This window comes from Elusimicrobiota bacterium, from assembly GCA_016722575.1.
GTDB lineage: Bacteria > Elusimicrobiota > Elusimicrobia > FEN-1173 > FEN-1173 > JADKIY01.
In genome coordinates, this window is sequence record JADKIY010000002.1 from 461,373 (window position 1) to 519,043 (window position 57,671).

The window sequence follows — 57,671 nt, forward strand, 5'->3', positions numbered from 1 at the left end:
TGAAAATCGTGACCGCCGACGGGAACGTGGCCGTCGCCGCCATGGGCCCCAAGGCCGAACCCGCCGCCCCGGTGGAAATGAAAATGGACAACATGGAAGACACCCCGGCCGCCCGCGCCGCCTTCAAGGAAGCCATCGAGAAATCCGCCGCGGAATTCAAAGACAACCTGAACCAGAACATCTAACCCCCCTTTCCCCCGGATTTTCACTGAAGGTCCGGGGACGGGTTTAAACGCGAAGGCCAGGCCGATTCAACGGCTTGGCCTTTCGCTTTGCCGGGGAATCCAAGGAGCGCCCACGCCATGATATACTGTCGTTAAACATGGACGTTTCGTTCCTCTTCAGAACAAATCCGCCTTCTGATATGGCCTTGTGAGACGCGCCCGTCCGCCTTCAACGCCCTTATTGGTTTTGGCCCTTTTAATGCCCTTCTTCTCTCCCCCCGCTCAAGCCGATTCCGCCCCACGGGCGGACGCCAAACGTTTGGGACAGCACGTCCGTTTTCTCGCCGCCTTACAACCCGAGCGAAGCCACCTCCACACGAAATCCCTCGGGGCGGCGTCCGATTACATCGAGGCGCGTTTTCGGGAATATGGGTTCAACCCGGTTTTGCAAAAATACGACGTCAACGGCCGGACCTACCAAAACGTCACGGTCGTCCGGGGCCCGAAAAACACCCGCCGCCTGGTGGTGGGCGCCCATTACGACGTCTGCGGCGAGCAACCCGGCGCCGACGACAACGCCAGCGGGGTGGCGGGGCTCCTGGAGTTGGCGCGTTTGCTGTCCGTGGAGCCGCCGGACTTAACCAAGGAAATCGAACTGGTGGCCTACACCCTGGAGGAGCCGCCCTACTTTCGAACGGAAAATATGGGCAGCGCCGTCCACGCTCAAAGCCTGCGCGACGCCAAAATCGAGGTGGAAGGCATGATTTCCTTGGAAATGATCGGGTTTTATTCCAACGCGCCCGGGTCCCAGCATTACCCCCTGCCCGTTCTGGGTTTGTTTTACCCTTCCCGGGCCGACTTCATCGCGGTGGTCGGCAATTGGGCCAGTTTCGGGTTCGTGCGCCGGGTGAAAAAACTCATGGCCCGGGGGACGGACTTGCCGGTCGTGTCCCTCTCCGCCCCCAACGCGTTGGACGCCATCGGCCTGTCGGACCAGCGGAATTATTGGAAACGGGGAATGCCCGCCCTGATGGTGACGGACACCTCCTTTTTCCGAAACCCAAACTACCACCAACCGTCGGACACTCCCGACACCTTGGATTTCGCCCGAATGGCCCGGGCGGTGGACGGCGTTTTCAACGCCCTGCGCGTGATGGGAAAAGAATAACCTTCGCGTTGTCCCGGGGCCGATCGAGAGCGCCCAGCGCGATTTTACCGGTGGGAGGAACACCATGATCGCTTTGTTTCTATTCTTGAGGCCGTCCGTGCATAAATTCTTGGTGATGGCGGGACTGATCGCGGCGGCCCTGGGGTTTCACTTTTTAACGATTTCCCCCTTTGAGGGCAGCGTTCGGGAGGGACCGGTCTCGGCGGGGACAAAATTCGCCCGGGTCGTGGGCCGCCGGCTGGCTTACACCGGGATTTACCGGGACATCGTCCACCGGGCCAACTTCTACTTCCAACCCACGGGCGCCTGGGAAGAGGGCAAAGGCTTCATGGAAAACCCAACCGCGGGCGCCCGGTTCCTGAAAAAACACTTGCCCCCTATTCCATGGGAATGGCCGGGCAAAATCGTCGGGTTTTCCGTTGGGACCGCCTACTTTTACCTTCTCGCCTGCCTGGGCGTCGCCCTCTTTCATCGATAATCGCACCGCCGCCATAAAAGGAAGGCCAAACCCTTGAACCACGACTCCGCCGCTTCAACCGCTTCCACGCCCCTCGAAAAGCTCTCCCGTCTCGACCGGTTCCTGCCCTTGTGGATTCTCCTGGCCATGGCGGCGGGCGTCGCGTTGGGACGTTTTATTCCCGGGATCGCCCCCGCGTTGGACCGGGTGAAAGTGTCCGGTGTGTCCCTGCCCATCGCGGCGGGCCTTCTGTGGATGATGTTCCCCGTCCTGGCCAAAGTCGATTACTCGGCTTTGGGGCGGCTCACCGGGAATGGCCGCGTCTTGGGCCTCTCGTTCACCATGAATTGGCTGGTGGGGCCGGTCCTCATGTTCGCGCTGGCCTGGGTTTTCTTGCCGGATCTCCCCCACTACCGCACGGGGTTGATATTGGTGGGGCTCGCCCGTTGCATCGCCATGGTCCTGCTTTGGAACCTTTTGGCCCGGGGGAGCAACGAACTGGCGGTTTTGCTCGTGGCGTTAAATTCGATTTTTCAGATTTTTATGTATTCTTTTTTGGGCTATTTCTTCCTGGCGGTTCTCCCCGGCTGGTGGGGGGCCGAGGGGCACCGGCTTAATATCTCCATGGCGGAAATCGCCAAGAGCGTCGCCGTTTTTTTGGGAATCCCCCTCTTGCTGGGATACGCCACGCGCCGTTTTTTCGTGAAGCGCCGCGGGGCGGAATGGTACGACCGGCGGTTCATGCCCGCCCTGGCGCCGACGGCCCTGATCGGCCTTCTCTACACCATCGTGCTCATGTTTTCCATGCAAGGCGACAAGATTGTCCGGGTGCCCTGGGACGTCGCGCGGATCGCGTTGCCGCTCCTGGCCTACTTCGCCCTGATGTGGGGATCGACTTTTTTCGCGGCCCGGCGGATGGGGTTGACCTACGAGGAGACCAGCGCGCTGGCTTTTACGGCGGCGGGAAACAACTTCGAATTGGCGATCGCGGTGGCCGTCGGCGTTTTCGGCATCGCCTCCGGAGAGGCGCTCGCCGCGGTGGTGGGTCCGTTGATTGAAGTGCCGGCCTTGATCGGGTTGGTCACCGTTTCGCTTTGGGCCAAAAAACGCTTTTTTCCCTAGACCGGAGGACCCGCCCCGCCGCTCCCGACGTTGAAAAGGGACAACGTCCCTATTCGGCCATCCAGAACGGCACGGACATGAGGAACGCCCCCACGAAAAACTCCGCGACGGCGTTGGTGATGAAATAGGGAAAGACGCCTAAAACAATTCCGGTGAACAGCGCGACGTATTTTTGGTTTTTCTTGCCGTACCCGAAATACAACATGCCCACCAGCCCGAACACGGTCGACAAAATAAACGAAGCGCTGAGGTGCATGATTTAAGATACCCCCCGGGGCACCGGATTTCAATGGAGCGGGTTTTGACCCGGCCCCCCAGTCCTCCCAAGGAAAATTTTTATAAACTTAACCCAAGGTAAAAAAACGTGAGGCGACCATTTTTGTTTTCCCTTTTGATTGCTGCGGCGTGCCCGTCGGCCCTTCTTTGGGCCGAAGCCCCTCCCTTCTCCAGCACCTACACTTTTCTGGCCAAGGACTGCCGCTGGGCCTTTGACGAGGCCGACCTTCGGGAAGGCCAGGACAACGCCCGGATCTGCCGGGGCCCGGCGCCCTACGAGCTTTTCATCGACTTCTCCGCCGAGGCCGCGTTCTTGTCCGCCCGCCGGTCCGACCGCCCAAACGAAACGGTCTTCGGCGACCCGGTGGGCGGAATCGACGACGAGAACGGCGCGGTGGAATGGCGGTTGGCCGGGGGGGTTCCCTTCGCGCTGATTGTGCGAACGAAACGCCGGACCCCCCTGGACGACGGCCGCGAATGGAAAAGCGAGCGTTTGGCGGTCCGAGGTCTCGGAGATTTTTTGGAGATCGCGGGAGACGTGGACGTCCGCAAAACCCCGAACGCCAACGCCGCGGCCCGGACCCTCGCCGAGCGGGGATGGCGCGTCCACCGGGCCGACCAACCGTGAATTCCCCTTTCTTAACACACGCCGTGTCCCGGAGCGCGTGAAAGCGCCGGCCGCCCCTTTTGCATCGTGGACCTTCCGTCCTACATCAAGCTCAAGGTTCGTGCGGATTCCCGCCAATCGTCGGTATTCAAAAAAGCCGACGACGCCTACGAAATCCACGTCCGCGCCCCCGCCGAGCGGGGACGCGCCAACGCCGAAGCCCTGGACCTCCTGGCCCGGGCGCTGAACTGCCCAGCGAATCGCCTCCGCATCGTCAAAGGCGGCACCTCGCCCCACAAAATCATTCAACGAATTTAGGTCATGAAGCGCTCCCCACCCCCCAAACGAACCAACAACGAATGGGTGTTCGCCGCTCCCTCGGGCATTCACGGGAGCGGTCTCTTCGCCCGGAACGACGTTCCAACCGGGACACCCGTCGTGGAATACGACGGGCCCCGGGTGTCCGCGGCGGAGGGTCGACGGAGGGCGGCGGAGGGGAACGCCTTTGTCTTTCGACTGAATCGGCGGGAGTTTATCGACGGATCGGTGGGGTGGAATTTGGGGCGGTACGCCAACCATTCCTGCGAACCGAACGCCGCGAGCGAGAGCCGGGGCGGGCGGATCTGGTTGCGGGCGGTCCGGCCGATCCCCCAAGGGGCGGAAATCACCTACGACTACGGTTTTTCCTTCCGGGACGATCCGACGCCCTGCCGTTGCGGCGCGCCCTCCTGCGGAGGAAGCATCGTGGCCGCCCGTGACCGGAACCGACTTTAACCGGCGCGGCGCCCCCACAATCCCTGGCTGAGGGCCGTCCCGAAAAGAATCAGCGCCGTCGACAAAACCATCGACGTCGTGACGCGCTCGCCCAAAAAAAGACCGCCCCAGGTCATTCCAAAAACGGGAATTAAAAATGTCACGACCACCGTCCGCGTGGTCCCGAGGCGGGCAATCAGCCGGTAGAAAAGGACGAAGGCCACGGCGGTGCTGAACACGCCCAACAACCCCACGCTGATCCAAGCGGCCGGCCCCGGGCCCACCGACGGCCATTGACCGACGACGAAGGGCAGGAGAAGCAGGGCCCCGGTGACTTGACTGATGGCGGTGATGACCAGGGGGCTCACCGCCGCCAAATACTTCTTCGTGTAGACGATGGAAATTCCGTAAAGCAGCGTGCCCGCGAGGGCGGCCCCGATGGCGGAGCGGAGGCGGGTCGAGTCGAACGACAGCTTCCCGCCGACCAAAAGGCACACCCCGAGGCCCCCGATCAACAGGCCCGCGCCCTGGGAAAAACGAAGGCGCTCCCGCAGCCAAACCCATCCGACCAAAGCGGTAAAAAAAGGCGCCGTCGAATTCAAGATCGCGCCGAACCCGGCGTTGGTGTGAATGGTGGTGTAAGCGAGCAGGGAGAAAGGAACGGCCGAATTGGAAACTCCGAGAAAAACGGTCTTTTTCCAATGCCGACGGATTTCACCGAATTTCCCGTTGAGCCCGCAGAGCGCGAGGAGAAAAGCCCCGCCCAAGGAAAGGCGGAGGCCCACCATGGGCAGGGCGCCGAAAGCCGGCCCGGCCACCCGCATGAAAAGGTAAGACCCTCCCCAAAGAGCGGCAACGATCAGGAACTCAAGGAACGCCATCGGCCCGTCCCAACGAGAAGCCATGCCGAAGGCGCCCAGTGAAGAGCTTTCGGGCGTACGACCACGCCAACAATTCAGACCTTGAAAACGGGGAAAAAGCATGTTAGGCTTAACGGAACAGATTCGGTTTCCATCATTCTTTCTTATTGGAGAGGTGTTCCACATGAACTTGAACTTGAAGTTATTGCGCTTAATGGCAAAACCGGCCAACCTGCTGGCCAAAGCCGTCTCCCCGCGCTTGCTCGCGCACGCCAACAATGGAAAAGGGTTCACCCTGATCGAATTGATGATCGTGGTGGCCATCATTGGTATCTTGGCGGCCATCGCCATCCCTAAATTCGCCGACCTCGTAACGAAGTCGAAAGAGGCCAGCATCAAGGGCAGCCTGGGAACCGTCCGCAGCGCCGTGAGCATTTACTACTCCGACCAGGAAGGCGTGTATCCCGCCTCGGGTTCCTTGGCGGTGTCGTTAACGTCGGGCGCGCGCTACCTTCAGGAGATGCCTTACGTTCAGATCCCGCAAACCGCGTACGGGCACGGCCGCGTGAACACCGAGACCGTGAACGGACCCGACGCTGGGAACTGGTTGTACCGTCCCGGATCCGGTCAAGTGGTGGTCAACTGCACGCACACCGACACCAAGAGCTCGACCTGGAGCAGCTGGTAAGTCCGAGCGTCCAACGTTTCAAAAGCGGGAGAGGGGTCTTCGGATCCCTCTCCCGCTTTTTTTTCTGCCACGAAACGACCGTCGTCTTTATAAAAAACCGGAATCTGCCCATTCGACGTAGAGGCTTTTTCCCGAAAGGGAACCCCATGCCCCCTGAACCGACTTTCTCGACCCACCAAATGAAAATCGTCGGCGTGCGCCGGATTCCCATCAACCGTGGGGACGACTACGTCGAGGACGGGTTTGTTCCCCCGGGAAAGACACAGGAAACCCGGGCGTAGGGGGAATCTTCGGTTTTATCGATGGAATTTAAAAAAGACGTGCTCCGGGCTCTTTGCGAATCGCTAAAAAAGGCCAACCGGGCCAAGGGCGTCCCCTTCGCATTGAAATACCGGGGAAAGACGAGCCAGGGATCGCCATAAAAAGCCTGACCCACGCGGACCGGGAAGTTCTCCTTCATCGACTTCGAAAAGCCAAGCCGGCCCACCGGGGCGTTCCGCTCGACGTTTACCGCGAATCCCAAGTCATCGCTCCAGGGTGGCGCGAGTAAAGAGCCATTTCCCCTTCACCTTCGTAAAAACGAAAATCCCGACCTGCACTTCCCCCCGTTCCGAGTTCGCCCCCTCCCGAGGGTATTCGACCCGGGACACCAGCTCCCGCATGGAGTCTTTCATCGGGCTTTTACCCGGGTCCGTCTCCATCATCCGGGCGTAGAGGCCTTCGAAATCGCGCGCCGATCGCTTGACGACGGGGTCCTCTTCCAGGCGTCCTTTGGTTTCAAAAGGGAACCGCGTGAGCTTTTTCAATGAATCCATGTCCTTGTACATGACCGCCAGGCGGAAATCGGCCCAAAAAACGGCGAAGTCGGGGTCCCCGGGCGTCGCCGCGGGCGGGGAAAGGGGCGCGGCGGGTTCGGGCGTCGGGGCCGGCTTTTGAACGGGCGTTGAAACCACCGGGGGCGGAGCTTTCGGCGGAGCGGCCGGAACCGTCGGGGCGGCTTTGGGAGTCGCCGGCGGGGGAACCGGCGCGGGGGTTGCCGCTCTTGGAGCGACGGGAGGGGCGGGCGGAGGTTCGGGCGCCGTTTCAACGACCGGCGTGTCGGCGGGCGCCTCCTCCATCGGTTCCTCCGACGGCGGGGGCGCCGCCGGGGCGGGCGGAGCGCCCAGGCGCGTCAAGGCCCAGCGGCCGTTCACCTTCGCGAAGTGGAGCCTCCCGATTTCGAAACTTTCCCCGCGAATCGTTTCCCAGTCCTCGTCGGTCAACTGGCTTTTTTCGGTGATCAACGCCCGGGTCGTCGTGGGGTAATCCCCCCCCGGAATTTGGGCGTCGAGAACCCGGGGGATCAACCCGCCGAATTGCTCTTTGGGGCGGGGCCCCCGCTCGGTCGCCAAGGGGAACTGGACGAGGAAAGACAGCTTTTCCCAATCCTCCTCCATCACGTTCCGTCGAAATTGGGCCCAATAAAGCAAAAAGGGATCGGCCTTCCGAAGGCGCGGCTCGCTGCCGGCCCGGAGGGAGGAGGCCAAAAAAGTCCCCACAAAGATCAACACCCAGGACCTTCCCCTCCGAGAAAAAAGCCCGGTCCGATCGAACCACCGCGTTGCGTTCGCTTTCATGGGGTCCATTTTACCATCCCGGGCGACGATTGGAAACGCATTAACAGGCCTTTGAAAAACCCCCTGGCCCGTCCTTCCGGCAAGCCTCTGGCCGGAATCCAAGGGGTCTCTTCCCCCGGAGAAAAAATCCGGATTCCGGATAAAATCATTCTGAAACGACGAACGAAAGAGTTTTTCAGCGGCCCGGCAAACGCGGGGAGGCGCCGTTCGGGAGGCGTCTCCCCCCTTTGACGGACCGTCGGAAAGATGGTAATTTCTCTTTTTCATCCTTTCCCCCACCAGGAGAACCCATGCCACGCGCGAAAACGACGGCCGGCGCTTTGGACCCGGCCGAGGAGCTCGAACTCCTCCACAAGATTTCCCACATCATCGGTTCGACGCTCGAATTAAAAACCATCCTTCAGGAAATCGTCGCCTTGGTCAGCGGCTTGACGAAGTCCGACGCCTGCTTCATCTACCTTCACGAAGCCGCCCAGGGCCAATTGGTGCTGTCGGCCGCGAAACCGCCCCACCCCGGCGAAGTGGGCCAACTGCGCCTTAAAATGGGCGAAGGGCTGACCGGCTGGGTGGCGGAACACAAAAAACCCCTGGTTCTCCCCCAAAAAGCCCACGACGACCACCGGTTCAAGTATTTCCAGGCCCTGCCCGAAGATCGTTTTGAAGCTTTTCTCTCGGTCCCCATTTTGGTTCGGGACGGCGTGGTCGGCGTCATCAACGTTCAGCACCGGAAACCCCACGCCTACACCGACCACACGCTGAAAATTCTGGCGACCATCGGCCGACAGGTCGGCGGCGCCATCGAGAACGGGCGGCTGTTCGAGGAAACCAAACGGCGGGCCAACGCGATTCAAACCCTCTCGGCGGTTTCCCACACGGTGGCGTCCGACCGCTTCCACGAAGAAATCCTCCAGCTGATCGTGGCCATGACGGCGTCCCTGATGGGCTCCAAAATCTGCTCGGTCATGTTGCTGAACGACGAAGGCACCGAGCTTCGCATCACCGCCACCCAGTCCCTCTCCCCGACCTATCGAAACAAGCCGCCCATCAAGGTGGACCAAAGCCTCTCCGGACAGGCCGTCCTGCAGAAAAAACCCGTGGCGGTGATCGACGTTCGAAAAGACAAGCGGTTCTCCTTCCCGGACATCGCGGCCTCCGAAGGGCTCGTCTCCCTCCTGTCGGTCCCCATGCTTTACAAAGACAAGGCCCTGGGCGTCATCAACGCCTACAGCGCCGAGGAATACGCCTTCACCAAAGAGGACATTTCGGTGCTCCAATCGGTGGCCAACCAATGCGCTTCGGCCATCATGCAGACGAGGCTCCTCCAGGAAAAACTCGCCGCCCAGGACGCCCTGGAATCCCGCAAGACCATCGAGCGGGCCAAGGGCATTCTGATGAAAAAACGCGGCATGACCGAACCCGAGGCTTTCCGGGAAATCCAGAAGCAGAGCATGGATCGACGGAAATCCATGAAGGAAATCGCCGAAGCCGTCCTCCTGGCCGAAGAGCTGGGCGGCTCCGGGAAAGCCTAATCCCCCCCGCGGGACGTATGCCCACGCTCCGTCTCGCCCTGGCCCAGGTCAATCCCACCGTGGGAGCCCTGGCCGCCAACGCCGATCATTTAGTGTCGCGCGCCCAGACCGCCCGGGACCGGGGCGCGGACCTGGTCCTTTTCCCCGAAATGGCCCTCACCGGCTACCCCCCCGAAGACCTGTTGCTCGAACCCCTCTTCCTAAAAAAAACCGCCGACACGATAAAATCCCTGGCCCGGACCTTGCCCCGGGATTTGGCCGTGGTCCTGGGCGCCCCGACCGAATCGTCGAAGGGAATCCGAAACAGCGCGGTGGTGATTCACGGCGGAAGGATCCGGGGCCTCTACCACAAATGGTTTTTGCCCAACTACGGCGTTTTTGACGAAGCCCGTTATTTCGTCCCGGGGGACGAACCGTCGGTTTTCTCCCTGGGAGGCGTTCCCCTGGGCCTCACCATTTGCGAAGACGTCTGGAAACCGGGAGGGCCGGCGGTGGCCGCCGTTCGACGGGGGGCCCGGGCCCTGCTCAATCTTTCGGCCAGCCCCTTCCACGCCGGCAAATGGAAAATCCGGCGGGACGTCCTGGCCCGGAAATCCAGGGAATGCCGCGCGCCCCTTTTTTACTGCAATCTGATCGGCGGGCAGGACGAATTGGTGTACGACGGCGGGAGCCTGGCCCTGGACGCAAAAGGGCGGGTGTTCGCCCAGGCCCCCGCCTTTGAGGAAACCCTTCTGGTCGTGGACTGGACCGCCCCCGCGGGCGGCGGCAAACCCGCCTTTTCCCTTCCCCTCCGGGCCGGCGCCCGGGCGCCTTGGCCCGCGACCGCCGCGCGCCCTTTGGCCCCGATGGAGGAGATTCACAAGGCCCTCGTCCTGGGTTTGGGGGACTACGTTCGAAAAAACAAATTTTCCAAAGTCCTCGTGGGGCTTTCGGGCGGGTGGATTCCGCTCTGGTGGCGGCCCTGGCCGTGGACGCCCTGGGAAAAGACAACGTGGTCGGCGTCACCCTGCCCTCCCGGTTCAACGGCGCGGCCACCCGGGCCGACGCGCGAATCACGGCGGAAAATCTGGGCATCGCCTTCCACACGGTTCCGATCGAAACCATCGTGGGAAGTTTCCGAAAAACCCTGGCGCCCCTCTTCGCGGGGCGAGCGCCCGACGTCACCGAGGAAAACCTCCAATCCCGGGTGCGGGGCACGGTGCTCATGGCCCTTTCCAACAAATTCGGCTGGCTGGTGCTCACCACCGGAAACAAATCGGAACTTTCCACCGGGTACTTCACTCTTTACGGGGATTCCGCCGGCGGCTTCGCCCCCATCAAGGACCTCCCCAAAGGCGTCGTGTACGATGTTTGCCGTTGGCGAAACGCCCGCGTCGGCCCCCACATTCCAGAGTCCGTCCTGACCCGGGCGCCCACGGCGGAACTGCGGAAAAACCAGACCGACCAGGACACCCTGCCGCCCTATCCCCAATTGGACGCCGTGGTCCGGGGCCACGTGGAAGGCCACGGATCGTTGAGGGAACTGACGGCCGGCGGCGTGCCCGCGGCCACGGCCCGACGGGTGCTCCGACTCATCGATTTGGCCGAATACAAACGGCGCCAGGTTCCCCCGGGCGTTAAAATCACGCCCCGGGCCTTCGGCCGGGACCGCCGCATGCCCATCACCAACGGCTTTCGCCCCTGGGAATAATGGGCCTCCTCTACGTCCTCAAAGGGTTCTTCCTCTGGTTCCTCCCGCTGTCGGCGGGGACGACCTATTTGGTTTTGAAGGGGCCGCTGAAAGCGTGGCCCGCCCGCCGTCGGCGCCTCCTCGGATTGTTTTTGGGAATGGCGGCCGCCCTTGGGTCCCTCGGACGCGGGCGCGCGGCCCTGGACGGCGTGATCGCCACCCACGTGGAAATATTGACCGCCGACCCGGCCAATTCCATGGCCCAGGGCGCCCTGATCGGGGACTTTATTCCCAGCCGTGTCCTCCTTTTCGGCGGCGGCGTTCCGGAAACCGTCCGGCCGGTCCTGGTGAAAATGGCCCCCGACCCCGGGGCCTGCGCCGAGGCCCTGGCCGCCTACCACCGAGCCAAGGCGTACCGGCGGGACCTCGGGATTTGGAACGCCTGCGGTCCGTCCCGGGAATACGACGCCGCGGCTTCGACGGGGGCGCCCAAAATACCCCGCCCGGACGACCCGCGCGCCGCGGAGCGGATCAACGCCGCCTGGAAACGAATCGAAACCTGGCTCGCCCGCCGCGCTCCCGACGCCCTGGCGGCCTTGAACGGTCCGGCCTCGGAAGAAAAAATGGCCGCCGCGGAAAAGGAAATGGGCCTGGGGTTCCCCGCCGATCTGCGGGCGAGCCTCCTTCGCCACGACGGGCAAAAAACAACGGTCCCCGCCGTTTACCCCGAGGGGTTGGCGGCGCTTTCGGTGGAAGGAATTTTGGAATCCTGGAAAATCCGAACCCACCGATTGGGCGGAAGGCTGAACGACCGGGACGATTTTGACGGCTGGAGGAAATCCATCGCCCAAGGGGTGATATTCGTCGGCGGACCGGTCAAGGCCCGTTTGGCCGATCCCCGGTGGATCCCCATCGCGGACTCCAACGGGGACGTTTTTTGGTTCGTGGATTTGGACCCGGCCCCCGGGGGAACGCCGGGACAGGTCATTGAAGTCGACCCCGAAGGCACGACGTGGGAAGTTCGTTCCTCCTCCCTCGCGGATCATTTGACCGGTTACGCCGACGCTTTGGATCGGGGCGATTTCACCCCGGACCCCAAATTCGGCCAAATCACAGCGAAGATCCGCCGCCCGGCACCCCGGGGCCTCCCGGACTATTTAAAATGACCGCCCCCGTCGCCCTCCTCACCGGCGCCTCCAGCGGCATCGGGCGCGAAACGGCCCTTCAACTGGCGGCCAAGGGCTGGCGCCTGGCCTTGACCGCCCGACGGGAAGACCGCCTGCGGGAATTGGCCGCCGCGATTCAAGCGGCCGGGGGTCCGGCGCCCCTGGTTCTCCCCGGGGACATCGCCCAACCCGGAGCGGCCGCGGCCCTGGTTGAAAAAACAGCGGCCCATTTCGGGCGGCTGGACGTGTTGATCAACAACGCCGGAATTCTTCGGATGTCGAACTTTCTTGAAATGCCGCTGGCGGAAATGCGGGAGGTTTTTGAAACCAATTTCTGGGCCACGGTGGAAACCGTCCGCGCGGCCGTGCCCGTCATGGAACAACGGGGCGGCGGCCGCGTCGTTCAAATCGGGTCCGGCGTCGGCCGACGGGGACTGCCCTTTATGGGCGCCTATTCCGCCAGCAAGTTTGCCCTCTTGGGCTTGACGGAAAGTTTGCGGGTGGAGCTGGCGGCCAAAGGGATATCGTTTAGCTTGGTTTTGCCCGGCGGCACCGACACGGAAATGCCGGCCAACGTGGACCGACGCCGCCTCCCCCCCGGGTATCCCCACCGGGAAGGCACCCGGGTGTCGGCGGCCCGGGCGGCCCGCACGGTGGTCAAAGCGGTGGAGCGGGGCGGGGCGGAATATTTTGTCCCCTGGTGGGTGCGGCCGGCGGCTTGGGTGTCAGCGGTCTGGCCGCGATTCGCGGATTTTCTCGTTAAGAAAGGATACAGGACCCTTCAATGGAAATAGGCATCGTCGGACTCCCCAACGTGGGGAAATCAACGCTCTTCAACGCGCTGACGGGCGCCCAAGCGGCCGCCAGCAACTTTCCCTTCACCACCATCGACCCGAACGTGGGCGTCGTGCCCCTGCCGGACCCGCGGCTGGCCGTCTTGGGCAAAATGTTCGCGAGCGAAAAGGTGACGCCCGCCGGCATCAAGTTCGTGGACATCGCGGGGTTGGTCAAGGGCGCCAGCCAGGGCGAAGGCCTGGGGAACAAGTTCCTTTCCCACATCCGCGCCGTGGACGCCATCGCCCACGTGGTTCGGTGCTTCCACGACCCGGACGTCGTGAACGTCCTGGGCAAAATCGATCCCGGGGAAGCGGCCGACATCATCGAAACCGAGCTTCTGCTCTCGGATCTTCAGCAGGCGCAAAAGGCCCTGGAACGATTGGAAGGGCCCGCCCGCTCGGGGGACAAAAAAGCCCGGGAGCGGCTGGACCTCATGAAATCCATCGCGAAGGGGTTTGAAGAGGGCCGATCCGCCCGAAGCCAAAACATCCCGGCCGACCTCCAACAGGAGCAGGGATTTCTGACGGGCAAGCCCGTGCTCTTCGTCGCCAACTGCGACGAAAAGGGACCCGAGCCGGACCTCCTGGCCGCCATTCAGGAGCGCGCCACCCGGGAAAACGCCCAGGTGGTCGCCCTCTGCGCCAAGATGGAAGCCGAGATCGTCCAACTGCCGCCGGAGGAACGCGCGACTTTTTACGAATCGGCCGGCATCACCTCGCCCGGCCTGGCGGAGCTGGCCAACGCGGGGAAGAAACTGCTCAAAGTCATGACGTATTTCACCGCGGGCCCCGAGGAATCCCGGGCCTGGCTCATTCCCGAAGGGACCCGGGCCCAAAAAGCCGCCGGGAAAATCCACTCGGACATCGAACGGGGTTTCATCCGGGCGGAAAAATACCGCTACGACGACCTCGTGCGCCACGGATCGGTCAAGGCCCTGCAGGAGAAAGGCCTTGTTTCCATGGAGGGCAAGGACTATATTATGGTGGACGGCGACGTGGTTTACTTTCGATTTAACGTGTGAGGTGGCGCAATGGACGAAACTCCGAACAAAGCGAACGAAGCCCGGGCCCACGTGGCCATGATGGGACGGATGACGGCCTGGGGCGGCTGGATTTTGGCGCTGGGATCCTTGGTCCTGGGGCAATACCTATTGAACAAAATGCATCAGGAAATCATCGGGATGCAGCAGGAAAATAAAAATCTTCAGATCAGCTTGTCCGAATCCCGGGAACGGCTTCAAAAACACATCATGGAATTGGCCGAGAAAAGGGCGGCCGACAAAAAATCAGCGGCCGGCTCCAAAAAAACGCCTCGCTAACCCAACAACGCCTTAAGGGCGGCGTCGATGTCCGGATGCCGGAAGCGGTAACCGGACTCGAGCAGGCGCCGCGGCTCCACCCGCTGGCTGGCCAACAGCAACGCCTCGGCCATTTCCCCCAAAACCAATCGAGCGGCAAATCCCGGCACGGGGAAGATCGTCGGCCGATGGAGGGCCCGTCCCAGGGCCTTGGTGAACTCCCGGTTGGTCAGGGCCTGGGGGGCCACGGCGTTCAAGGGGCCTTCCAAGGTCGCCGTCGACAACACGTGGCGCACCGCCCCCACGGCGTCCTCCAGGGAAATCCAACCCATAAATTGATCGCCGCTCCCGAGGGTCCCGCCCAAACCCAATTTAAACGGCAACAACATTTTGGCCAAGGCGCCGCCCCGCTCGCTTAACACCACGCCGAAACGCACGTGGGCCACCCGTAGGCCCTTTTGGCGGGCGGGTTCCGCCGCCGCTTCCCAGGCCCTGCAGACGTCGGGCAGAAACCCCGTCCCGGCGGGGCTGGTTTCCCCCAGAGCGTCGTGGCCCCGGTTTCCGTAAAAACCGATGGCCGAAGCGCAGACAAAAGCCTTCGGCGGCCGCGCGAGACCCGCAAGGGATTGGGCCAAAAGCTCGGTGCCGACCACCCGGCTTTGAAGAATTTCGTTCTTGAGTTTCCGGGTCCAGCGTCCGGCGGCGATGCTTTTCCCCGCCAGGTGAACGACGGCGTCGAACCCGTCCAAACCGGCTTTGTCGATGGTCCCCGCGGCGGGGTCCCAGAGAACGTGGGGCTCCGGGGTCGCCCGCCGGGCCAGCCGAACCACCTCGACGCCGTCCGCCCGCAGGGCGGCCGTCAGCGCCTCGCCGATCAATCCGGTGGAACCCGAAATTAATATTTTCATGGAGTCGCTCCTCGTCGGGAACTGTCTTCAAAAATCCCTTTCGGGCCGCAAACGCGGTTTTCGCTCCGAGTGAATTTTCGAAAACAGTTCCGGTGCCGCAAATCCTATAATAACGCTTAAGTCCCCGGGAGGAATCACGTGCGCATTTCCCTCATGGCCGCCATGGCCGGAATCCTTTTCCTCACCGCCTACGCGTTTTACGGGCGGCTTCTGGCGCGCCTTTTCGGTTTAAAACGCGGCCGCCCCACCCCCGCCCACACCCAACAGGACGGCGTCGATTTTGTCCCCGCCAAGGGCCCCATGCTTCTGGCCCAGCATTTCTCGGCCATTGCGGCCGCGGGCCCCATCGTGGGACCGATCCTGGCGGGGATCTGGTTCGGTTGGTTGCCGGCCCTGCTCTGGATCGTTCTGGGGTCCATTTTCCTGGGGGCCGTCCACGACTACGCGAGCCTCGTGGGGTCGGTCCGGCACAAAGCCCAGAGCGTGGCGGAACTTTTTCGGGAACACATCGGCCCCCGGGCCTATAAATTTTTCGTGGCCTTCGTCTGGCTTTCCTTGATCTACGTCATCACGGCCTTCACCGACATCACCAGCGCCAGCTTCATGGAGGCCCAGTACGGCGGCGGGGTGGCGACTTCCTCCCTCGTTTATTTGCTGATCGGACTGGGGTTGGGCGTCCTCTTGACCAAAACCCGGACGCCCCTCTGGGCGGCCACGCTCGTGGCGGTCCCCCTGGTGGCCCTGTCCATTTGGTACGGACCGTCTTTCCCCCTCAAAATTCCCGACGGGGGAATGATCCGCCCCCAATTGGCCTGGGACTACATCATCCTGGCCTACTGCTTTTTCGCCTCCATGATTCCCCTCTGGCTCCTTCTTCAACCCCGGGGGTACCTGGGCGGGTTTTTCCTCTACGGCACCTTGATCGCCGGGGTGGCGGGGCTTTTTCTGGGAGGCGATCGGGCCCAGTATCCGGCCTTTATCGGCTTCACCTCCAAGGGCGGCATGCCGTTGTTCCCCATGTTGTTTGTGACGGTGGCCTGCGGCGCCTGCTCCGGTTTCCACGGGCTGGTGGGCTCCGGCACGACGTCCAAGCAAATCGACGTGGAAACCGATTGCCGGCTGGTGGGTTACGGCGGCATGCTCCTGGAAGCCCTGGTGGCGGTCATCGCCCTGGCGACCCTCATGCTCCTGCCCGCGGGCGACGCTTCGCTCTCCCTGGGCCCGGACCGGATTTACGCCAACGGCCTGGCGCGGTTTGTCGAACGCTTCGGCTTGAACCCCGATCTGGCCCGAAGCTTCGCTCTCCTGGCCTTCGCCACGTTTATTTACGACACGCTGGACGTCACCACGCGCCTGGGCCGCTACATGCTTCAGGAACTAACGGGCTGGAAAGGGGTCAAAGGAGGGGCGGCGGCCACGCTCTTGACCCTGGCGCTTCCCGCCTATTTCGTGACCTTGCAAATGACCGACGCGACGGGCGCGCCGATTCCCGCGTGGAAACTCTTTTGGACGATTTTTGGAACGTCGAACCAGCTGTTGGCCGGTTTGACGCTCCTGGGCCTCACCCTGTGGCTGAAACGCACGGGGCGGTTTTGGCTCGTGACCGCGGTGCCCATGGCCTTTATGATGGGCATGACGCTGTGGGCTCTGGGCCGCACCATCGGGCCCTGGGCGGCCACGTTGTTTTCAAAACCCCACTGGGAAACCATCCCGATCGTCGCCGTCGTGTTGTCCGGCCTGGCGATCCTGCTGATTGTGGAATCCCTGGGCACGCTCCGCCGGGCTCTCCCGGAATCGGAGCCTGAACTTCAATTGGAAAGGGCGGAGTAAATGCAAACCTTTGATCTGAAACACACCCTGTTGTTGGGGTGGCCGATTCTGAGCGTGCTGTTGGTGTTCTCGGTCGTGACCGTGGCCGTGCTGTTCGAGTCCTGGTCCACCCTCAAATGGGTGCGGGTGTTCCTGGCCAAACCCGACGGCGAAAAGGACGCCAAACCCCTCGTGGAGAAGATCGAACAGCGGCTGGCCCTCCTGGGCACCATCGCCAACGCCTCGCCCTTCGTGGGCCTGTTGGGCACCGTGATCGGCATCATACGGGCCTTCCACACCATCTCCCAGGCGGCGGGCTCGGGCGGTGGAATGACGTTGGTGGCCGGAGGCATCTCGGAGGCCCTGGTGTCGACGGCCGCGGGCTTGGCCGTGGCCATTCCGGCCAGCATGATCTACAACTATTTCACCTTCCACCTGGAACGCCTCCAGCGGCTTTCCCGGGGCGTCTGATGGAGGTCGCCCGCCGCAAGCGGTTGATCACGGAGATCAACATGGTGCCGTTCATCGACATCGTGTTGGTCCTGCTGATCATCTTCATGATCCTTTCGCCCTTTCTGGCCCAAAGCCAGATTCCGGTGAACCTGCCCCGGGCCGCCACCACCCGGCCGGGGGACGACGAAAACCCCCTTCGCCTTCGCATCACCCGGGACGGCGATTATTATCTGGGCGACAAGCGGATCCTTCGGGACGACCTGCCGGCCAAGTTGGCCGAGACGGCCCAACCGGGCCGTGCGGTCTTGATCGAAGCCGATCGGGACGTGTCTTTTAAAAACGTGGTTTTGGCCCTGGACGCGGCCCAGAAACTCAAGGCCGTCAAGGTGGGCGTGGCGGTCTTGACCGCCTCCCCCGACGACAAGACGCCGGAGGCGGTCCCCGGCGCTCCCGCCGCCGGGAATCCGTGAACCGCTACCTCACCTACTCGTCCCTGATCCACGCGGCGGCCCTGGCGGTCGTCGCCTATTTTAGTTTCCAGGCGGAAAAGCCCCAAATCTATTACGGCTTCCAGTTCCTGGGCGGTCAATCGGGTTTCGGCACGGGCCAATTGGAACCCGCCCCGGCCCCGCTGGCCAATCCCCCGGCCTCCGCCGGAAAACCCGCCGAAATCCCCGTCGCCCCGCCCGATCAATCGGCCGACCCCGACCGCATCGCCCTTCCCAAGGAAGCGGAAAAGCCGACCTCCAAGAAACCGGCGGCCGAGGTCGAACCTCAGGGGAAGAACACCAAGAAGGGCAAGGGAACCAAAGACGGCCGGGGCGAAGCCTCTTTCGGCCACGGCGATTTCCAGGGCTCCAAGAGCGGCCCCGTGGGCGGCATAGGGACCTCGCTCGAAATCGGCGGCTTCGGGCCCGGCAGCGCGGGACTGCCCGTTTCCCCTTTTCCATTCAAGTGGTACGGTGAGCTGGTTTACAAACGCCTTTGGGAGTCCTGGGACCGGGCCGACGCCGGCACCCGGGAGTGCAAAGTGGCTTTCATCATTCAAAAAGACGGTCAGGTTCGGGACGTTCGGGTTAAAAATTCCTCCGGCGACTCCTACTTCGATATGAACGCCAAGCGAGCGGTCACCGCCGCCGCCCCCTTCCCCCCCTTGCCCGACGGCTTTGAAGCCAAGGACCTCCCGGTCCTGGTCCGTTTCCGCCTGCAGTAATCCGAGCCTCTTTCAACCCGGCGGCGGGACGTCGCCCGCCGGGATTCGAACCCGAAAAGACGTTCCCGCCCCTTCCGCGCTGGTCAGGTCGATGTCCCCGTTGTGGTCGTGGACGATCTCGTGGACCAGGGATAACCCCAGACCGGTCCCGCGCCCCACTTCTTTTGTCGTAAAAAAGGGTTCAAAGATTTTCGATCGGATCGCTTCGGGCATGCCGGTGCCGGTGTCGGCCACGGTCAATTGCCCGGCCGGTCGGCCGCCGAAGGCGACCCGGTCCGTGGACACGGTGAGGGTGCCGCCCCCCGGCATGGCGTCCATGGCGTTGTTGCAAAGGTTCAGCACGATTTGTTGGATCTGATTTTTGTTCCCCCACACCGGGACCTCGGCCTTGAGATTCCGGACCAACTCCACTTCCTTGACCCTCCCCTGGGCCACCACCAGGGTCAAGGCCTCTTCGGTCACCGAACTTAAATCCAGGGCTTCCCGCTCCTCCGGTTTGGATTTTCGGGTGTAGATCAGAAGGTTTTGAACCAGGGCCTTGCAGCGGAGGACTTCCTTTTCAATGAAGGCCAGGGGGTGGCGGACGGATTCCTCCCCCCCCCATTGTTCCTTGAGGCCCTGGGCGAACCCCAAAATGATCCCCAGGGGGTTGTTGATTTCGTGGGCCACGCCGCCCGCCAAACGCCCCATGGCGGACAGCTTGGCCGACTCGACGGCCGCCCTTTCCCAGCGTTTCCGGTCCGTGATGTCCCGGACGATGGCCATCAGCTCGCCGGGCCCCGACGGCACGACCCGGGCCTCGAAAAACCGCTCGACCGAGCAGACCCCGCAGGGGATTTCCGCCGTTTTTATTTCGTTGGAGGCGGCGGCCTCCGCGATGGCCTTTTTAAGCGCCTCCGGCGAGGGGGAATCGAAGGCCTCGTGCAGGGGTCGCCCGATGATGCGCGGCAGGGGGCGGGGAAGGTTCATGGCTTCGTGAAACAAAACGTCCTGCACCGTTCCGTCGGTCAGAAGACGGAAATGAAAATCGGGCCAGGCCTGCACCATGGACCGAAGGCCCCGGTTGGCCTCCAGCAATTCCTTGGAACTGATTTCGATGGACCGCTCCAGGAGAAGCCGGTCCCGATCGAACTGCTCGTAAGCCACGTCCACCGAGGACAAGAAGGCCGCCATGTCCGGGCGGTCCTCCGGTGGCCCCCCCACGTGCCGCTTCCATTGGCGGGCGAGTAATTTGTGCACGGCTTTTAAGGAATTTCGGTGAAGGTCGTGACCGTCATGGTTTGGTTGTGCAGGTCGCAGCGGGCGTCGGGCCGGAAAGGCGCGATCTCCCCGTAGGAGTAAAAGCCGACCATGACCGGCCGGGGGCCGAGAACCTCCCGAACGGCCTCCACCTCTTCCTCCACCCGTTGTTTGAGAATCCATTTTCGTCCCACGCAACTGATGAGGAGCGCCCACTCGGCGTCCGATGATCCAAAACCCGTTATCGCGTGGCCGGCCGCCCCCTCCGCCCCGTCCACCATGCGGTCGAAATTGGCCATCATCAACTGGGCCAGGCACCCTTCGGGCATGTCCCCCGCGAAAGTCATGGTGCCCTTTTTTTCATCCACCGCCAGCACCGATCGGACCAGGACTTCCGGATCGTCGGGCCGTTGGATCGCCAGGGGAAACAACAGCCCCGTGGCGGGCAGACCGGCGGCGTATTCCCCCAGGTAGTTCTTGTAGATCTCCAGGGCCGATTTTCCGTCCAGGGATTCCAGGACGTTGCCGTTGGATTTGGTGATGAGCCGACGGGGGCCGAAGGTGTCCCAGCCGCCCAGAGACCCGAAACCGACCCGCAGGCGCTCGCCGTAAAATCCGACGGCCACCGCGGCCTGGGAATGAAAATCGTCCCCCAACAGGACCCCCGTTTCCTTGAAGCGGTCCCCGTCCGCCGAAAGGCCGCCCGTGACTTTGACCCCCAGGGGCAGGCCCGACATCAACCCGCGCACCAGATCGCTCCCGTTCACATGAAGGCCGTCGGAGAGGACCACGACGTGGACCAACCCCTCGGGCGGCAGTCCCGCGGCCAGGGCCTCCCCCGCCCGGCGGCTTTCGGCGGGCGAGGAGACGGGGACCAGGAAGGGGACCACCCGGCCTTTGTCCAAAGCCAGGGCGGAGGCCACCAAGGTTTCGTCCGACACGTTCACGTCGAATATCTCCCCCCCCGTGGAACAGCCCACCCGCAGGGCCCGGGGATACATTTCCCGGATGTCCTTGATTCGCGCGGGGTCCTTTAAGAGGGCGCCGGCCCCGAAGACAAAAACGACCTGGGCGTCCCCCGCCAGAGGCTCGGTGGAGCCCACGGACCAGCCCAAACCGAATTTCCACTGCCGACGTTCAACTCGCACGAAGCGCCTCCGGGGCCTTGGTTTGGTCTTCCAGAGCGGGGAAGAGGAACCGAAATTCCGCCCCGGCCCCGGGGCGGCTTTCCACGCGGATCTCTCCCTCGTGCTCTTTCACGATTCCCAGGGAAATCGATAGTCCCAACCCGGTCCCCTGCCCCGGTTTCTTGGTGGTGAAAAAGGGGTCGAAAATCTTCGCCTGGATCTCGGACGGAATGCCGCACCCCGTGTCCCGAAAAGCGACCGCGGCCTTGTTCCCCTCCCGTCCGACGGTCACGGTGAGCGCTCCCCCGGGCCTCCCCTCCATGGACTGCCGGGCGTTGGTGGCGGCGTTTAAAAACACCTGGTGCAGTTGGTCCGGATCGGCGTTCACCCGGGGAGTCTCCGGGTCGTAGGCGGCGTCGATGGTCAGGCCCTCCTTTAAAAAATCCCCCCGGACCAGCCGAAGGACGCAATCCACGACCCCGGCCAAATCCGTCGGGGTTTTTCGGGGCTCGGATTTCCGGCTGAAATCCAGGAGCGACTGAACGATATTGGCGCAACGCTGGCTCTGCCGGAGAATCATTTCGACGTCTTCCCGTTGATCCGAACTCATTCCGCCGCCCTCCAACAGGAATTGCGCCATGCCGATCACGGTCGACAAGGGGTTGTTGAGCTCGTGGCCCACCCCGGCCGAGAGCACGCCCAGGGCCGCCATTTTTTCCGATTGAATGAGCTGGGCCTGGGTGTTCCTCAAATCCGTGTAGGCCGTTTTGAGTTCCTCCACGTGGCCTTCCAGTTTTTTGTAGAGCCGCGCGTTATAAACCGCCTGGGCGATCTGGGAACCGAGGATGGTCATGCTGAAGAGGGAGGACCCCGAAAACGGGTCTTCCCGCTTTGTGCGGTTCGCGTTGAGAACGCCGAGCAATTCCCCTTCCAAGACCAGCGGATAGACGATGGAGGATTTTATGTCCCGCTGAACGCGAAGGTCGGCAAAACGCGGGTCCTGCCAGAGGGCTCCCGAAATCAGGACCGGCTCGCGCCATTGGGCGGCCCGTCCATCGACCCCTTCCCCCAGCCGAATCTCCACCCCCCGGCGGTGATCCTCGGGCAGGCCGGTGGAGGCTTCCAGTCGCAGCTTGCCCGTGTCGTCCACCAACATCAGGGAAGCGTCGTCCGCCCCCAAAATTTTGACCGTCCATTCCATGATGGCCGGAAGGAGGGTGTCCAATTTGACGGATTTAAAAACCTCCTTGCTGGCTTCATACACTCCCACCATGGCCCGGAGTTCCCCCTTTTCCAGGGCTTTTTCCACCAGGGCCAACAGTTCGGGGAGGTTGTAGGGTTTTTGAATGAAGTCGTAGGCGCCCTTTTTCATGGCCGCCACGGCCGTTTCGACGGTTCCGTAACCCGTGGTGATGATGAATTCAGTGGCGGGGGAGTCTCTTTTGAGGGCTTCCAGGAACTCCAGGCCCCCCATCTTCGGCATCTTCACGTCCGATATGACCAGCTGGAATTCGTTCCGGCGGCATTGCTCCAAGGCTTCCAGCCCGTTTTCGGCCGTGGTCACCCGGTGCCCGCGCTTGGACAATTCCAAGGAAAGGAGCGCCCGGAACCCGGGCTCGTCGTCCACGACCAAAATTTGGTGTTGGATGATTTTTGCGAATGGGGAGGCCTCCCCGGCCGGTGGTAAACCCATCGTCCCCTCCTGGTCCCGTCAACTATCCTATACATTATCGGCATCAACACCCGCCCCTGCATTGCAAACCCCAGGTGGGGTTAAAACGGTCTTTCAGGCTTGCACGCTTCGGCCCGCGAATCCCGGATGCCCTTGACAGGGGGGGCGGATTTAGTAATATTCAGCTCGCCTCCAAGGTCGGGGGCTCACCATCGTTGACGGACATTACAGGGCTGTAATTCGGACCGTCTCGCTCCCTTAATGCTTTATTTAATGGAGCGAGGCGTTTTTTTTAGACCCTCGGAGTTTCTGAAAATGATTGAAAGACTTAAGGAATGGATATTTGGGCGGCCAAAAAATCCCCTGGACCCCCACGTATTTCACAATATCTCCCTTATCGCGTTCTTTGCCTGGGTGGGACTGGGAGCGGACGGCCTTTCCTCTTCCTGTTACGGCCCCGAAGAAGCCTTCCGCGCCCTCGGCCAATACACTCATTTGGCCATCCCCCTGGCCCTGGCGGTCGGCGCCACGGTCTTCATACTGTCGGCCAGTTATTCCCAGATTATTGAGTATTTCCCCACCGGGGGCGGAGGCTACCTGGTCGCCTCAAAACTCATCGGCCCTTTGCCCGGCCTTATTTCCGGGTGCGCCCTCCTTGTGGATTACATCCTAACGGTGGCCATTTCCATCGCCTCCAGCATGGACGCTATTTTCAGCTTTATACCTCACGACCTTCACCAGTATAAATTCGCCGCCACTTTGGTCTTTCTCCTCATTTTGGTTACCCTTAACCTCCGGGGGATCAAAGAATCGGTTCAAATCCTGACCCCCATTTTCGTCACCTTCGTCATTACGCACACCGTCATCATTGTTTACGCCATTTTCTCCCACGGCACCCAGTTGCCGGCCCTGGTCGGCGACACCCTGGCCGAAACCCGTCAAGGCATTCAAACGGTCGGATTCTTGGCCATGTCGGGAATTTTTCTTCGGGCCTTCTGCTTGGGGGGCGGAACGTTTACGGGGATTGAAGCCGTTTCCAACGGTCTCCAGATCCTACGGGAACCCCGGGTGAAAACCGGCAAACGAACCATGAAGTACATGGCCTTCTCCCTGGCCTTCACCGCCGGGGGAATATTGATCAGCTACGTCTTAAATGGCGTCGCCCAAACCCCCGGGCAAACGCTAAATGCCGTTCTCATCGGGGGCATAACGGAGACATGGCCTTTGGGTCACGCCTTCTTGTTGGTGACCCTTTTATCCGAGGGGGCGCTTTTGATCGTGGCGGCCCAGGCGGGGTTCCTGGACGGCCCCCGGGTCATGTCCAATATGGCCATTGACAGTTGGCTCCCCCGCCGGTTCACCAACTTGTCGGACCGATTGGTCATTAAGGACGGCGTCCTGGTCATCGGCCTCTCCGCCCTGGCCATGTTGATTTACACCAAAGCCGCTGTGGGCCTCCTGGTCGTCATGTACAGCATCAACGTGTTCCTCACCTTTTCCCTATCCCAAGCGGGCATGGTCCGCCACTGGGTTCGGGACCGGGGCGATGGGTGGCCCCGCAAACTGGCCGTCAACGTCACCGGATTGATTCTCACTTTGGGGATTTTAATCGTGACCGTGTTTATTAAGTTCCGCGAGGGCGGCTGGGTGACCTTGGTCATCACCGGCGTCATCGTGGCCTTCTGCCTCTGGGTCAACCACCATTACCGGGACACCGCCAAGGCCCTCCACCATCTGGACGAAATTTTGACCCAGATCCCCCTCCCCGAAGAAACGCCGGTGGTCAAAAAGATCGTCGGGAAACCCGCCGCCATTTTGATGGTCAACGGCTACAACGGCATGGGGATCCACTCCTTTTTGGCGATCCACCGCCTCTTCCCGGGGCACTTCAAGAATTTTGTTTTCCTGGCCGTCGGGGTGATCGACTCCGACCGGTTCAAAGGCACCGCCGAAATCGACAATTTGCGCCGGTCCATTCAGGCCGACCTCGATAAATACGTCCACCTGGCCAACAAGATGGGCCTCTACGCCGAAAGCAAAATGATGTTGGAAACCGACGTCATCGACGGCCTTCTCCAGCTCTGCGAAAACGCCACCCAGGAATGGCCAAAAAAAGTGTTCTTCATGGGCCAATTGGCCTTCGAAGGCGAAACCTTCTGGACGCGGTTCCTCCACAACCGGACCTCTTTTGTGCTTCAGCGACGCCTCTTATTTAACGGCCTCCAAGCCGTCATTCTGCCCATCCGAGTCCGCCTGAAACAGGCCGTGCTCCCAAAATAAACGGAGATCCCATGTCCGACACGCCCGACATCGTCCAACTATCCGCTAAAAAATTCCTCTGGGCTTGCGCGGCTCTTTCCGCCGCCATCGTCCTCCCCGGGCGTCCCCTGCCCGCCTGGGTATTGGGAGCGGAAGTCTTCGCGACCATCATCGCCCTTTTCGTCACGGGGTCCATCCGTTACCGTTTGGACAAAAACGCCCTCACTTACGGGGCCGGGCTGGTGGTCGCCGCCAGCTTTTGGACCCTCTGGAACCCCGGGGTCCGCGCCGCCGCCCTGGCCCAAGCGCAACCTTTGGGCGCAACCCTTTGGGACGTGGCTCAGAAACACTTTTTGACCTTTGGCGGGCTGGACGACCTGATCCACCTGGACACCATGCTGTTTATCCTGGGTTTGACTTTTTTTGTGGCGGTCATCGCCCAGACCCGGTTGCTGGAAACCGCGAGTTTCGGCGTCCTGGCTAAAACAAAAGGCCGTCTGGTGCCCACGATCGCCGCCTTGACGGCCATGGTGTCCGTCGCCTCGGGGGTCTTGGACGGGGTGTCCATGATCGGATTGATGATCCGAACCCTGGTCATTCTCCTTTTCATGGCCAAGATCAAGGACGAGGCCGTCATCTACGCCGTCATGGTCTCCACCGTCGTCACGACGGTGTGCGGCATGTGGCTGGCCTACGGGGAGCCGCCCAACCTCATCATGAAGTCCAACCTGCATCCCCACCTGGACAACGCCTTCTTTCTGCGCTACTGCCTGCCGGCGGCCGTCGGCTCCTACCTCATCGTCTTTTGGAACGTTCGAAAACGCCTGGCGGGCAAGACCGTGGATTTGGCCCGGCTGGACATCCTGGACCAGCACATCGCCGACGTTCGGTTTTTGCAGGTCACCCGCCACGGCGAAACCCTGACCCCCGTGGAATTCGCCGAAGCCCACCGGGCGGAGCTGGGCTCCCACGCCGACGCCGTGATCAAGCGCCTTCACCAGGGCGTTCCCCTGGGCGAATCCCTGGTGAACGAGCATCTCCCTCGGGAGAAACGGCTTCCCCTTCTGGAAAAATTCATTGATTCGACTTTGGCCCCGACGCTCGATGATTACTACGTACACATCTATGGCCGAAACGACCACCACGCGCGCGGCGCGGTGGAGAAACTTGGGGCCGCTCTGGACCGGGTTCGGTCCCGCCGCGTGACGGCCCAGCGGGTGGGCGGGGCGTCGTTTCTCCTTTTTGTGGGCCTTCTGATCGGCCACGCGGTCAATCACAAAATTCCCCTCTTCGCGGCGTCCATGGCCGGGTTCGCGGCGGCGTTTTTGGGGATCGCCGCCCTCCCACGAATGCGGCGCCTGGCGCTCAAAGAGGCCTGGCACGAGTACAAGGAATATTTCTTCCTCCTTCCCCTGTTCATGTCCATTTCCCTTCTTCAAAAATCGGGCTTCTTCGACATCATCGGTCACTTGCTGCACCGGGGCATTGAAGTGCTGGGCCCCTCGCACGTGGCCTACGGCCAATTCGCCTTCGCCACAGTGCTCTCGGCCCTCCTGGACAACAACGTCGTGGCCGATTTCGCCGGCCGGGCCCTTCAGGGCTTGGAAGCCCACCTGATCCACCTCTTTGCCATGGCCCAAATCGCCGGCTACGCCCTGGGGGGGTGCTGGACCCACGTGGGTTCCGCCCAGTCGGTGGTGGCTTACGCTTTTATTCAAAAGGAAATCGATCCCCGCTACACCCCCTTCCAATGGATCAAGGCCATGACACCGGTCATTCTCGAGATCGCGGTGTGGATGTCCATTGTCGTCTACGGCGAGGGATTGATGCTTCAGTGGCTGGGTTGACCACCGCCCGTCGGTAAAAAAGCCGTTGACATTTTTTTGAAATGTTGTAGAATCTCCTCAACGCACACAGCGGTGCGTTACTGAACGGACATCGAAGTCCTTCTCGGAGGTCCGGGGAAGGGCTTTTTTATTTGAACCAAACGAGACGGCGCTGTCTCAACCCGAGGACGGGGGAGACAGCGCCTTTTTTGTTTCTCCCCTACTCTGGTTGAGCCGCCCTCGAATTAAGGAGGACGTTATGTTGTCACGGATGAGACGTTGGGGATTGGGGATCTCGTTGGCCCTCTGGGGCCTCACGGCCCTCGTTCCCTTTTCGATACAAGCAGAAGAAACACCCGAGGTCCCTACGGCCGCCGCGCCGGCCGAACCCACCGTGGCCGACCGGTTGGCCACGGTAGAGCAAGGGCTGACGGACCGGAAGATCGCCACCGACACCCTGTGGGTGTTGGTGACCGCCTTCCTGGTGTTCTGGATGAACGCCGGTTTTGCCTTGGTGGAATCGGGGATGTGCCGCGCCAAGAACGCCGTCAACATTCTTTCCAAGAACTTCATCGTCTTCGCCGTCAGTTCCATCGCCTTCTATGTCCTGGGCTGGGGCTTGATGTTCGGGGATGGGAACGGGTTCTTGGGATTGAAGGGGCTTTTCTTGGTGACCGGGGCCGACAACAGCCCGGCCACGGGGGACGCCTATAAAGGCGTCTACTCCTCCATCAATTGGACGGGAGTTCCGTTGACCGCCAAGTTCCTGTTCCAGTTGGTGTTTGCCGGCACCGCCGCGACGATCGTGTCGGGTTGCGTGGCCGAGCGAATTAAGTATGTCAGCTTCATCGTGTTCAGCTTCCTCCTGGTCGGGTTCGCCTACCCGATCACCGGCCACTGGATCTGGGGCGGCGGCTGGCTCGCCAAACTTGGATTCTGGGACTTCGCCGGCTCGACCGCGGTTCACACCGTGGGCGGCGTGGCGGGACTGGCCGGGATCCTCCTGCTCGGTCCCCGCATCGGCAAATACCGCGCCGATGGCACCCCCAACGCGATCCCGGGCCACAACATGACCTCGGCCACCCTGGGCACCCTAATCCTCTGGCTCGGCTGGTTCGGGTTTAACCCGGGCTCGACCATGGCGGCGGACCCCGCGGCCATCAGCCACATTGCGAGCACCACCAACTTGGCCGGTGCCGCTGGTCTGTTGACGGCGACGATCACTGCGTGGCTCCTGATGGGCAAACCCGACCTCGGCATGACCATCAACGGCTGCTTGGCCGGATTCGTGGCCATCACGGCGCCCTGCGCCTTTGTGACGCTCCAAGCGTCCCTCGTGATCGGGGCGATCTCGGGCGTGCTCGTGGTGTATGCCGTCCTGTTCTTCGACAAATTGAAACTCGACGACCCCGTGGGCGCCTTGGCCGTGCACTTGTGCAACGGCGTGTTCGGCACCCTGGCGGTCGGCCTGTGGGCGAAGGACAAAATCACCGGTGTCGCCACCGGGAACGGCCTCTTCAACGGCGGCGGGTTCAAACTCTTGGGAATTCAGGCCCTGGGCTCAGCGTCGGTGATTCTCTTCACCCTCGCCATTTCCCTGGTCTTCTGGGCAATCGTTAAAGCGCTCATGGGTCTTCGGGTCTCCCGCGAAGAAGAAATCCGCGGCCTGGACATCGGCGAACACGGGATGGAGGCCTACGCCGGCTTCCAAATCTACATGACAGAATATGGTCTGGCCCCGGTGGGCGACAACGGCAACGAAGCGAAGCCGGCCCCCGAGTTGGCCAAGGCGGGGAGGTAATTTCCATGAAACTCATTATCGCCATGGTACAACCGCACAAAGTGGCGGAGGTCAAGAAAGCCTTGGATGATTCTCAGATCCACCTGATGACGGTCTCCAACGTGCTGGGGTCCGGTCGTCAAAAAGGCTACACCGAGAGCTTCCGCGGGGCGAAGTACGAAGTGAACCTCTTGAAAAAGGTCCGCTTCGACATCGCCGTCAACGATGAATACGTCGAACCCGCCATCGCGGCCATCACGAAGGCCGCGCGCTCGGGCAACATCGGGGACGGGAAAATCTTCGTCACCCCGCTCGAGGAAGTGGTGCGCATCCGCACGGGGGAAAAAGGCAAAGCCGCGATCGGCTAGATTCATTCGTTCCAAAGCGCCCGGGGAGTTCTCTCCCCGGGCGCTTTTTTTTCAGCGCCCCCTCCCGATCCCGACGTCGAGCCTTCGACACGTTCTCTCCCCGGGGAAATCGCTCCAAGACGAATCCACCCCGCGCCGGCGCTGGTTGATCGCCGGAGGATTTTTTCACCGTACCGGAGGAACCGGTAATGCGACGACGGCCCGGCCGTCCCCCTCTTGGTCATCGATGTTCGTTGGATTTGGCGGACATTTTCGCCCTCCCGCGATCCCGCCCGGGCCGAGGGCCTTCTGACCCCTCAACGCGGGTCCGGGGGGCCGCTTCCGCGGCCTTTCCTCAGGCCCCCCGCTATTGGGACATCCATATTCCTACGCTGGCCTTCTTTCGGACACGCCTCGCATTTGACTGGCTACCTAAATTTTCGCAAAATGCGCCTTCCAGGAGGTGCTATGAGCGTATTGGCCCTATCCCGACTTCAGTTTTCATTGACCGTCATGTTTCACTATCTTTTTCCGCCCCTCACCATCGGACTGGGGGCGTTGCTTGTCCTCATGGAAGGCCGGTTCCTTAAGACGGGCGATCCCCACTACGAAAGCATGGCGAAATTCTGGACGAAAATTTTCGCCGTCAATTTCGCGGTGGGAGTGGCCTCCGGCATCGCCATGGAGTTCCAATTCGGCACCAATTGGGCGAATTATTCCCGTTTTGTCGGAGACATCTTCGGCTCCGCGTTGGCGGCCGAGGGGATTTTCGCCTTTTTTCTGGAGTCCGGATTTTTAGCGGTTCTCGTTTTCGGGTGGGACCGGGTGTCGCCCAAAACGCATTTTTTCTCGACCGTGATGGTTTTCCTGGGTTCGGTGTTCTCTTCCGTTTGGATCACGGTCGCCAACAGCTGGCAGCAAACGCCCGCGGGCTATAAAATCGTCGGGGAAGGCGCCGCCGCCCGGGCCGAGATCACAAGTTTTTGGGCGGTGGTATTCAACCCCTCGAGCCTCGACCGCTTGGTGCACGTGTGGCTGGGGGCTTTCGCGATGGGCGGTTTTTTTGTCATGAGCGTGACCGCTTTCTACGTGCTTAAAAACCGGCACGTCGTAATCTCAAAAAAATCTTTTGGGATGGCGTTGATCTTGGCCGCCATCGGCAGTTGGGGCCAACTGCTTTCGGGACACCATCAAGCCCGAATCGTCGCGGCCCACCAGCCGGCGAAATTGGCGGCTTTCGAAGGGCACTTCACCACCGGATCGGGAGGCGCGCCGTTGTTTTTGGCGGGCCATCCCGACGCCGTCGCGGAGAAAACGACGGGGCTCGCCGTCCCGGGATTGCTGAGCTTCCTAATACACGGGAATTTCCGTGCTCCCGTGACCGGGCTCGATCAATTTCCCCGGGAAGACCGCCCCCCCGTCGCATTGGCCTTCCACAGTTACCACGGGATGTTGGCCTTGGGGTTTTTTATGATGGGCGTGACGGTCATTGCCGGGGGGCTGTATTGGCGCGGACGCCTTTGGTCCAACCGCCCAATTCTATGGATGTGCGTTTTTTCTGTGATAGCCCCCGTCATCGCCAATCAGCTCGGTTGGGTGGCGGCGGAGGTGGGGCGGCAGCCGTGGATCGTGTATGGTTTGCTTCGCACTTCGGAGGCCTTTTCGCCCGTTCTGAGATCGGGCCAGGTGTGGGGGTCCATGATCATGTTCGGGGTCCTTTATGGGCTCCTTTTCGCTGTTTGGATTTTGGTCACCGATCATAAAATCAAAGCGGGCCCGGAAGATTCCACTGGAAAAACGATCACCGGGGAAAAGGAATTCCTCAAAGCGGCCGGAGACCTGAAATCAAAAGGCTCCCTCACCGAGGCCAAGGAGTAACTCATGGACCTTCACATTTTCTGGTTCGTCCTGCTGGGCGTTCTGGCGGCCGGCTACGCGATTTTGGACGGCTTCGACCTGGGGGTCGGAGTGCTTCACCCGTTGGCGCGAACCGACGATGAACGACGGGTACTAATGAACGCCATCGGCCCCCTGTGGGACGGCAACGAAGTGTGGCTGGTGACCTTCGGAGGGGCCCTTTTCGCGGCGTTCCCCCGGGCTTACGCCACCTTGTTCTCCGGCCTCTACACCGCCTTCATGCTTCTGGTGTTGTGCCTGATCCTGCGGGCCGTATCCATGGAGTTCCGGAGCAAGCGGGGCGCGCCCGCCTGGCGTTCTTTCTGGGATTGGACTTTCTTCGGCTCCAGCTTGACCGCCGTGGTGCTTTTTGGGACGGCCGTCGGAAACTGCCTGTCCGGACTGCCCATCGGGTCGGACGGTGAATTGCGGGTCGGTTTTTTCGACCTGCTCCGCCCCTATCCTCTCCTGGTGGCCGTTTTCGCGGTCGTCTTCACCGCGCTGCACGGAGCGTTGTTCCTGGGTTTGAAGACCGACGGCCCGTTACGGGAACGACTGCGCGGGTGGTCCTGGCGTTTGTTCGGACTCTTTCTCGTCACTTATCTTTTGACGACCATCTTCACCCTGGTGCGCGTTCCCCGGTCGGTGGAAAACTTCACCCATCTGCCTTGGGCGTGGGCGATCGTCGTGGCAAACGTGTTGGCGGTTGCCAACATCCCGCGCGCGCTTTTTCACGGACGGGATTTCGAAGCCTTTCTGTCGAGCGCGACGGCGGTCGCGGCTTTCGTCTTTTTGTTCAGCCTGGCGCTCTACCCCAATCTCGCGGTCTCAAACCTGGACCCGGCCGCCAGCTTGACCATTCACAACGCCGCCTCGTCGCTTAAAACTCTCAAAATCATGCGGCTTATCGCTTTCCTGGGAATGCCCTTTGTGCTCGCCTACACCGCCGTCATTTACTGGATGTTTCGAGGGAAAGTGGAAATCGGGAAGTTTATCTATTAACGCCGCTGGATTCCTGTCCTTCGGGACGGGAACGACGACGGAGCCTTTTTTTTTCCCCCGCACTCTGTTATAATCCCGGCGACACAACGGCGTGTCGACCACGGGATTCAACACGGTCGTTGGATCCCGAGCCCGTCATGGGGATGATAGGGGACACGCCGGGACGTGGACGTCCCGCTTTCGAATTCTTCGGAAGTGGGAATTTTTTTGCCTGCCCGATTTCCTTTTCGCCCCGCGGGAACAACCCTCAGGAGGTTTCAGCGTGATGCGGAAGCCCATTTTATTAGCCTTTCTCCTACTCGCGTCGGCCGCACCGTTCGCGGCCCAGGCGGCGCCCTTAAACGGTCTCTCGGAAAACCAAACCCGCGAAGTGGCGGCGATGGTGGACCGGGCCGTTTCCGATAAAATCGCGGCGGCCAAGCCCGCCGTGGATACCGGCGACACGGCCTGGATCCTCATCTCCGCCGCCCTGGTATTGATGATGACCCCTGCCCTGGCGTTCTTTTACGGCGGTCTAGTCCGTCGGAAAAACATGCTCTCGATCCTCATGCAGTGCTACATGCTCATGGGATTGATTACCGTGGAGTGGGTGTTGATCGGTTATTCGATGTCCTTCGGTCCCGACCGCCACGGGCTGATCGGCGGTCTGGACTGGTTCGGCCTCTGCGGCGTCGGCTTGGCGCCCAACCCGGACTACGCCGCGACCATTCCCCACCAGGCCTTCATGGTCTATCAATGCATGTTCGCGATCATCACCCCGGGCTTAATCCTCGGGGCCTTCGCGGAACGGATGAAGTTCTCCGCCTTCTGCGTTTTTTCCCTCCTCTGGTCCTTGTTCGTCTACAACCCCGTGGCCCATTGGGTTTGGGGCGTGGGCGGCTTCCTGCGCCAGATGGGCGCCCTGGATTTCGCGGGCGGCGCCGTCGTTCATGTCAACGCGGGCATGGCCGCCCTGGCCGCGGCCCTCTTCCTGGGCAAGCGAAAGGGCTTTCCGACCCATATTTCCCCCCCTCACAACCTGCCCTTCGCGGTGTTGGGAGCGGGGCTGCTGTGGTTCGGCTGGTTCGGCTTTAACGGCGGAAGCGCCCTGGGCTCCGGCGCCCTGGCGACCAACGCCTTCGTGACCAGCCACATCGCGGCCGGCACGGCGGGCTTGGTTTGGGCTCTCCTGGATTGGAAAGTCAATTCCCACCCGACCATGCTGGGAACCATCACCGGCGCCGTGGCGGGCCTGGTGGCCATCACCCCGGCGGCCGGGTTTGTGGACCCCCTCGGGGCCCTGGCCATCGGCGTCACCGTCGCGATCATCTGCTTCGTTTCCGTGATGTACGTCAAAGGCAAGTTCGGGTATGACGACTCCCTGGACGCCTTCGGCGTGCACGGGGTGGGCGGGTTTTGGGGCGCTTTGGCGACGGGACTCTGGGCGACCAAGGCGGTCAACGCGGCGGGGGCCGACGGGCTCCTCCACGGGAACCCGCTTCAGTTCTGGATCCAGATCAAAGCCACGGTCATCACCGCGGCTTTTTCCTTCGTGGCGAGTTTCGCCTTGCTGTGGCTGGTGGACAAAGTCCTGGGGCTCCGGGTCTCGGAGCAGGACGAGCGCATCGGCCTGGATCTGACGCAACACCGCGAGACGGCCTACACGCTGCTCGACTGATCGGGAGGACGACATGAAATACATTGTGGCCATCATTCAGCCGGACCGATTGGACGACGTCCTGCAGGTCCTGGAGGAAAAGGAAATTCATTTGGTGACCGTGACGAGCGTCATGGGTCGGGGCCGTCAAAAAGGCATCTCCGAAGTCTACCGGAGCGTCAAAGAGGCGGGCAGTCTGCTCAAAAAGGTGAAGCTCGAAATCGCGGTCAACGACGAATACGTTCAGCCCACCGTCGAAGCCATTCAAAAATCCGCGCGCACGGGAAACATCGGGGACGGGAAGATATTCGTCCTGGACCTGGGGCAGGTGATCCGGATTCGAACGGGAGAAACCGGGCGGCTGGCCATCGGCTGAAACACGGCGAAACGGTTTCCGGCGGCGGGCGCTTCCGAATTCGGGAGCCCCGCCGCTTTTTTTTCGCGTCGGGGGCGGGGAGAGAAGGTTAGGCGACTTTGCTGGCGGCGGGAACGGGCAACAACCGGCGAACTTCCTCGAGGAAGACGTCGGACTTGAAGGGTTTGGCCACGAAGCCGTCGGCGCCGGCTTCCCGGGTTTCCTCCCGGGAGCGCTCCACGTCGAAGCCCGTCATGGTCAGGATGCGCACCTGCTTGAGGCGGTCGTCGTTCTTGACGCTTTCGCAGACCTTGAGGCCGTCCACGCCCGGCAATCGCAGATCCAGGATGACCAGCGTGGGCACCAATTCCGAAATCATTTTCCCGGCGTCGAAGCCGTTTTCGGCTTCGTGATATTCCACCGCGGGGTAGGCTTTTTTCATCAGGCGAAGGATCATTTGGCGAAGGCGCGGTTCATCGTCCACCACGAGCACCCGGGGAGGGCCCTCGTTCATCAGCTCCGCCGGAACGGGGATGTTGTGCGCCCGAAGGAAAACGAGGATGTCGTCGTCCCAAACGCGTCGATGGCCGCCGCCCGTCGTGAACGACGGGAGGAGACCTTCTTCGATCCACCGGCCCACGGTGGGGGGCGTTACATGGCAAATGCGGGCGATGTCGTGTGTGCCGAACGCTTTTTCACGCATAAGAAACCTTTCCCAGACCCTTATTCATACCCTAAGTATCATTTCTTGTCAATGGTTTTTGATTTCAAAACTTTTACAGAACACCCCGTCCGAATAAAAATCACCTCGAAATCACAATCCAAACCCAGGGAACGCCTGATTCCTTCCACATAAGCCTCTCCCTGGGCTTCGTATTCCCGAGCGCGGGCCGCTTCTTCCCCCGGTGTCACCCGGTCGGTTTTGAAATCCGCGACGATCGTCCGCCCCTCCGCGCGATAAAGGAGGTCCAGGGAACCCCGAAGAATTTTTCCGTCCCGAGGAAAGAGGACCGGGGCCTCCCGCAAAAGGACCTCCGCCTCCCGAAGAACCCGGGCCGCGGGGGAATCCGCAAAACCCTCCAGCAGGCGCCGGGCTTCCCCGGCCAACACCGCCCAATCAAACCGGGGCCGATCGCCCCGTAAACGTTGGACCGCCGCGGAAAGTGCGGTCTCAAGGCCGGCACCGGTAAAATCCCATTCCGCCAATACCGAGTGGCACAACTCGCCCAGAACGGCGGCGTTGGTCCGCCGTCCCTGTTCGTCGGGAAGAAGAGCGTCGCTCCCATGATCGGCCTCTTCGGGGGGATATTGAGGCGTCGATCGGTCGATGGACGGCGGGGCGGCCTTTAAATCGGAGGGACGAAGGAACAGATCCCCCCGGGGAAATTCCGCGTGTTCCTTCCGCCGTCGTTCCCAGGCGCGGTTCCGGCCCGGGGAAGCGAGACGATCCCGGGGAGCGGCCGTCCGGGGCCACAAGGGATCCCCGCCGGCCGGGCCGGCGGCCCGAACCACCGGCAGGCGAAGACCGTCCGCGAAGGACCAAACGCCGTCCGACTCCGTCACGCCCCGGCGAAGCATCGCCATAAAAGACCCGGGGGCGTCCTTCCGTTGGCCCAGCAAGATCACCCGTTCCCGCGCCCGGGTGGCGGCCACGTAAAAAACGCGAACGGCTTCGTCGGCCTCCCGACGGCGCTCGTCGGCTTCCAGAAAAGCCATGGCGGCGTCGGCCCATTTTCGTTCAATCAATCGATGGCCCGCCCGATCCGCCGCCCAATCCAACCGGACGGCGGGGGGGTTTCGGGCGCCGCCCTGAACTTTGGCCGACAAGTTCGGCAGAAAAACGATTTTGTATTCGAGGCCCTTGGCTTTGTGCACGGTCAAAAGTCGCACGGCGTCGACGCTCTCCTCGCCCAGGGGACTTTCCCCCTCCTCCACGCCTTCGCCCACGGCCCGGACCAGCCACCGGACAAACCCCGTCAACGTTTCCCCCCGCCCCTGGTGAGCCTCCCCGGCCAAGCGGGCCAATTTGAAAAGGTTCGACACGCTTTGTTCCCCGTGATAGGCGGCCGCGGCGGCCGCCAGGATCGGGGATTCCCGAAGAACGCGCTGGGCCAACACGCCCAGGGAATCCCGGGCCGCCGCGGCCCGCAAGGCCCCCGTCCAACGTTGAAATTCCCGAAGGGCGTCCCAGGCGTTGTCGGAAAGGTCCGGGGGCCGGGTTTCGCCGGTCCAGGCGTCGGCCTCCGACAGGGCCAGGAGGTCCCGGTCCTCCAGGGCCACCAGGGGCGACCGGAGGAGCCCCACCCGGGCCACGCGATCGGCGGGATCCACCAGGATACGGAGGAGGTTTAAGAAATCCATCACCTCCGGCGTGCTGTAAAAACTGCGGTCGCTCTCGACCAAATAGGGAATGCCCGAGGATTTGAGCGCCTCCATGTACACCGTGAGCGCCGCGGTGCTTCGAAAAAGCAGGGCCACGTCGCCCAGCCGCCAGGGGCTCGAGGCGGGGCCGACGTGTTCCACGATCCACCCGGCGATCCACCGGGCCTCGGCGGCCTGGGCCGACCGGGCGGAGGACAGCGCCGGGTCGTCGAACAGGACAAGCTCCACCCCGCGTTCGCCCGCTTCGCCCGAAGGGGCGCCGGGACGCGGCAGCAACGGACGGTACAGGGGCTGGAGGCCCGGTGATTCGACCATCAGGTCCGTAAAAAGGCGGTTGACCGGCCCCACGATGCCTTCGTGGGTGCGGAAGCTCATTTGAAGATCGCACCGAAGACCGCCCTGGGCCAACACCAGGTCGACGAAGGCTTCGTAGGCGCGGATGTCGGCCCCGCGAAAGCGGTAAATGGATTGCTTGGGGTCGCCGACGATGAACAGCTTGCCCGGGGCCAGGGACACCTCGCGCCAGGACGTCGCCTCGCTGTCGGCGGCTTCGGCCAAATAGAGGAGCGTTTCGCCCTGAAGAGGATCCGTGTCCTGAAATTCGTCCACCAACACCGCGCCGTAGCGCGCCTTCAATTCCCGTCGAACCTCGGGATGTTGCGCCAGGAGGTCCCGGGCGCCCCGGAGCAAATCGTCAAACCCGAGCCACCCCGCCGATCGAAACCGGGCGCGGAACCGCTCCACGAAGGGATCCAACAACCGTCGGGCCCGGGCCACCGCGCGTTCCCCCCCGGGCGACACGGTTTTGGCGACGGTCAGGGCTTCGCGGTAGAGCGCCTCGCCGTCCAAACCCGCCCAGGCGGCCGGCCACTCCTTGGCCTTCTCCTCCCACGGATCCTCCTCGGTTAAGGGACCGTCGATGTTTTCCAGGGCTGTCTCCACCGATCGCAACCGCTCCGCCACACGAACCAGGGACGCGAGCATCTTCCCCAGGCGGGGAACCGGCTTTCCCTCCGGCAGGGTTTCAATGGAACGGCGCAGAGCCGCCAGACGCGCCCCGAAAGTTTCCGGCCGGGAAGGGGGCGTGGTCCGCTGGGCGAGGGATCGGGCCAGAAGGGCCAAATCGCCCAGCCCCACGTGGGGGAGGACGTCGCGCCACAGGCCCTCCGACGGCCGGCCGGGGACAAGTTCCTCCTCCAACCACCGGGCCCACTCCTCCCGAAACAACGATTCAAAAGCTTCCCCGTTGTCCACCCGAAACCCCGGAGTCAGGCCCGCCTCCATCGGATAAAGCTTCAGCAGGGTGCGACAAAAACTGTGGAGGGTCCCCAGGGGCGCTCGGTCCAATTCCCGCAGGGCCTCGGTCGCCATGGCCCGCAGACGGTCGTCGGTGGCGTTGAAATCCGCCCGGGCCTCCCGGACCCAGTGATCCGTGCGGTCCCGCCTCGACGGAGACAGGACGCCGCCCCCCAGGCGGAGCAACAAATCCCCCAAACGCTCCGCCAACCGGACTTTTATTTCCCCCGCGGCCTTGTCGGTAAAAGTGAGCGCCACCACCCGCGTGATGGGAAGGCCCTCGCCCTCCGGCCCTCCCGCCAACAGAAGGAACATCAGCCGGTCCGTCAGCAAGGTGGTTTTGCCGGTTCCGGCGCCGGCTTCGACCACCAAATTGACGGTCAGATTCTTACGCGCCAAATCCCGGGCCGATTGGTCCAAAATCACGCGTTCCCCCCTTTGGACCGGCGGGGTTTTATCGGTTTGGCGCTCGCCGCCGCAGGGCGCGACGATTCGATCGCACCGTCCCCGACGGCCCGCTCGGCTCTCGCACGGGAGGGGCCGTGGGCTTTCCGACAGGCGGCGGCGAAAGAGCAATAGCCGCAGTGGCCTTCCGGCCCCTCGGAGGGGCGAATGGCGAAGACGCCGCCCGCCAGGCCGTCGAACAGCGCCTTCTGGGCCTCGTGAACCGCCGCGCGGGCGTCCCGCCATTCCTCGGCGGTGAATTCCTCGAATTCGTTGGTGGCCAGGTATTCGTAACGCACGCCCGCCGACGGCGCCGCCCCGCCGTCCCTTCCCACCAGCAAATCCAAGTAGGCCGGGGCTTGGTGCACGTGGCCCTTCAGAATCCGGCTCGAAAGAGATTCCCGACGGGACCGATTTTTATAATCCACGACCGTCCGGGCGCCCGTCGCCGGGTTTTCGTCCACCCGGTCCAGGCGACCGTTCCAACGGAAACCCGCCGTGGGGTGGGGCGCCGACCGCTCCCATTCCAATTCCACGGGACGACGGCCCGTCGCCCGCAAATCGTCGACGTCCCGCCGAACGAAGGCCGTCAGCCGGGAGAGAACCCCGTCGGCCAGGACGTCCCAGAGCAACGGCGGGGGACCCTGGGGGGAACGCCGCAGGGCGTCGAAGAGAGCCCGGGTTTTTTCGCGCACGCGCCCCACCGCTTCCTCCGCCGTCGGGACCGGACCGCCCCGAAAACCGCCGTAGGTTTGAAAGAGAATTTCGTGCTGGATTTTGCCGAGGAACGCCGCCGACACCCGCGCCCCGTCGTAAATCGGCGACGGCGACGGGATCCGGAGCACCCGGGACATGAAAAATTCAAAGGGGCAGGAAACGTAGGTTTCCAACGCGCTGGGCGATATGCCTCGTTGCTCGAGACGTCCCAGCCAGGCCGTCGGACGCCCCACGAGCCCGTCCTGGAGAATCGGCGGCCCCCAGGAGGCCAGGGCCCCGGCTCGGGCCACCAGGGTTTTCCATTCGGCGGGCGGCGACCGGCCGTCCAGCAAATCCACCAGGCCCGCTTCCTCGGGGGTGAGGGCCTCGGAAGGGAGGTCGTTCCATTTGCGCCGGGGAGATCGGGGGATCTGGTCCGCCGCCTCCAAGGAATGTCCCGTCGCCCGGGCGAGTTCCCGCAGATAAAGAGAGGGGATTTCCGCGCGCCCGTCCTCCCGGGAACGGGCGTAAACGGCGGTGAGCCCCTCCCGGGCCGACCCGGCCAAAAGGCCGAAAAGCAGTTTTTCCTCGTCGTAGCCTTCCATCTTGGGAAGTATCCAATACCCGCCGGGGTCCCGGAGAACCCGGCGAAGGTCGTCGGTCAACAGCGGGTCTTCGCTCACCGCCCGGGGGAACACCCCCTCGTTGAGCCCGATCAGAAAAAGCCAGCGAAACCGCTCGCCCCGGGCCTCCATGGCCCCCAGGGCCCGCACGCCGCCGTCGGGCGTTCCGGGAAGACGCGCCCGGGCCACCGCTTCCCGATAGGTTTCCGCGAATTCCTCCTCGGACACCGGGGGCGAAAACAAGTCCAGGGCCGCCAGATTTTCCAGGAGGGAATCGAGGCGCGCCCACACCGCTTCGTTGTCCGCGTCCCGTCGGACCAAGGCCGCCAAGCGTTCCCGGGCGTCCCCGGCCCGGGCCGACCAGGTTCGAAGCCCGTCGGGGGCGGGGCGGGACAACGACTTTACGAGGGCGATCAACGCCTCGGGCGGGTTTTCCCCTCGCAGACCCTCCGGGAGCGGGTCGCCTCCCGGCGAGGCGTGCACGGGCGTGTCCCACCGGGGTCCCGATCGTCCCAGAGCTTCCCGGGCGGCGGCCCGCGCCGCAGCGGGAAGCGCCGTTTCCGCGAGCGCGGGGGAATCCACGATGTCCAACAGAAGGTCCCGATCCCTGGGACGGAGCGGAAAGGCCAGCGCGTGAACGGCCAGTTTCGCCGCCGGGTGCCCGAGCAACGGCCCCCCATCGGAAATCGACAGGGGAATCGCCTCCGCCTCAAACACGTCCCGCGCCGTGTCCGACCGGCCTTCCAACCCACGGGCCACGACGCCGAAATCGCTCCACCGGGCGTCCGGATGTTCTTCTTTCAGCCGTCGAATCTCCTTGGCCGCGCGCCAAAGGTCGTCGCGGTCCCCGGACACGCCCACAAAACGGAGGTTTCGAATCGGCGGGTCGGCGGCCAGGGCCGGGTCGAAAAGGTTTCCGGCGGCGCCGGACAAGGCGTCCTCCGCCGTCTCGGGAAGGGCCGTCACCACGGCCCCTCCCGCGCCCAATTTGACGTCCAAAAACCGCTGGGCGAAAGACCAGACGGGGCGACCCGACTGGCACGGGAAAAAAAGCGTGACCGACGCCGCTCGGGAAACGGCGTCGAAGAATTCCGACTGGGCGCCGTTCAAATCGTAGAACCCGTAGTACATCAATTCGTCGTAGGGGGCGAGAAGGTCGGGCGAGCGTTCCAAGACGGAGGCCGCCCGACGTGCCAAATCCGACGAAGTGGCGACGTGGAGGCTCTCCAGGGTTTCCCGGACCCGGTCGGTCAAATCCAGCAGGCGCTGCAATTTGGCGTTCCCGGGGATTTCCAAATCGGTGAAATGCTCGCGGAAAACGGCGCCCTCGACGCCGGCCTCCAACAAATCCCGAACGGCCGCCCGGTGCGCCCCCGCCAAGGAGCGGGCCCGGTCGGGCGGCAGCCGCCCCTCCTCCAAAAGGATTCGCTCCATCAACCGCTCGTGAAAAAGCTCGTCGTTGACGATCGTGGGAAGGGCCGCCCCGGAACGCCGAAGAACCTCGAGGGAAAGAGTGTGCAGGGTCTGAAAATGCAGGTTGGCGAAGGAGAGCCCGCTCTCCAGGGTCAGAAGCTGCTGGAGGCGGTCGGCCATTTGCTGGGACGTGGTGACCACCGCGACGCGGCGGGTCAGTCCGGGCGGATCGGCCCGGAGGCGATCCACAAAGGCCTTTTCAAGGGCGGGGAAGGAACCGGTTAGAATTTTGAGGGGCATGGGTTCGAATCGCGTCGGCGAATCAAATTGAATGCCCGGGGTGGGACTTGAACCCACACGAGCCTTGCGGCCCTCAGGATTTTAAGTCCTGTGCGTCTGCCAGTTTCGCCACCCGGGCAAAAAACGTTGGAGAAAGGTTACGCCTTGACGGACGGCAGGCCGGCCAGCGCCATGGCCAATTCGGACTCCTCGTAGCTTTGGTCCGTCAAGCGCCCCGCGAAATATTCCATGTAGGCGCCCATGTCGAAGTGCCCGTGGCCGCAGAGGTTGAACAAGATGGCCTTGGACACCCCCTCGGTTTTGCACTTCAACGCCTCGTCGATGGCGGCGCGCACCGCGTGGTTGGCCTCGGGCGCGGGCAGAATGCCTTCGGCCCGGGCGAACTGAACGCCGGCTTCAAAACATTTGATCTGGGGGTAGGCCCGGGCTTCGATCAACCCCAATTCCTTGACGTGGCTGACCAGGGGCGCCATGCCGTGGTAGCGCAGGCCGCCCGCGTGGAACCCCGGCGGGGTGAAGGTGGAGCCCAGGGTGTGCATTTTAACCAGGGGCGTGAGATGGGCCGTGTCGCCGAAATCGTAGGCGTATTTTCCCCGGGTGAGGCTCGGGCAGGCCGCGGGTTCCACCGCGATGATCCGAGCTTTTTTCTTCCCCCGAAGCCCCGCGCCGATGAACGGGAAAGCGATTCCACCGAAATTGGAGCCGCCGCCGGTGCAGCCGATGACGATGTCGGCCTCGTCCCGGGCCATCTCCATCTGGGCCATGGCCTCCAGGCCCACGACGGTTTGGTGAAGCAGGACGTGGTTCAACACGGACCCCAGGGCGTATTTGGCGCCGGGGTCCTTGGCCGCGACCTCCACGGCTTCGGAGATCGCGATCCCCAGGCTGCCGGGGTGTTCCGGCCGGGCCTTCAAAATGGCGCGGCCGGCCTGGGTGTCCATGGAGGGCGACGCCGTGCAACGGGCGCCGAAGGTTTCCATGAGGGCCCGACGGTAGGGCTTTTGGTTGTAGGACACCCGGACCATAAAAACCTGAATTTCAATGCCGAATATGGCGCCGGCGAAGGCCAGGGACGACCCCCACTGGCCCGCGCCCGTTTCCGTGGCGATTCGCTTGGTGCCCGCCTCCTTGTTGTAAAATGCCTGGGGCACCGCGGTGTTGGGCTTGTGGCTGCCGGTGGGACTCACGCCCTCGTATTTGTAATAGATCCGAGCGGGCGTTCCCAGGGCCTTTTCCAGCCGGCGGGCGCGGTAGAGGGGCGAGGGGCGCCATTGGCGGTAAATGTCCCGGACCGGCTCGGGGATCTCGATCTCCCGCTCCGTCGAGACTTCCTGTTGAATGAGGGACAGGGGAAACAGGGGTTCCAAATCCGACGGGCCGATGGGTTTCAGGGTTCCCGGATGGAGCACCGCGGGCGGCGGCGTGGGCAAATCGGCCACCAGGTTGTACCAGAACTTGGGAAGTCGGGTTTCGTCCAGCAGGTATTTTACGGTGTCGGTCACGATCGCCTCCGTCGAGAATGGTCCCGTTGCCGTCCTATTCTACCATTCGGGGAAACGGGTTCACCGTTTCGGGCCGGGCCCTTGCTTTTTTCCATTCGGGATGTAGCCTTAGATCAGGGGAGTGCCATGCGGCGGAAAAGCCCACAAACCAACGGTTTCACCCTCCTCGAACTGATGCGCGCCCTTGGGTCGGCTCATCGAACCGGCCCAAGGACGGCGGATGTGGGTCCCCGGCCTTCGGACGGGGCCCCTCCGACCGTGGTGCCCATGCCCGCCTCCTCCCGAAAGAAATCGGGCTTTACTTTAATTGAATTAATGTTGGTTGTCGCGATTATCGGTTTGCTGGCGGCCATCGCTATCCCGAAGTTCGCCGACCTCGTGATCAAGGCCAAAGAAGCGGCCATTAAAGGCCAATTGGGATCGTTGCGAAGCGCCCTTTCGATTTATTACGCCGATAACGAGGGGTTCACTTTCAATGGAGGGATTCTCACCGCCAATATTTTCTGGTCCGCCATGACAACGGGGGGCAAGTATTTAAACGATCCCATTTCCATCTCAATACCGACACAACCCAGCCACACAAACGCCAAGGGCCTAATGGGCGCCAGCCCCGGATTTCTCCTCATTGATTGGGCCACGACGAATCTTGAATTAGCGGCATGGTCCTATGGGGGCATGGGGAACAGCGCCGACATACACGTCAACTGCACCCACACGGACTCCAAAGGCACCACGTGGAGCCTGTGGTAATCGCTCCGAGGGCGGGCGACTGGGAAACCGAAGAAATTAGAGAGCGTTTAAGGCGTTGATGAGCTGGCGCAGGCGGCCGTAGTTGATGCGGTTGAAGGGAAACACCAGGCGGGGCAAATCGGGCCATTCGGATTCTTCGGGGAGAGCCTTGGTGATGGTCATGGCCGCGCCGGGCAGCACGATGTCCTTGAAATCCCGGTTGAGCATTTTAAGCGGGATCTCCTCCGGGGCCTTCTGCAGGCGGATCACCATGCGGTCCTTCACGTAGCGCAGGGAATGGTAGTTGCGGTAAAACCCCGCGATCTCCTCCGCCGCGTTGCTGACCGAATCGGTCACTTTAAAAAGGCTCATATCCTCCTCGGAAATCTTCTTCTTCCCCAACAGATTTTTCCGTACGTATTTTTCCCAGTCGGACCAATAGCTCCCCCCCGGCGTTTCGATGAACACGATGGGCATGGGGTCGCATTTGCCGGTTTGAACGAGGGTCAGGACTTCCATGCCCTCGTCGTGCGTGCCGAACCCGCCGGGGAACAGGGCCACGGCGCTGGTTTCCTTGATGAACATCAATTTCCGGGTAAAGAAAAACCGGCAGTCGATGAAGCGCTCGCCCTTGTCCACGAATTCGTTGGCCGACTGTTCGAAGGGCAGTTTGATGTTGATGCCGAAGCTGTTTTCCGCACCGGCCCCGTGGTTGCCCGCCTGCATGATGCCGGGCCCCGCGCCCGTGATGACCATAAACCCTTTTTTGACCATTTTGCGGGCGAAGGCCCGGGCCTGCTTGTAATCGATGTCCGACGGGCGCGTGCGGGCGGAACCGAAAATGGTGACCTTGCGCCGGTCCCGATAAGGGCGGAACACCCGGAACCCGAAACGCAGTTCCCGAATGGCGCGGCTTAAAATCTTCACGTCGCCCCGGGAGAGGTGGGCCTGCTGGGTTTTAAGCGCCGTGACGATGATTTCCCGCGCCAAATCCGTGGTGTCCGGGTCGCCTTCGCTCCGGGAGGCTTCGGCCGCTTTGGCGACCAGGGCGTCGATCTGTTCGGTGATGGCCGGGTCCCAGGCGTTGAAGGATTCCGTTCGGATTTCCTCGGCGGGGCGAATTTCGTTGTGCGGGTGGGGATCAGTGGGATTCATGGAGTCGACTCTTTCCGATGCGCAGTGTGTTCCGTCGGTCGTCTTTTCGTTTCCTAAGGATGGCGGAAAATCGTCGTTCCCGCAAGGGGCGCGCCGTCACCGGTAATGGGACCAGGCGGCTTCGGCCGTGACGGCGTTGGCGGGGGCCAATTTCCGTGCCCAGTGCCGGGCGTACCCGCCGGCCAGGTAGGCCCAGGCGTGGGCTTCCCGCCAACGCGGGTGCCGGCGGAGAAAATTCTTTAGTAGGGCGCCGGGGGGCCGCCGATCGGGGGCGGCGTCCAACGGTTCGCCGGCCAGGGTTTCGTGGGCGGTGCGGGACAGGGCGCTCATGCCCAGGAGGCGGGCCGTGGTGTCGACGGCGGCTTCGGCCATAAGCCGAAAATCCGACATTTTCCCCCCCGCCGCGGTCACCAACCCCGGCACGCCGTCCCGGGCGCCGTGGTCGATGATTTCAAATTCCCGGCTCAAATATTTTTCGGACCCGGCTTGGCCCAGAATGGGCCGGGCCCCCACGCTGACGCCGTCGAAGGAATCGGGAAAATCCGGGAAATACGCGCGCACCGAGGCCAGGAGATAGCGCTTGTCTTCGGCCGAGGCCGAGAGGGCGTCGGGGCCCTCGGGGGTCGGGGTGTCCGTGGGCCCCACCAGGGTCGACCCGTCGGCGCCCGGAATCACGAACACGTAGCGTTCCCGGTCCTCGGCTTCCAACAGGAGCCCCAGGCGCTCCGGCGACAACGCCAAATGGTTGCGGTACACCAAATGAACGCCCTTGCGGAGCCGCAGGGGAACGTCCACTCCCGCGTTTCGGGCCACCCGGTCCACCCAGGGACCGGCGGCGTTGATCACCATCCGGGCCGAAATGTCCTGGGACTCGCCTCCCAAGCGAACGCGCACGCCCCGCACCCGGGCCCCCTCCCGCAAAAAACCCGTCACCACCTGGCCCGTCCGGATCTGGGCGCCGGCCCGGAGGGCGGAATCCAAATTGGCCCGGACGAGCGCGATGGGGTCCACCCACCACTCGTCGAATAGGAGTCCGCCCCGAAGCCCCTGGGGACGCAACCGCGGCACCAGCCGCCGGGTTTCCCGGGCCGTGAGGCGCAAATGGGGCCGGCCCTCCTTCATTTTCTGAAAGCCGTCGTAGCTTTCCAGCAGGGTTTCCACGGTTTCGATGCCGTGGCGGTGGTAATCGTAGACGGGCCAAAGGATGGGCGTGCGGGTCAGAAGCGGCCGGGCGATGCGGACGATGCGGCCCGAGTCCCAGCAGGTGGTGTGGGTGGTCAGGCGGTCGTAGAGGAGGTAGCGGAGCCCACCGTGAATCAGATGGGTGGAGGAGGCCGTCGTGGCGGCGCCGGGACTGTTTTTCTCGATCAAGACGGCGGAGAGGCCCCGGAGCGCCGCGTCCCGGACCACGCCCGCTCCGGTGATCCCGCCCCCCACCACGGCCACGTCGTAAATCATCGGGGGCATTGTATCACTTCTCCCCCCAGCGGCCGGCGACTTCCAGGTGCCAGGCCTGACGTGGAACGGCCGAACTCTCCGTCCGCCCTTCTTCGGCGACCGGGCGATGAGACACTTCCCATTTCAACCAGGCGGACAAGGCGTCGCGCCATTCACGCCTGAAAATGAGGTAAAAACGCGTGCCCGGACTTCCTCGAAGGGACCCCGAATTTCCCGCCAAACGGGGATAAACCACGCCGTCCCAAATTTCCTCGGGGCCCGTGGTTAAATAGGCTTTGGGAGAATCGAACACATAAAATCGCCCCTTGACCGTCGTCCGGGGGCCCGGTCGCCAACGACCGCCAAAGGACCACAACCGCCCCCGGTCCAACCGTCGAAAAGACCGGACCCGCTCCTCCCGCTCGTCCGTGCGAAAATCCCAGGTCCACCGGGGACTCCGCGACCATTCCAGGGATCCCCGCCACCGGCGAGTGACCGTCGGAACGGTCCGATCGATTCCGGAACCGTCGTCCAACCGTTGCTCGTCCCCCTTTTCCGAAACCGCAAGGCGGAACACAACGTCCGGCGTCAACGCCAGAGACTGATCGAAAAGGAGGTAATGGCCCGCCGAGGGCGTCAGCGGGCCCGCGTCGTTCCCGTTGCCCCGGGGTTGCTCGAATTGGGCCACGGTGGCGTTGAAACGGCCGGACCCATAATCCTTTTTCCATTCGAGGCCCAACTGTATTCCTTTTTGATTCCGGGGGAGCGACTCCGGCCCGCCGGACACCGCAAAAGCGGGCCCCTTGCCGTGGGGCGAAAAGAAATCGGCGTCGTAACGAAAGACCGTCGCCCATTCTCTGACCCCGCCGAGGTGGACCGCCGTGACGGCCCCGCCGAAAGGATCGGAGCCGGTCGCGTTTTCGGGGACGTGGCTTCGGGCCAATTCCCCCTGAAAATACCACGCACCGATCGTCGAACCCCCATCCAAGGAAACCATCGCGTAAGTCCGCCCCCGGAAGGCCCGGGCGTCCTGAAAAGAGGCCGCCGACGGTGAAAAAAAACGAGAGAAAACGCCCCGCGCGCCCGTGACGCCGGCGTGCGCGTTACCCCAACGACCCGAGACCCGCGCCCCCGCCAGCCGTTCCGTGACCGATTCGTGGTTGAGAAGGTCCTGGGACGTCTGAACGTCCCCCGACCGTTCGTGAAAATCATCCCAATTAAAGTCCACCGTTCCGTCGGGATTGAGAGGCAGCCCCAGCGCTTTTTGGGAAAGGAACAAATCCACCCGGGCGGGGCCGATCGGGGTGCCCAGGGCCGCCCCGCGAAAATACTCCTCCGGGGACGGCGAGACGTCGGGGCGGGGACGCCGTTCCCGAACTCGGGCCGGGCGCACAAATTCCCCGAACCCATCGTAAAAAACGAGCCCCTGCCCGAAGGACATGGCGTAATCGCCCAGGACAAACGACGGTCCGTCCCCATCGACGCCCCCGGCCACGGCGGCTTTGAGGGTTCCCCATTCGCGAACGTTGTCGGCGGAAAGGGCCGGCCCCACGGCGGCCCGCTTGGCCAGGACCGCGGCCGACGCGGCGCCCCACCGGAGGCGGGTGCGGGCCGACACGTAACGGTTATGGCGAAGGGACGGCGGGGCGTTCCGATAGGCGTCCCCGGGCGGATAAACTTCCCGGGTTCGAATCCGCCAGTCTCCGGAAAAGGCCGGGGTTTCGGGCCCCTCCCCATCGTCGCCGTCCTCCAACCGCCGTTCATCGACGCCGACGGCGTCTTCCTCCGTCCAGACCGTCGCGAGGATCCCCGTGGACAAGCAGGCCGTCAACGCGACGACGCGGACTCTCCTCATGGGAAATCGGAGCGAACGCGCGCCTTCCCCCGCCAGGTGAAGTTGAACTGGTGTTGGTCGGGGAGATTCGGATGCGTGAGAAAAGCGTAATCCAGGGACCAAGGCGAAAAGACGAATCCCCACCCCAGGCCCCATCGGGCGGGGGCGGACCGATACCCCATTCGAAAAACCGCGGTTGAACGGAGAAAGATTTCCTGCCCCAACCGCCATTCCGCCGATCCCCCCGCGTCCCGGCGAATCGCCAAGAACGCGGGGGCCCCTTTCCAGAAATCGGATTCCACGCCCGCCAGGAAAACCGCCGGCGATTTTTCGGGCAAGCCCCGGAGGCGCGATTGGGTGGCGTTTCGAACCACCACCCCCGCGGCCACTCCCGGCAGGGGACGCCCCCACCATCCGACGTCGATTTGCCAAGCGGACGCTCGGCCGTACCGATCAACGGACAATTGTTGGCCTTTGATCGCCGCCCCCACGGCGGAGGTGGAATCAAGCGACCATCCCGCGGCCAAAGCGGCCTCGCGTTCCCGATAGACGTTTGAACCGAAATCGACGCCGTACAATCCCCAAGCGGCACGTCCGGGGAACGGGAACACGGCCGACACCGTGTTGCGTGGCATGTCCGACATTCCCAGGAGGTCCGTGTGGCCGAGGCTCACTCCGGATTGATTCGTCCGGGCCAAACCCGCCGGATTTTCATAGGCCGAATCCGGGCCTCCGGCCGAAGCCACCGCGGCGTCCCCCAGACCCGCGGACCGGGCGGAAAAGGGACGGTCCTCGAAGGCGCCGTGAACCGCGCCCAGGGTCGAGACGGCCCCCAGGGCCCACCACACCGCGTACCGCCTCATCGCGGTCTTCCCACCGCCACGATTCCCCGCCCCCGTTGGATCCCTCCCGCCGAGGGATCCGCCCCCTCGTAGAGGACGACGTAGAGGCCGACCGAGACGATTTCTCCGGCGTTGTCTTTTCCGTCCCACTCGACGGTTCCGGCCGCCGCGCCGGCCAGATCGATCCCGGCCGGTCCGACGTCCCCCGCCACCAGATCGCGCACCACGCGTCCACGCGTGTCAAAAATGCGGATCGATTTCATGACGGCCGGCGATCCGGCGTTGTAATGGAGGCGCGCCGCCCGATGGGCCGCGTCGGGATCAAAAGGGGAGAAGGCGCGCGTCGCCGGATCGATTTGCAGGGGGTTGGAAGAGGGCGGCGGCGGGGGCGCGTTGGATTCTCCGGGCGTCGGGCGCGGAAAAAGGACGAAATCCGCCGGTTGGTCGGCGTCGACGCCGTCCCGCCGGCGACCAACGGAATAATCGTTTCCCAAATCGGACAGGGTCACGGCCGCGCTGGCCGTCCAGATTCCCGCCGCCAGGGCCTGGGATTGATCCGCGATCCCGTTGTAATCCCCGTCCGTCACCCAGGCCGCAAAGTCCACCAAGGCGCCGCTGGAAAGAACCGGGCCGTGGAAGAGGGCCAATTCGTCTTCGGTGACGGCCAGATTGACGGTGGTCGACGTGCCGCTGTAAACCGCGCCGGCCCCGTCGGAAAAATCGACGTCCGGCGGCCCGGCGGCGTCCACGAAAACCACCAGAAACGCGCCGGGCGGGACGGGCGTCGCGTAGGCAAGGTGGATTTCGTTGCCGGCGGCGGCGTCCATGTCGGAGAGAACCCAGCCATCGAGGAGAACGGGGGAGGTATCGGGGTTAAAGAGCTCGACCCAGTCGGGGCCGGCGGATTGGTCGAAGGCGATCTCGTTGATGCGCACCGCGCCCCGGGCCCGCGCCGCCAGGATCAGCAGAACGAGGAGGACGGCGCGGCGCACGTTCTATCGGTCGCGCCAACGGTCGTAGGCCAGGAGGCCGATGACCGTTTTGGAGTCCTTTATCTTTCCCGCGCGAATCCGCCGCAGCACCTCGGACAACTTCAGGCGGATGGGCTCGATGATCTCGTCGTCGTCCGGAGAGAACCGCCCGGGTTTCAGGTCCCGGGCGACGTACAAATGGATGACCTCGTTGGCGAAGGCCGGGGTGGGCCAGTAGGAGAGGATTTTCTTGACCCGTCCGGCGCGAACGCCGGTTTCCTCTTCCAGTTCCCGGTTCACGCAGGCGGCCGGTTTTTCTCCCGGGTCGAGTTTGCCGGCGGGCAGTTCCAGGGTGGTTTCTTGGACGGGGTAGCGGTACTGGCGGACCAGCAGGATTTCGGGGTCCGGCCCCGGCGTGGCCACGGCGATGACCGCCACGGCGCCCGGATGGCCCAGGTATTCCCGCGTCGCGGTGCCGCCCGAGGACAAGCGGACCGTGTCCACCCAAAAATCCACGGCGCGGCCCTTGTGCACCCGGCGGCGGCGAAGGGGTTTTTCGACGAACCGGCTCACAGGTGTTCGCTCACCTGCACGTGTTTGCGCATGGGGAGCGCCAGGGACAGCGTTTCCAAAAATCCCGCCGCCAGGGCCCCCAGGTAATAAATCCACCATTGATTCGGGATGTGGGCCATCAGGAAAATCAATCCCACGAGAAGCATCGTGAGCGAGAACGTGTAAGTGGCCGCGCCCAACAAGTAGAGTTTAATGGGCATGTTGTCGTAGAGCACGCGCTTTTCCACGGGGTAATTCTTGGCGTGCCAGAGGACCAGCGACCCCGCCAGGAAGACCAGGAGCACGGGGTCGATGATCCGGACGGCGAAGAGAATCCGCATGAAAGCCCGTCGGTTCAAATCGGGGTTTTTAAACCAAAGGCCGTCGTGGGCGGTCCAGCGACCGACTTTGAAGAGGGGTTCCGAGCCGCCGATGACGAAAGAGTTCGTGACGACGAACACCCCGGCCAGCAGGACGCCCAGGGCCAGAACCAGGACGATCAGCCGACGGGGGATGTTCTCCGTGCCGAACACCAAACTCGCCATGGCCAGAAACACCGCGGGGCCGAACACCGCGATCATGAGGAACTCCCGCACGTTGTTGACGATGAGCGGCCAGGGATGCGGGAACAAAATCTGGATGGGCCGGGAGGCCAGATAGACCCCCAGGAAGAGAAAGCCCCAATAGGCGCCCCGGTAGGTCAGCTCTCCCGTGATCAACGTCCGAAGCGGCGCGATGTGGTGAACGTATTTGGCCATGGCGAAAAAAATGAGCCCCGCCAGGAGCGGCATGACGACGTTGGAAAAGATGGGCAAGAGCTCGCGGAAGTCGTTGAGCACGGGGTCAGCGTTTCGGCTTCGCGGGGAGGTATTTCCCGATCAGAAGGTCCAACTTCTTCCGGGTCGCCGGTTTCACGACGGCGGGGTTCGTGAACACGGCGTGGCGAAGGGCCGAGGCGCAGGCGCAGGTCCGGGCGGCGGTCAAGCGTGGAAGCGCCCGGCGGATGAGTTTTTTGACGTTGTCCACGTTGGCGTGCAGGGTGGCGATCACCTTTTCGACGGAGACCTCCTCGCCCTCCTTCCACACGTCGTAGTCCGTCACCAGGGACACGGTGGCGTAGCAGATCTCCGCCTCCCGGGCGAGCTTGTATTCGGGCACCAGGGTCATGCCCACCACGGAGAATCCGTGGGAACGATTGACCTGGGATTCGGCTTTGGTGGAAAAACTGGGGCCTTCGATGCAGACGTACGTGCCGCCCCGGTGGGCCGTGACGCCGATGTCCCGGGCGGCTTCAAAAAGGGTTTGGGAAAGGCCGGCGCAAAAGGGCTGGTCCACGGAAACGTGCCCCACCACGCCGTCGCCGAAAAAACTGGTCCGGCGGAATTTGGTGCGGTCGAACACCTGGTCCGGAACGACGAAATGCCGGGGCGCCAGCTCCTCTTTGAGGCTGCCGACGGCGCCGATGCCCAAAATCCGTTCGACGCCCAGGGATTTGAGGGCGTAAACGTTCGCCAAGGCGGGCACCTCCCCGGGCAAATGGCGGTGGCCCCGCCCGTGCCGGGGCAGGAAAGCGCAGCGGACCCCTTCCAAGCGGCCGACGACGATGGCGTCCGAGGGATCGCCGAAGGGGGTTTTGATTTTAACGGTTTGGACGTCGGAAAGGCCGTCGATGTCGTAGACGCCGCTTCCGCCGATGACGGCGACGCGGACGGGCTCGGAAAGGGTTTTTTGGCGGGTCATGGTGGTCGAGGCCCCGGAGCGTGCCGCCCCGATGACGTCCAACGGATTATATCAAAAGCCTGGAGTCAGGGTTCTTTGGGCAGGCCCAAATGGTGGCGGATTTTGTCCAACATTTCGGGCACGCGGAAGGGTTTGAGGAAATAGTCGACCGCGCCCCGACCCACGGCCTCCTGGGCGGCCTCGCGGTAGCCGCTCACGACCATGACGGGGACTTTGCGGGTCTTTTCATTTTTCTGCAGGCGGTCCAGAACCTCCAGACCGTTCATGTCGGGCATCATGATGTCCAAAACGATCAAATCCGGCGGCCGGGTGGCGGCGGATTCCAGAGCGGCCCCGCCGGACCGGCAGGTGAGCAATTTGACGTTGGGCGGGAGGGCCGTGAACCCCACCTCGATCAATTCCAGCATGTTGGGGTTGTCGTCCACCCACAAAACGGTTTTCAAGGCCTTCCCGTTTTCGACGCCTTTGAGTCCCATTTGCGGAAAAGTCATGTTGACCCGGGTGCCCTTGCCCACGCCGGCGGACTCCACCCAAATGCGTCCGCCCAGGGCTTCCACCACGTGCTTGCAATAAGCCAGACCCAGCCCCAACCCCCCGTAGGCCCGGGTGAGGGATTGGTCCGCGTGGAAAAATTTCTGAAAGACGTAGGGCAGCGCTTCGTTGGGAATCCCCTGGCCCGTGTCCAACACGCTCAATTGAACCGATCGGGGCGGCAACGCCTTGGCCGACACCAGAACCAAGCCCTTGGCCGGGGTAAATTTGAGGGCGTTCAGGAGCACGTGCTCCAGCACCTTGTCCAGGGCTTCCCGGTCCCCCTGAAAGAGCAACCGGTCGTCCATGGGCTCCACCCGGAGGGTGACGCCCTTTTGCTGAAAGAGGGGTTGAACGGCGTCGCCCCGGGCCTGGGCGATCTCCGCCAGGGAGAGGGGACGGAAATCGAGTCGCATGCGTTCCTGAACGATGTCCTGGACGTCCAGCAATTGATTGATGAGTTTGGCCAGGTTCTGGGACTGCTCGATGATCTTTTTCAAGCTTTCGCTTTGCCGGGGGACCAGCGGGCCCATGCGCCCGGCCAGAAGGATCTCGCTTAAACCCAAAATGGAGGTGAGGGGCGTGCGCAACTCGTGGGAAATCGTGGCCAGAAAATCGTTTTTCATCTGGTTGATCTGGAGGAGTTCGGCGTTTTCCCGGCGAAGCCGAAAGGTCTCCCGCAAACGACCGACGAACCCCGCCAGTTCCAGCGTGATGAAATCCTCCTTCATCAGGTGGTCAAGAACCCCCAGCTTCATCGCTTCCACCACGGGGCGGGTGTTGTGTTCGCTGGAGAGGGCCACCACCGGAAGCGGGAGGGAGGTTTGAGACAACCGGCTCAGGAGTTCCTTCGGATCCAAGCCCGGCAAGGCCAGGTCGAGGAACACGAGATCGTAGGGTTGGGCGTAGAACCGCTCCACCAGGTCGGCCCCGGAGGTGCAGGTCTCGATGGTCACGATGTGGTCGGCCAGGGCGCGGAAGCGTTCCTGAAAAATCCGGGTGAAACCGGCGTCCCGGTCGGCCAAAAGCAATCGGAGGGTTTGCGTGTTGTCCATGGCGCTCGTCGGACTTAAGTCCGCGGCTCTCTAAGTATATAGGCGCTTCAGCGGGAATTCAACCGGAGAAGGGAAACTTCGCCCGCGGCGACCGCCACGGATCCCCGGGGGGTTTCCACCCGCAGGCGGCCGGCGGCGTCCACCCCGCCGGCGCGACCGGTGGCGGTCCCGGTGGCGGTTTGGTAGCGAACCGACCGGCCCCGGAGCCAGGAACGCGCCTCGTAGGCCCGCCGGAAAGGGGCGAAACCGGCGGCGCCATACCGCCGGTAGGACGCCGAAAACCGATCGATCCAGGACGACAACAGTTCCTGGCGGGTAACCCGGTTGCCCAGCCACTCTTTCAGCGCGGCGGCGGGCACCTCGGTGTTCGTCGGGGGCTCGTTGGAAACGTTGATCCCGACGCCCAGAACCGCCCAATGGACCCGGTCCATCTCGGCGGACATTTCCGTCAGCAACCCGGCCACTTTGCGGCCCTCCACCCAGAGATCGTTGGGCCATTTAAGCCGGGCCGGAACCCCGCGGGACTCCAGAACCCGGGCCCACTCCAGGGCGGCGACTAAAATCAGCGCGGGCACCGCGTCCGGCGCCACGGGAGGGCGCAGGACAATCGAATACCAGAGGCCGCCGGGGGGCGAAATCCAGGTTCGCCCCAACCGGCCCCGCCCCGCGGTTTGCCGGTCGGCGACGATCAACGTTCCCTCCGGAGCGCCCGACAGGGCCCGGGTTTTGGCTTCGTCCTGGGTTGAAGGGAGGGCGTCATACCGCCGCACGTCCCGGACAAAACCCCGTCGAAGCCCGGCGGGGTCCAGGCGATCCGCGGCGCCGACCCAGCAATACCCCCGCCGGCTGGCCCCGTCGATTTGAAACCCCTGGGACCGAAGCTTGGCGACCCGTTTGTGCACCGCCGCCCGGGTCAATCCCAGGGCTTTGGCCAAATCGCTGCCCGACACGAGCGCCCCCGGTCGGCGCGTGAGCAACTCGATCAAATCCGGGGCGGCGGTCATTGAATTTCCACGTCCATATTGAAGTCCAGGGCGGGGGCCGAATGGGTCAAGCAACCGATCGACACCCGATCCACCCCGGTCCGGGCCAGGCGGCCTATTTTTTCGAGGGTCACCCCTCCCGACACTTCCAACCGGGGAACCCGAAGGCCCCGCCGATGGGCCTCCGCCCGGGTCCAACGGACGGCCGCGGGGAGAGCGTCGGTCGAAAAATTGTCCAACAATAAGATGTCCGCGCCGACCGTCAGCCCCAACCCGATTTCCGAACGGTTTCGGCACTCCATTTCGACGAACCGCCCCCGGCGGCGCGCCGCGGCCACCCGCCGGGCCAGGTCCCGGCGATCCCGATCGGTGCGGTAGAAGGCCAAATGATTTTCCTTGATCAGCACGGCCGCCGACAGGTCCCGCCGGTGGTTGACGCCGCCCCCGCACCGCACGGCGTATTTTTCCATGTCCCGAAGGCCGGGGAGGGTTTTGCGCGTGTCGAGGATTTGAAGGGATTTTCGGGCGGCCCCGTCGACAAATCGCCGGGTCAGCGTGGCGACGCCGGACAGGTGGGACAGGACGTTGAGGGCCGTGCGTTCGGCGCTCAAAAGGGCGCGCAGGGGCCCCCGGGCTTCCAGCACCCGGCGTCCCGGCCGGACGCGGGCGCCGTCCTTCGCCAACAGGCGCACGCGCGTTCCCCCCATCAAGCGAAAGGCTTCGGCCGCGGCGTCCACCCCGGCCAGGACCCCGGCGGCCCGGGCCACCAAGGCGGCGCGGCCCCGGGCGTCCCCGGGAATGAACCCGCGGGAGGTGATGTCCCCCCGGGCGCGGTCCTCCCGGAGGGCGGCGGCTATTTCTCGTCGGAAATTCACCGGTCCATTCTACCCCGGGCCCGGTCCGGTGTCAAATCGCCGCGCCCTTTGCGCCGCGCGAAAACTTCTGTTAGACTAAACTCAATGCCTTCGACCCCACCGTCCCCCGCGGGCGCCGCCCCCGACGCCGAGCTCCAGGAACTCCGGGATTGGAAACGCCGTCTCGGACTCCTCCTCGATTTCACCAAAGTCATTTCGTCCAAGCGGGACCTGAGCGCCCTGCTCATCCTCCTCGTTGAAAACGCCGCCAAAATCCTAAAGTCCGAACGGTGCACCGTTTTCCTCCTGGACAAGAAAAAAAATGAGCTGTGGTCCCGGGTGGCTTCCGGCGAACGGGAAATCCGGGTTCCGGCCGGTCGCGGCATTGTGGGCGAGGCCATGGTGGCCCGCCGCGTGATCAATATTCCCGACGCCTACGCCGACCAACGGTTCAACCAGGACGTCGACCGCGCCACCGGCTACCGCACCCGCAATTTGCTCACGGCCCCCATGGTGAACGCGAAAGGCGAGGTGATCGGGGCCTTTCAGGTTCTCAACAAGACCGCCGGGGCCTTCGACAGCGACGACGAAAAAATCCTGCTGTTGGTCACGGAGCAAGCCGCGTCGGCCGTTGAAAACGCCCAGTTGTACGAAATCATCCGGGACGCCACGAAAGACACGATTTTCCGTTTGGCCGCCGCGGCGGAATACAAAGACCTCGACACCAAGAAACACCTGGAGCGCATGAGCCGCTACAGCCGGATGATCGCCGAATCCATGGGTTTGCCCGAGGATTTTTGCGAGAGCCTTTTCTTGGCGAGCCCCATGCACGACATCGGCAAATTGGGGGTTCCGGACGCCATTTTGCGAAAGCCGGGCCGGTTGGACGAAAAGGAATGGCTGGAAATGCGGAAACACCCAGTCTACGGAGCGGAGATATTAAGCCATTCCGAAAACAATTTACTCCAAATGTCGGAACGCGTGGCCCGGTCCCACCACGAGAAATGGGACGGAACCGGCTACCCGGACGGGCTCAAAGGCGAGTCCATCCCCCTCGAAGCCCGCATCGTCGCCCTGGCCGACGTGTTCGACGCGCTGACTTCCAAACGGTGCTACAAGCCGGCGTTCACCCTGAGCGACAGCCTAAAAATCATCGAAGACGGGTCCGGCCAACACTTCGACCCCCGGGTGGTGGCGGCGTTCCAAAAGGTCGTTCCCGAAGCCACCCGCGTCATGGAGGAATATTCGGACAAACCCGAGGACCCGCCCCCCTTCTTCGACGGTCGACGTCCCTAGCCGTCCCCCGCCTTTTTTCCCCGACCTTTTTGAATTTTTCCCGACCGGGTCCCGCGCCCGGTGGCCATCATGTCCTTGATTTCGATCATCTTGTCACGGATCACCGCGGCCAACTCGTAGTCCAGGGCGTCGGCGGCTTCCCGCATTTGCGCTTCGAGCTGTTTGATCAAGTTCGGCAGTTCTTTCCGGGTTAAATAGGAGGCGCCCGCCTCCCGGAACAAGCCGGGCAAAAGCGTTTCCTTGGCCTTCATCTGGAATTCCTCCAAATCGTGAACCGCCGAAACGATGGTTTTGGGGGTGATGCCTTCGGCCGCGTTGTGGGCGGTTTGTTTTTGCCGACGACGGTCCATTTCCCCCATGGCCCGCTCCATGGAGCCGGTGATCTTGTCGGCGTAAAGCACCACCTGGCCGTTCACGTTCCGGGCGGCCCGCCCGCACACTTGAATGAGCGTCGTTTCCGATCGAAGAAACCCTTCCTTGTCGGCGTCCAGCACCGCCACCAGGGACACTTCCGGCAAATCGAGCCCCTCGCGAAGAAGATTGATGCCCACCAGCACGTCGAAGGCCCCCCGGCGCAGGTCCTTCAGGATTTCGATCCGGCGAAGGGATTCGATGTCCGAATGCAGATACCGGACCCGAAGGCCCCTCCCCTCAAGATAATCGGATAAATCCTCCGCCGTCTTTTTCGTCAGCGTCGTGACCAACACCCGTTCCCGCCGTTTCACCCGTTCCTGAATCCGCCCGATCAAATCCTCCACCTGGCCCTGGATGGGACGAAGAAGGACCTCCGGATCGACCAGGCCCGTGGGGCGGATGACCTGCTCCACCACGGCCCCCCCGGTCTTTTTCAACTCGTAGGGGCCGGGGGTGGCGCTGACGTACACCACGCGGGGCACGAGGGCTTCGAACTCGGAAAATTTCAGCGGACGGTTGTCCAAGGCGGAGGGCAGGCGGAAACCGTAATCGACCAGGGTCTGCTTCCGGGAGCGGTCGCCTTCGTACATGCCGCCGATCTGGGGCACCGTCACATGGGATTCGTCAATGACCACCAGATAATCGGATGGAAAATAATCGAAGAGGCAGGCCGGGCGCTCCCCCGGCTTTCGTCCCGAGAGGGGGCGGGAATAGTTTTCGATGCCGTGACAAAAGCCCAACTCTTTCATCATTTCCATGTCGAACCGGGTCCGCTGTTCCAACCGCTGGGCTTCGAGCAACTTGCCCTCGCCCCGCAGGACCCCCAGCCGCTCCGACAATTCCCCCCGAATATCCTCCAGGGCCCGGTCGATGGTCGGGCCCGTGGTGACG

Annotated in this window: 49 protein-coding genes, 1 tRNA gene and 2 pseudogenes (2 of these 52 cut by a window edge); 28 read left to right on the forward strand and 24 right to left on the reverse strand. The window is 63.0% G+C overall.

Translation table 11 applies throughout. From position 1 onward, the window contains the following. The 4 genes from IPP68_05685 to arsB all read left to right on the forward strand — a co-directional run. Positions 1-185, forward strand: partial view of a hypothetical protein gene (locus IPP68_05685; protein ID MBL0349849.1) — the 3' portion only. 610 nt of this gene lie to the left of the window's left edge; 185 of the gene's 795 nt are visible here — the last part of the coding sequence; the start codon falls outside the window, past its left edge; the stop codon is at positions 183-185. A gap of 238 nt (positions 186-423) precedes the next feature. Continuing rightward, the gene (locus tag IPP68_05690) at positions 424-1,332 is read left to right on the forward strand and encodes a M28 family peptidase (GenBank protein MBL0349850.1); all 909 of its coding nucleotides are present in this window, start codon (positions 424-426) and stop codon (positions 1,330-1,332) included. Between the two features lie 97 nt (positions 1,333-1,429). After that, positions 1,430-1,810: a hypothetical protein gene (locus IPP68_05695; GenBank protein ID MBL0349851.1), complete on the forward strand. Its 381-nt coding sequence runs from the start codon at positions 1,430-1,432 to the stop codon at positions 1,808-1,810. A 126-nt stretch (positions 1,811-1,936) separates the two neighbouring features. After that, a complete protein-coding gene (arsB, locus tag IPP68_05700; protein MBL0349852.1) occupies positions 1,937-2,911 on the forward strand; it encodes an ACR3 family arsenite efflux transporter in 975 nt (324 codons plus the stop codon). A 49-nt stretch (positions 2,912-2,960) separates the two neighbouring features. Here arsB and IPP68_05705 read toward each other — a convergent pair whose 3' ends face one another. After that, complete coding sequence (locus tag IPP68_05705; protein MBL0349853.1) at positions 2,961-3,167, reverse strand: hypothetical protein; 207 nt, start codon at positions 3,165-3,167, stop codon at positions 2,961-2,963. 123 nt (positions 3,168-3,290) lie between these two features. Between IPP68_05705 and IPP68_05710 the strand changes: the two genes are divergently transcribed. The 3 genes from IPP68_05710 (at position 3,291) to IPP68_05720 (ending at position 4,568) form a co-directional block, all read left to right on the forward strand. Beyond that, complete coding sequence (locus IPP68_05710; GenBank protein MBL0349854.1) at positions 3,291-3,815, forward strand: hypothetical protein; 525 nt, start codon at positions 3,291-3,293, stop codon at positions 3,813-3,815. A 66-nt stretch (positions 3,816-3,881) separates the two neighbouring features. Continuing rightward, complete coding sequence (locus tag IPP68_05715; protein MBL0349855.1) at positions 3,882-4,112, forward strand: DUF167 domain-containing protein; 231 nt, start codon at positions 3,882-3,884, stop codon at positions 4,110-4,112. 3 nt (positions 4,113-4,115) lie between these two features. Then, complete coding sequence (locus IPP68_05720) at positions 4,116-4,568, forward strand: SET domain-containing protein-lysine N-methyltransferase (GenBank protein ID MBL0349856.1); 453 nt, start codon at positions 4,116-4,118, stop codon at positions 4,566-4,568. Here the strand turns inward: IPP68_05720 and IPP68_05725 are convergent. Beyond that, complete coding sequence (locus tag IPP68_05725; GenBank protein ID MBL0349857.1) at positions 4,565-5,428, reverse strand: DMT family transporter; 864 nt, start codon at positions 5,426-5,428, stop codon at positions 4,565-4,567. The two genes, IPP68_05720 and IPP68_05725, sit on opposite strands and share 4 nt — an antisense overlap. Positions 5,429-5,621: 193 nt before the next feature. On the opposite strand from IPP68_05725, the pseudogene IPP68_05730 reads away from it, so the two are divergent. Continuing rightward, positions 5,622-5,768, forward strand: a pseudogene (locus tag IPP68_05730) (prepilin-type N-terminal cleavage/methylation domain-containing protein). Positions 5,769-6,619: 851 nt separating this feature from the next. On the opposite strand, the gene IPP68_05735 reads toward IPP68_05730, so the two are convergent. After that, a complete protein-coding gene (locus IPP68_05735) occupies positions 6,620-7,645 on the reverse strand; it encodes a hypothetical protein (GenBank protein ID MBL0349858.1) in 1,026 nt (341 codons plus the stop codon). A gap of 356 nt (positions 7,646-8,001) precedes the next feature. On the opposite strand from IPP68_05735, the gene IPP68_05740 reads away from it, so the two are divergent. From IPP68_05740 to IPP68_05765, 6 genes and pseudogenes are all read left to right on the forward strand, one after another. Continuing rightward, complete coding sequence (locus tag IPP68_05740) at positions 8,002-9,240, forward strand: GAF domain-containing protein (GenBank protein MBL0349859.1); 1,239 nt, start codon at positions 8,002-8,004, stop codon at positions 9,238-9,240. A gap of 17 nt (positions 9,241-9,257) precedes the next feature. After that, a pseudogene (locus IPP68_05745) lies at positions 9,258-10,930 on the forward strand (NAD+ synthase). Further along, a complete protein-coding gene (locus tag IPP68_05750; GenBank protein ID MBL0349860.1) occupies positions 10,930-12,075 on the forward strand; it encodes an SMI1/KNR4 family protein in 1,146 nt (381 codons plus the stop codon). The pseudogene IPP68_05745 and the gene IPP68_05750 overlap by 1 nt, the downstream one beginning before the upstream one ends. Continuing rightward, positions 12,072-12,869, forward strand: a complete 798-nt coding sequence (locus IPP68_05755) for an SDR family NAD(P)-dependent oxidoreductase (protein ID MBL0349861.1) — start codon at positions 12,072-12,074, stop codon at positions 12,867-12,869. The genes IPP68_05750 and IPP68_05755 overlap by 4 nt, the downstream gene beginning before the upstream one ends. Then, a complete protein-coding gene (ychF, locus tag IPP68_05760; protein ID MBL0349862.1) occupies positions 12,860-13,933 on the forward strand; it encodes a redox-regulated ATPase YchF in 1,074 nt (357 codons plus the stop codon). Before IPP68_05755 ends, ychF begins: the two co-directional genes overlap by 10 nt. A 9-nt stretch (positions 13,934-13,942) precedes the next feature. Continuing rightward, positions 13,943-14,230, forward strand: coding sequence for a hypothetical protein (locus IPP68_05765; GenBank protein ID MBL0349863.1), 288 nt, complete (start codon positions 13,943-13,945; stop codon positions 14,228-14,230). Here the strand turns inward: IPP68_05765 and IPP68_05770 are convergent. After that, the gene (locus tag IPP68_05770; protein ID MBL0349864.1) at positions 14,227-15,117 is read right to left on the reverse strand and encodes a TIGR01777 family protein; all 891 of its coding nucleotides are present in this window, start codon (positions 15,115-15,117) and stop codon (positions 14,227-14,229) included. The two genes, IPP68_05765 and IPP68_05770, sit on opposite strands and share 4 nt — an antisense overlap. Positions 15,118-15,270: 153 nt before the next feature. On the opposite strand from IPP68_05770, the gene IPP68_05775 reads away from it, so the two are divergent. The 4 genes from IPP68_05775 to IPP68_05790 are packed head-to-tail and all read left to right on the forward strand — an operon-like array spanning position 15,271 to position 18,592. Further along, positions 15,271-16,947, forward strand: coding sequence for a carbon starvation protein A (locus IPP68_05775; protein ID MBL0349865.1), 1,677 nt, complete (start codon positions 15,271-15,273; stop codon positions 16,945-16,947). Beyond that, positions 16,948-17,397, forward strand: a complete 450-nt coding sequence (locus tag IPP68_05780; protein MBL0349866.1) for a MotA/TolQ/ExbB proton channel family protein — start codon at positions 16,948-16,950, stop codon at positions 17,395-17,397. It abuts the gene before it with no gap. After that, positions 17,397-17,849, forward strand: a complete 453-nt coding sequence (locus tag IPP68_05785; GenBank protein MBL0349867.1) for a biopolymer transporter ExbD — start codon at positions 17,397-17,399, stop codon at positions 17,847-17,849. The genes IPP68_05780 and IPP68_05785 overlap by 1 nt, the downstream gene beginning before the upstream one ends. After that, entirely contained in the window at positions 17,846-18,592 is a 747-nt protein-coding gene (locus IPP68_05790) for a TonB C-terminal domain-containing protein (protein ID MBL0349868.1), read from the forward strand. Before IPP68_05785 ends, IPP68_05790 begins: the two co-directional genes overlap by 4 nt. Before the next feature lie 12 nt (positions 18,593-18,604). Here IPP68_05790 and IPP68_05795 read toward each other — a convergent pair whose 3' ends face one another. The 3 genes from IPP68_05795 to IPP68_05805 are packed head-to-tail and all read right to left on the reverse strand — an operon-like array spanning position 18,605 to position 22,651. Next, positions 18,605-19,831, reverse strand: a complete 1,227-nt coding sequence (locus tag IPP68_05795; protein ID MBL0349869.1) for a hypothetical protein — start codon at positions 19,829-19,831, stop codon at positions 18,605-18,607. Positions 19,832-19,836: 5 nt separating this feature from the next. Then, complete coding sequence (locus IPP68_05800) at positions 19,837-20,979, reverse strand: FIST C-terminal domain-containing protein (GenBank protein MBL0349870.1); 1,143 nt, start codon at positions 20,977-20,979, stop codon at positions 19,837-19,839. Beyond that, positions 20,969-22,651: a response regulator gene (locus IPP68_05805; protein ID MBL0349871.1), complete on the reverse strand. Its 1,683-nt coding sequence runs from the start codon at positions 22,649-22,651 to the stop codon at positions 20,969-20,971. Before IPP68_05805 ends, IPP68_05800 begins: the two co-directional genes overlap by 11 nt. Positions 22,652-22,945: 294 nt before the next feature. On the opposite strand from IPP68_05805, the gene IPP68_05810 reads away from it, so the two are divergent. The 8 genes from IPP68_05810 to IPP68_05845 all read left to right on the forward strand — a co-directional run bounded on the left by IPP68_05810 (position 22,946) and on the right by IPP68_05845 (position 33,752). Further along, positions 22,946-24,910, forward strand: a complete 1,965-nt coding sequence (locus IPP68_05810) for an APC family permease (GenBank protein ID MBL0349872.1) — start codon at positions 22,946-22,948, stop codon at positions 24,908-24,910. Positions 24,911-24,921: 11 nt separating this feature from the next. Beyond that, complete coding sequence (locus tag IPP68_05815) at positions 24,922-26,736, forward strand: hypothetical protein (GenBank protein MBL0349873.1); 1,815 nt, start codon at positions 24,922-24,924, stop codon at positions 26,734-26,736. A 238-nt stretch (positions 26,737-26,974) separates the two neighbouring features. Then, a complete protein-coding gene (amt, locus tag IPP68_05820; protein ID MBL0349874.1) occupies positions 26,975-28,516 on the forward strand; it encodes an ammonium transporter in 1,542 nt (513 codons plus the stop codon). A gap of 5 nt (positions 28,517-28,521) precedes the next feature. Beyond that, the gene (locus IPP68_05825; GenBank protein MBL0349875.1) at positions 28,522-28,863 is read left to right on the forward strand and encodes a P-II family nitrogen regulator; all 342 of its coding nucleotides are present in this window, start codon (positions 28,522-28,524) and stop codon (positions 28,861-28,863) included. A gap of 447 nt (positions 28,864-29,310) precedes the next feature. Next, complete coding sequence (locus tag IPP68_05830) at positions 29,311-30,720, forward strand: cytochrome ubiquinol oxidase subunit I (GenBank protein MBL0349876.1); 1,410 nt, start codon at positions 29,311-29,313, stop codon at positions 30,718-30,720. Positions 30,721-30,723: 3 nt separating this feature from the next. Beyond that, complete coding sequence (gene cydB, locus IPP68_05835) at positions 30,724-31,740, forward strand: cytochrome d ubiquinol oxidase subunit II (GenBank protein ID MBL0349877.1); 1,017 nt, start codon at positions 30,724-30,726, stop codon at positions 31,738-31,740. 427 nt (positions 31,741-32,167) lie between these two features. Then, positions 32,168-33,397 carry an ammonium transporter gene (locus tag IPP68_05840; GenBank protein ID MBL0349878.1) on the forward strand — a complete coding sequence of 410 codons (1,230 nt, stop codon included), beginning with the start codon at positions 32,168-32,170 and terminating at the stop codon, positions 33,395-33,397. A 13-nt stretch (positions 33,398-33,410) separates the two neighbouring features. Next, complete coding sequence (locus IPP68_05845; GenBank protein ID MBL0349879.1) at positions 33,411-33,752, forward strand: P-II family nitrogen regulator; 342 nt, start codon at positions 33,411-33,413, stop codon at positions 33,750-33,752. Positions 33,753-33,840: 88 nt separating this feature from the next. Here the strand turns inward: IPP68_05845 and IPP68_05850 are convergent, their stop codons facing one another. The 5 genes from IPP68_05850 to IPP68_05870 form a co-directional block, all read right to left on the reverse strand. Then, positions 33,841-34,434: a response regulator gene (locus tag IPP68_05850; protein ID MBL0349880.1), complete on the reverse strand. Its 594-nt coding sequence runs from the start codon at positions 34,432-34,434 to the stop codon at positions 33,841-33,843. 38 nt (positions 34,435-34,472) lie between these two features. After that, positions 34,473-37,835, reverse strand: a complete 3,363-nt coding sequence (locus IPP68_05855) for a UvrD-helicase domain-containing protein (GenBank protein MBL0349881.1) — start codon at positions 37,833-37,835, stop codon at positions 34,473-34,475. Further along, positions 37,832-40,885: a PD-(D/E)XK nuclease family protein gene (locus IPP68_05860; GenBank protein MBL0349882.1), complete on the reverse strand. Its 3,054-nt coding sequence runs from the start codon at positions 40,883-40,885 to the stop codon at positions 37,832-37,834. Before IPP68_05860 ends, IPP68_05855 begins: the two co-directional genes overlap by 4 nt. A 32-nt stretch (positions 40,886-40,917) precedes the next feature. Then, a tRNA-Leu gene (locus IPP68_05865) sits at positions 40,918-41,003 on the reverse strand. Positions 41,004-41,022: 19 nt separating this feature from the next. Next, positions 41,023-42,387: a TrpB-like pyridoxal phosphate-dependent enzyme gene (locus tag IPP68_05870; protein MBL0349883.1), complete on the reverse strand. Its 1,365-nt coding sequence runs from the start codon at positions 42,385-42,387 to the stop codon at positions 41,023-41,025. Between the two features lie 267 nt (positions 42,388-42,654). On the opposite strand from IPP68_05870, the gene IPP68_05875 reads away from it, so the two are divergent. Then, on the forward strand, positions 42,655-43,137 hold the full coding sequence (locus tag IPP68_05875) for a type II secretion system protein (protein MBL0349884.1): 483 nt from the start codon (positions 42,655-42,657) through the stop codon (positions 43,135-43,137). Between the two features lie 36 nt (positions 43,138-43,173). Here IPP68_05875 and IPP68_05880 read toward each other — a convergent pair whose 3' ends face one another. The 11 genes from IPP68_05880 to nadC all read right to left on the reverse strand — a co-directional run bounded on the left by IPP68_05880 (position 43,174) and on the right by nadC (position 55,091). Further along, complete coding sequence (locus IPP68_05880; GenBank protein MBL0349885.1) at positions 43,174-44,271, reverse strand: LOG family protein; 1,098 nt, start codon at positions 44,269-44,271, stop codon at positions 43,174-43,176. Between the two features lie 96 nt (positions 44,272-44,367). Further along, the gene (locus tag IPP68_05885) at positions 44,368-45,738 is read right to left on the reverse strand and encodes an FAD-dependent oxidoreductase (protein ID MBL0349886.1); all 1,371 of its coding nucleotides are present in this window, start codon (positions 45,736-45,738) and stop codon (positions 44,368-44,370) included. Positions 45,739-45,742: 4 nt separating this feature from the next. Further along, complete coding sequence (locus IPP68_05890) at positions 45,743-47,563, reverse strand: hypothetical protein (protein ID MBL0349887.1); 1,821 nt, start codon at positions 47,561-47,563, stop codon at positions 45,743-45,745. After that, on the reverse strand, positions 47,560-48,405 hold the full coding sequence (locus IPP68_05895) for a hypothetical protein (protein ID MBL0349888.1): 846 nt from the start codon (positions 48,403-48,405) through the stop codon (positions 47,560-47,562). The genes IPP68_05890 and IPP68_05895 overlap by 4 nt, the downstream gene beginning before the upstream one ends. After that, positions 48,402-49,376, reverse strand: coding sequence for a lamin tail domain-containing protein (locus IPP68_05900; GenBank protein ID MBL0349889.1), 975 nt, complete (start codon positions 49,374-49,376; stop codon positions 48,402-48,404). The genes IPP68_05895 and IPP68_05900 overlap by 4 nt, the downstream gene beginning before the upstream one ends. Before the next feature lie 3 nt (positions 49,377-49,379). Then, a complete protein-coding gene (locus IPP68_05905) occupies positions 49,380-49,928 on the reverse strand; it encodes an NUDIX hydrolase (GenBank protein ID MBL0349890.1) in 549 nt (182 codons plus the stop codon). Beyond that, a complete protein-coding gene (locus IPP68_05910) occupies positions 49,925-50,746 on the reverse strand; it encodes a hypothetical protein (protein ID MBL0349891.1) in 822 nt (273 codons plus the stop codon). The genes IPP68_05905 and IPP68_05910 overlap by 4 nt, the downstream gene beginning before the upstream one ends. Before the next feature lie 4 nt (positions 50,747-50,750). Next, on the reverse strand, positions 50,751-51,647 hold the full coding sequence (gene mtnP / locus IPP68_05915) for an S-methyl-5'-thioadenosine phosphorylase (protein MBL0349892.1): 897 nt from the start codon (positions 51,645-51,647) through the stop codon (positions 50,751-50,753). 65 nt (positions 51,648-51,712) lie between these two features. Next, positions 51,713-53,233, reverse strand: coding sequence for a hybrid sensor histidine kinase/response regulator (locus IPP68_05920; GenBank protein ID MBL0349893.1), 1,521 nt, complete (start codon positions 53,231-53,233; stop codon positions 51,713-51,715). A 47-nt stretch (positions 53,234-53,280) separates the two neighbouring features. Then, positions 53,281-54,237 (reverse strand): biotin--[acetyl-CoA-carboxylase] ligase, encoded by a 957-nt coding sequence (locus IPP68_05925; protein ID MBL0349894.1) that lies wholly within the window; start codon positions 54,235-54,237, stop codon positions 53,281-53,283. Then, the gene (nadC, locus tag IPP68_05930; GenBank protein MBL0349895.1) at positions 54,234-55,091 is read right to left on the reverse strand and encodes a carboxylating nicotinate-nucleotide diphosphorylase; all 858 of its coding nucleotides are present in this window, start codon (positions 55,089-55,091) and stop codon (positions 54,234-54,236) included. The genes IPP68_05925 and nadC overlap by 4 nt, the downstream gene beginning before the upstream one ends. 84 nt (positions 55,092-55,175) lie before the next feature. Between nadC and IPP68_05935 the strand changes: the two genes are divergently transcribed. Continuing rightward, a complete protein-coding gene (locus IPP68_05935; GenBank protein ID MBL0349896.1) occupies positions 55,176-56,366 on the forward strand; it encodes an HD domain-containing protein in 1,191 nt (396 codons plus the stop codon). On the opposite strand, the gene uvrB is transcribed toward IPP68_05935, so the two are convergent. Continuing rightward, a protein-coding gene (gene uvrB / locus IPP68_05940) for an excinuclease ABC subunit UvrB (protein MBL0349897.1) crosses the window boundary here: on the reverse strand, positions 56,363-57,671 show its 3' portion. It continues 755 nt past the right edge of the window; the window shows 1,309 of its 2,064 coding nt (coding positions 756-2,064); its start codon lies off the right edge, out of view; the stop codon is at positions 56,363-56,365. The two genes, IPP68_05935 and uvrB, sit on opposite strands and share 4 nt — an antisense overlap.

Bases quoted from the DNA above. Each gene is read 5' to 3' on its own strand.
- IPP68_05810 (MBL0349872.1), top strand. From the start codon at position 22,946: ATGATTGAAAGACTTAAGGAATGGATATTTGGGCGGCCAAAAAATCCC.
- IPP68_05925 (MBL0349894.1), bottom strand. From the start codon at position 54,237: ATGACCGCCGCCCCGGATTTGATCGAGTTGCTCACGCGCCGACCGGGG.
- arsB (MBL0349852.1), top strand. From the start codon at position 1,937: ATGGCGGCGGGCGTCGCGTTGGGACGTTTTATTCCCGGGATCGCCCCC.
- IPP68_05935 (MBL0349896.1), top strand. From the start codon at position 55,176: ATGCCTTCGACCCCACCGTCCCCCGCGGGCGCCGCCCCCGACGCCGAG.
- mtnP (MBL0349892.1), bottom strand. From the start codon at position 51,647: ATGACCCGCCAAAAAACCCTTTCCGAGCCCGTCCGCGTCGCCGTCATC.
- IPP68_05755 (MBL0349861.1), top strand. From the start codon at position 12,072: ATGACCGCCCCCGTCGCCCTCCTCACCGGCGCCTCCAGCGGCATCGGG.
- IPP68_05770 (MBL0349864.1), bottom strand. From the start codon at position 15,117: ATGAAAATATTAATTTCGGGTTCCACCGGATTGATCGGCGAGGCGCTG.
- IPP68_05830 (MBL0349876.1), top strand. From the start codon at position 29,311: ATGAGCGTATTGGCCCTATCCCGACTTCAGTTTTCATTGACCGTCATG.
- IPP68_05750 (MBL0349860.1), top strand. From the start codon at position 10,930: ATGGGCCTCCTCTACGTCCTCAAAGGGTTCTTCCTCTGGTTCCTCCCG.
- IPP68_05890 (MBL0349887.1), bottom strand. From the start codon at position 47,563: ATGAGGAGAGTCCGCGTCGTCGCGTTGACGGCCTGCTTGTCCACGGGG.
- IPP68_05785 (MBL0349867.1), top strand. From the start codon at position 17,397: ATGGAGGTCGCCCGCCGCAAGCGGTTGATCACGGAGATCAACATGGTG.
- IPP68_05815 (MBL0349873.1), top strand. From the start codon at position 24,922: ATGTCCGACACGCCCGACATCGTCCAACTATCCGCTAAAAAATTCCTC.
- IPP68_05705 (MBL0349853.1), bottom strand. From the start codon at position 3,167: ATGCACCTCAGCGCTTCGTTTATTTTGTCGACCGTGTTCGGGCTGGTG.
- IPP68_05920 (MBL0349893.1), bottom strand. From the start codon at position 53,233: ATGGACAACACGCAAACCCTCCGATTGCTTTTGGCCGACCGGGACGCC.
- IPP68_05895 (MBL0349888.1), bottom strand. From the start codon at position 48,405: ATGAGGCGGTACGCGGTGTGGTGGGCCCTGGGGGCCGTCTCGACCCTG.
- IPP68_05775 (MBL0349865.1), top strand. From the start codon at position 15,271: ATGGCCGCCATGGCCGGAATCCTTTTCCTCACCGCCTACGCGTTTTAC.
- IPP68_05885 (MBL0349886.1), bottom strand. From the start codon at position 45,738: ATGCCCCCGATGATTTACGACGTGGCCGTGGTGGGGGGCGGGATCACC.
- ychF (MBL0349862.1), top strand. From the start codon at position 12,860: ATGGAAATAGGCATCGTCGGACTCCCCAACGTGGGGAAATCAACGCTC.
- IPP68_05780 (MBL0349866.1), top strand. From the start codon at position 16,948: ATGCAAACCTTTGATCTGAAACACACCCTGTTGTTGGGGTGGCCGATT.
- IPP68_05860 (MBL0349882.1), bottom strand. From the start codon at position 40,885: ATGCCCCTCAAAATTCTAACCGGTTCCTTCCCCGCCCTTGAAAAGGCC.
- cydB (MBL0349877.1), top strand. From the start codon at position 30,724: ATGGACCTTCACATTTTCTGGTTCGTCCTGCTGGGCGTTCTGGCGGCC.
- IPP68_05725 (MBL0349857.1), bottom strand. From the start codon at position 5,428: ATGGCGTTCCTTGAGTTCCTGATCGTTGCCGCTCTTTGGGGAGGGTCT.
- IPP68_05875 (MBL0349884.1), top strand. From the start codon at position 42,655: ATGCCCGCCTCCTCCCGAAAGAAATCGGGCTTTACTTTAATTGAATTA.
- IPP68_05850 (MBL0349880.1), bottom strand. From the start codon at position 34,434: ATGCGTGAAAAAGCGTTCGGCACACACGACATCGCCCGCATTTGCCAT.
- IPP68_05690 (MBL0349850.1), top strand. From the start codon at position 424: ATGCCCTTCTTCTCTCCCCCCGCTCAAGCCGATTCCGCCCCACGGGCG.
- IPP68_05805 (MBL0349871.1), bottom strand. From the start codon at position 22,651: ATGGGTTTACCACCGGCCGGGGAGGCCTCCCCATTCGCAAAAATCATC.
- IPP68_05825 (MBL0349875.1), top strand. From the start codon at position 28,522: ATGAAACTCATTATCGCCATGGTACAACCGCACAAAGTGGCGGAGGTC.
- IPP68_05720 (MBL0349856.1), top strand. From the start codon at position 4,116: ATGAAGCGCTCCCCACCCCCCAAACGAACCAACAACGAATGGGTGTTC.
- IPP68_05880 (MBL0349885.1), bottom strand. From the start codon at position 44,271: ATGAATCCCACTGATCCCCACCCGCACAACGAAATTCGCCCCGCCGAG.
- amt (MBL0349874.1), top strand. From the start codon at position 26,975: ATGTTGTCACGGATGAGACGTTGGGGATTGGGGATCTCGTTGGCCCTC.
- IPP68_05740 (MBL0349859.1), top strand. From the start codon at position 8,002: ATGCCACGCGCGAAAACGACGGCCGGCGCTTTGGACCCGGCCGAGGAG.
- IPP68_05765 (MBL0349863.1), top strand. From the start codon at position 13,943: ATGGACGAAACTCCGAACAAAGCGAACGAAGCCCGGGCCCACGTGGCC.
- IPP68_05845 (MBL0349879.1), top strand. From the start codon at position 33,411: ATGAAATACATTGTGGCCATCATTCAGCCGGACCGATTGGACGACGTC.